This is a genomic window from Streptomyces sp. NPDC029138 (assembly GCF_055564375.1).
On the sequence record NZ_JBVHWM010000001.1, the window covers coordinates 338953 to 393703 of the forward strand.

General features: G+C 72.2%; 53 protein-coding genes and 1 riboswitch. Of the genes, 31 read left to right on the forward strand and 22 right to left on the reverse strand.

Annotated elements, in window-relative coordinates; translation table 11 throughout:
* Window positions 1–640 precede the first annotated feature (640 nt).
* On the forward strand, window positions 641–1117 hold the full coding sequence (locus tag ACZ4WH_RS01580) for a DUF2690 domain-containing protein (RefSeq protein ID WP_468175187.1): 477 nt from the start codon (window positions 641–643) through the stop codon (window positions 1115–1117).
* A gap of 372 nt (window positions 1118–1489) precedes the next feature.
* Window positions 1490–2479, forward strand: coding sequence for a malate dehydrogenase (locus ACZ4WH_RS01585; protein ID WP_468175190.1), 990 nt, complete (start codon window positions 1490–1492; stop codon window positions 2477–2479).
* Window positions 2480–2693: 214 nt separating this feature from the next.
* On the opposite strand, the gene ACZ4WH_RS01590 is transcribed toward ACZ4WH_RS01585, so the two are convergent.
* Window positions 2694–4091 carry an MFS transporter gene (locus tag ACZ4WH_RS01590; protein ID WP_468175193.1) on the reverse strand — a complete coding sequence of 466 codons (1398 nt, stop codon included), beginning with the start codon at window positions 4089–4091 and terminating at the stop codon, window positions 2694–2696.
* Window positions 4092–4192: 101 nt separating this feature from the next.
* Between ACZ4WH_RS01590 and ACZ4WH_RS01595 the strand changes: the two genes are divergently transcribed.
* Window positions 4193–5110, forward strand: a complete 918-nt coding sequence (locus ACZ4WH_RS01595; RefSeq protein WP_468175196.1) for a LysR family transcriptional regulator — start codon at window positions 4193–4195, stop codon at window positions 5108–5110.
* On the opposite strand, the gene ACZ4WH_RS01600 is transcribed toward ACZ4WH_RS01595, so the two are convergent.
* Window positions 5096–5944 (reverse strand): LolA-like protein, encoded by an 849-nt coding sequence (locus tag ACZ4WH_RS01600; RefSeq protein ID WP_468175199.1) that lies wholly within the window; start codon window positions 5942–5944, stop codon window positions 5096–5098. The two genes, ACZ4WH_RS01595 and ACZ4WH_RS01600, sit on opposite strands and share 15 nt — an antisense overlap.
* A 188-nt stretch (window positions 5945–6132) precedes the next feature.
* Here ACZ4WH_RS01600 and ACZ4WH_RS01605 point away from each other — a divergent pair, with 188 nt between their 5' ends.
* The 5 genes from ACZ4WH_RS01605 to ACZ4WH_RS01625 are packed head-to-tail and all read left to right on the forward strand — an operon-like array spanning window position 6133 to window position 13370.
* Window positions 6133–7653 (forward strand): aldehyde dehydrogenase family protein, encoded by a 1521-nt coding sequence (locus ACZ4WH_RS01605; RefSeq protein WP_468175202.1) that lies wholly within the window; start codon window positions 6133–6135, stop codon window positions 7651–7653.
* 48 nt (window positions 7654–7701) lie between these two features.
* Entirely contained in the window at window positions 7702–9234 is a 1533-nt protein-coding gene (locus tag ACZ4WH_RS01610) for a GMC family oxidoreductase (RefSeq protein ID WP_468175205.1), read from the forward strand.
* Window positions 9231–10478, forward strand: a complete 1248-nt coding sequence (locus ACZ4WH_RS01615) for a quaternary amine ABC transporter ATP-binding protein (RefSeq protein ID WP_468175208.1) — start codon at window positions 9231–9233, stop codon at window positions 10476–10478. Before ACZ4WH_RS01610 ends, ACZ4WH_RS01615 begins: the two co-directional genes overlap by 4 nt.
* A complete protein-coding gene (locus tag ACZ4WH_RS01620) occupies window positions 10478–12415 on the forward strand; it encodes an ABC transporter permease (RefSeq protein WP_468175211.1) in 1938 nt (645 codons plus the stop codon). Before ACZ4WH_RS01615 ends, ACZ4WH_RS01620 begins: the two co-directional genes overlap by 1 nt.
* 1 nt (window position 12416) lies before the next feature.
* Window positions 12417–13370, forward strand: a complete 954-nt coding sequence (locus ACZ4WH_RS01625) for an ABC transporter substrate-binding protein (RefSeq protein ID WP_468175214.1) — start codon at window positions 12417–12419, stop codon at window positions 13368–13370.
* 56 nt (window positions 13371–13426) lie between these two features.
* On the opposite strand, the gene ACZ4WH_RS01630 is transcribed toward ACZ4WH_RS01625, so the two are convergent.
* Window positions 13427–13927, reverse strand: coding sequence for a carboxymuconolactone decarboxylase family protein (locus tag ACZ4WH_RS01630; RefSeq protein WP_468175217.1), 501 nt, complete (start codon window positions 13925–13927; stop codon window positions 13427–13429).
* Window positions 13928–13974: 47 nt separating this feature from the next.
* Between ACZ4WH_RS01630 and pdxR the strand changes: the two genes are divergently transcribed.
* Window positions 13975–15396 carry a MocR-like pyridoxine biosynthesis transcription factor PdxR gene (pdxR, locus tag ACZ4WH_RS01635; RefSeq protein ID WP_468175220.1) on the forward strand — a complete coding sequence of 474 codons (1422 nt, stop codon included), beginning with the start codon at window positions 13975–13977 and terminating at the stop codon, window positions 15394–15396.
* A gap of 100 nt (window positions 15397–15496) precedes the next feature.
* Here the strand turns inward: pdxR and ACZ4WH_RS01640 are convergent, their stop codons facing one another.
* On the reverse strand, window positions 15497–16318 hold the full coding sequence (locus ACZ4WH_RS01640; RefSeq protein WP_468175558.1) for a DMT family protein: 822 nt from the start codon (window positions 16316–16318) through the stop codon (window positions 15497–15499).
* Window positions 16319–16436: 118 nt separating this feature from the next.
* Between ACZ4WH_RS01640 and ACZ4WH_RS01645 the strand changes: the two genes are divergently transcribed.
* Together ACZ4WH_RS01645 and ACZ4WH_RS01650 are read left to right on the forward strand one after the other, a co-directional pair.
* Window positions 16437–16853 (forward strand): hypothetical protein, encoded by a 417-nt coding sequence (locus ACZ4WH_RS01645; RefSeq protein ID WP_468175223.1) that lies wholly within the window; start codon window positions 16437–16439, stop codon window positions 16851–16853.
* Between the two features lie 13 nt (window positions 16854–16866).
* Window positions 16867–18051: a glutathionylspermidine synthase family protein gene (locus ACZ4WH_RS01650; protein ID WP_468175226.1), complete on the forward strand. Its 1185-nt coding sequence runs from the start codon at window positions 16867–16869 to the stop codon at window positions 18049–18051.
* Here the strand turns inward: ACZ4WH_RS01650 and ACZ4WH_RS01655 are convergent.
* The gene (locus ACZ4WH_RS01655; protein WP_468175229.1) at window positions 18048–18629 is read right to left on the reverse strand and encodes a TetR/AcrR family transcriptional regulator; all 582 of its coding nucleotides are present in this window, start codon (window positions 18627–18629) and stop codon (window positions 18048–18050) included. The two genes, ACZ4WH_RS01650 and ACZ4WH_RS01655, sit on opposite strands and share 4 nt — an antisense overlap.
* Window positions 18630–18726: 97 nt before the next feature.
* Between ACZ4WH_RS01655 and ACZ4WH_RS01660 the strand changes: the two genes are divergently transcribed.
* Window positions 18727–19188 carry a nuclear transport factor 2 family protein gene (locus tag ACZ4WH_RS01660; protein WP_468175232.1) on the forward strand — a complete coding sequence of 154 codons (462 nt, stop codon included), beginning with the start codon at window positions 18727–18729 and terminating at the stop codon, window positions 19186–19188.
* Here ACZ4WH_RS01660 and rocD read toward each other — a convergent pair whose 3' ends face one another.
* Window positions 19189–20397 (reverse strand): ornithine--oxo-acid transaminase, encoded by a 1209-nt coding sequence (gene rocD, locus ACZ4WH_RS01665; RefSeq protein WP_468175235.1) that lies wholly within the window; start codon window positions 20395–20397, stop codon window positions 19189–19191. It abuts the gene before it with no gap.
* Between the two features lie 103 nt (window positions 20398–20500).
* A riboswitch (ZMP/ZTP riboswitch) is annotated at window positions 20501–20589 on the forward strand.
* A gap of 33 nt (window positions 20590–20622) precedes the next feature.
* Here rocD and ACZ4WH_RS01670 point away from each other — a divergent pair.
* The 3 genes from ACZ4WH_RS01670 (at window position 20623) to ACZ4WH_RS01680 (ending at window position 23948) form a co-directional block, all read left to right on the forward strand.
* The gene (locus ACZ4WH_RS01670; protein WP_468175238.1) at window positions 20623–22077 is read left to right on the forward strand and encodes a glycine hydroxymethyltransferase; all 1455 of its coding nucleotides are present in this window, start codon (window positions 20623–20625) and stop codon (window positions 22075–22077) included.
* Window positions 22078–22200: 123 nt separating this feature from the next.
* Window positions 22201–23217, forward strand: coding sequence for a tryptophan--tRNA ligase (gene trpS / locus ACZ4WH_RS01675; protein WP_468175241.1), 1017 nt, complete (start codon window positions 22201–22203; stop codon window positions 23215–23217).
* 149 nt (window positions 23218–23366) lie between these two features.
* The gene (locus ACZ4WH_RS01680) at window positions 23367–23948 is read left to right on the forward strand and encodes a 2'-5' RNA ligase family protein (RefSeq protein ID WP_468175561.1); all 582 of its coding nucleotides are present in this window, start codon (window positions 23367–23369) and stop codon (window positions 23946–23948) included.
* Window positions 23949–23969: 21 nt separating this feature from the next.
* On the opposite strand, the gene ACZ4WH_RS01685 is transcribed toward ACZ4WH_RS01680, so the two are convergent.
* Window positions 23970–24725 (reverse strand): decaprenylphospho-beta-D-erythro-pentofuranosid-2-ulose 2-reductase, encoded by a 756-nt coding sequence (locus tag ACZ4WH_RS01685; RefSeq protein WP_468175244.1) that lies wholly within the window; start codon window positions 24723–24725, stop codon window positions 23970–23972.
* An 85-nt stretch (window positions 24726–24810) separates the two neighbouring features.
* Here ACZ4WH_RS01685 and ACZ4WH_RS01690 point away from each other — a divergent pair, with 85 nt between their 5' ends.
* Entirely contained in the window at window positions 24811–25719 is a 909-nt protein-coding gene (locus ACZ4WH_RS01690; protein WP_468175247.1) for a YihY/virulence factor BrkB family protein, read from the forward strand.
* Here ACZ4WH_RS01690 and ACZ4WH_RS01695 read toward each other — a convergent pair.
* Window positions 25667–26947, reverse strand: a complete 1281-nt coding sequence (locus tag ACZ4WH_RS01695) for a D-alanyl-D-alanine carboxypeptidase family protein (RefSeq protein WP_468175250.1) — start codon at window positions 26945–26947, stop codon at window positions 25667–25669. The genes ACZ4WH_RS01690 and ACZ4WH_RS01695 overlap by 53 nt on opposite strands.
* 91 nt (window positions 26948–27038) lie before the next feature.
* Here ACZ4WH_RS01695 and ACZ4WH_RS01700 point away from each other — a divergent pair, with 91 nt between their 5' ends.
* From ACZ4WH_RS01700 to ACZ4WH_RS01710, 3 genes are all read left to right on the forward strand, one after another.
* Window positions 27039–27278 carry an SCO4848 family membrane protein gene (locus tag ACZ4WH_RS01700; protein ID WP_100827849.1) on the forward strand — a complete coding sequence of 80 codons (240 nt, stop codon included), beginning with the start codon at window positions 27039–27041 and terminating at the stop codon, window positions 27276–27278.
* An 82-nt stretch (window positions 27279–27360) separates the two neighbouring features.
* Window positions 27361–28980: a metallophosphoesterase gene (locus ACZ4WH_RS01705; protein WP_468175564.1), complete on the forward strand. Its 1620-nt coding sequence runs from the start codon at window positions 27361–27363 to the stop codon at window positions 28978–28980.
* A gap of 215 nt (window positions 28981–29195) precedes the next feature.
* The gene (locus ACZ4WH_RS01710) at window positions 29196–30755 is read left to right on the forward strand and encodes an ABC transporter substrate-binding protein (RefSeq protein WP_468175254.1); all 1560 of its coding nucleotides are present in this window, start codon (window positions 29196–29198) and stop codon (window positions 30753–30755) included.
* On the opposite strand, the gene ACZ4WH_RS01715 is transcribed toward ACZ4WH_RS01710, so the two are convergent.
* The 6 genes from ACZ4WH_RS01715 to ACZ4WH_RS01740 all read right to left on the reverse strand — a co-directional run bounded on the left by ACZ4WH_RS01715 (window position 30756) and on the right by ACZ4WH_RS01740 (window position 35116).
* Entirely contained in the window at window positions 30756–31373 is a 618-nt protein-coding gene (locus tag ACZ4WH_RS01715) for a Uma2 family endonuclease (RefSeq protein WP_468175257.1), read from the reverse strand. It lies immediately after the preceding gene.
* Between the two features lie 90 nt (window positions 31374–31463).
* Window positions 31464–32210: a TetR/AcrR family transcriptional regulator gene (locus ACZ4WH_RS01720; protein WP_468175260.1), complete on the reverse strand. Its 747-nt coding sequence runs from the start codon at window positions 32208–32210 to the stop codon at window positions 31464–31466.
* An 11-nt stretch (window positions 32211–32221) separates the two neighbouring features.
* On the reverse strand, window positions 32222–32740 hold the full coding sequence (locus tag ACZ4WH_RS01725) for a thiol-disulfide oxidoreductase DCC family protein (RefSeq protein WP_468175263.1): 519 nt from the start codon (window positions 32738–32740) through the stop codon (window positions 32222–32224).
* A 5-nt stretch (window positions 32741–32745) separates the two neighbouring features.
* Complete coding sequence (locus ACZ4WH_RS01730) at window positions 32746–33153, reverse strand: hypothetical protein (RefSeq protein ID WP_468175266.1); 408 nt, start codon at window positions 33151–33153, stop codon at window positions 32746–32748.
* Between the two features lie 95 nt (window positions 33154–33248).
* The gene (locus tag ACZ4WH_RS01735; protein WP_468175269.1) at window positions 33249–33659 is read right to left on the reverse strand and encodes a VOC family protein; all 411 of its coding nucleotides are present in this window, start codon (window positions 33657–33659) and stop codon (window positions 33249–33251) included.
* 89 nt (window positions 33660–33748) lie between these two features.
* Window positions 33749–35116, reverse strand: a complete 1368-nt coding sequence (locus ACZ4WH_RS01740; RefSeq protein WP_468175272.1) for an FG-GAP and VCBS repeat-containing protein — start codon at window positions 35114–35116, stop codon at window positions 33749–33751.
* Between the two features lie 252 nt (window positions 35117–35368).
* On the opposite strand from ACZ4WH_RS01740, the gene ACZ4WH_RS01745 reads away from it, so the two are divergent.
* A complete protein-coding gene (locus ACZ4WH_RS01745) occupies window positions 35369–35497 on the forward strand; it encodes a hypothetical protein (RefSeq protein WP_468175275.1) in 129 nt (42 codons plus the stop codon).
* A 112-nt stretch (window positions 35498–35609) separates the two neighbouring features.
* Here ACZ4WH_RS01745 and ACZ4WH_RS01750 read toward each other — a convergent pair whose 3' ends face one another.
* The 5 genes from ACZ4WH_RS01750 to ACZ4WH_RS01770 all read right to left on the reverse strand — a co-directional run bounded on the left by ACZ4WH_RS01750 (window position 35610) and on the right by ACZ4WH_RS01770 (window position 39796).
* Window positions 35610–36389 carry a succinate dehydrogenase iron-sulfur subunit gene (locus ACZ4WH_RS01750; RefSeq protein WP_468175278.1) on the reverse strand — a complete coding sequence of 260 codons (780 nt, stop codon included), beginning with the start codon at window positions 36387–36389 and terminating at the stop codon, window positions 35610–35612.
* Complete coding sequence (sdhA, locus tag ACZ4WH_RS01755) at window positions 36389–38143, reverse strand: succinate dehydrogenase flavoprotein subunit (protein ID WP_468175281.1); 1755 nt, start codon at window positions 38141–38143, stop codon at window positions 36389–36391. The genes ACZ4WH_RS01750 and sdhA overlap by 1 nt, the downstream gene beginning before the upstream one ends.
* 19 nt (window positions 38144–38162) lie before the next feature.
* Window positions 38163–38645: a succinate dehydrogenase hydrophobic membrane anchor subunit gene (locus ACZ4WH_RS01760; RefSeq protein WP_014674540.1), complete on the reverse strand. Its 483-nt coding sequence runs from the start codon at window positions 38643–38645 to the stop codon at window positions 38163–38165.
* Window positions 38646–38650: 5 nt separating this feature from the next.
* Window positions 38651–39031, reverse strand: coding sequence for a succinate dehydrogenase, cytochrome b556 subunit (gene sdhC, locus ACZ4WH_RS01765; protein WP_043195476.1), 381 nt, complete (start codon window positions 39029–39031; stop codon window positions 38651–38653).
* Window positions 39032–39223: 192 nt separating this feature from the next.
* Window positions 39224–39796, reverse strand: coding sequence for a 2-oxo-4-hydroxy-4-carboxy-5-ureidoimidazoline decarboxylase (locus ACZ4WH_RS01770; protein ID WP_468175286.1), 573 nt, complete (start codon window positions 39794–39796; stop codon window positions 39224–39226).
* Between the two features lie 217 nt (window positions 39797–40013).
* On the opposite strand from ACZ4WH_RS01770, the gene ACZ4WH_RS01775 reads away from it, so the two are divergent.
* From ACZ4WH_RS01775 to ACZ4WH_RS01810, 8 genes are all read left to right on the forward strand, one after another.
* Window positions 40014–41618: a beta-N-acetylhexosaminidase gene (locus tag ACZ4WH_RS01775; protein WP_468175567.1), complete on the forward strand. Its 1605-nt coding sequence runs from the start codon at window positions 40014–40016 to the stop codon at window positions 41616–41618.
* A 150-nt stretch (window positions 41619–41768) separates the two neighbouring features.
* On the forward strand, window positions 41769–42488 hold the full coding sequence (locus ACZ4WH_RS01780) for a DUF4328 domain-containing protein (RefSeq protein WP_468175289.1): 720 nt from the start codon (window positions 41769–41771) through the stop codon (window positions 42486–42488).
* A gap of 118 nt (window positions 42489–42606) precedes the next feature.
* Window positions 42607–43194, forward strand: coding sequence for a hypothetical protein (locus ACZ4WH_RS01785; RefSeq protein WP_468175292.1), 588 nt, complete (start codon window positions 42607–42609; stop codon window positions 43192–43194).
* A gap of 143 nt (window positions 43195–43337) precedes the next feature.
* Window positions 43338–43751, forward strand: a complete 414-nt coding sequence (locus ACZ4WH_RS01790) for a hypothetical protein (RefSeq protein WP_468175295.1) — start codon at window positions 43338–43340, stop codon at window positions 43749–43751.
* A gap of 132 nt (window positions 43752–43883) precedes the next feature.
* The gene (locus ACZ4WH_RS01795; protein ID WP_468175298.1) at window positions 43884–44501 is read left to right on the forward strand and encodes an RNA polymerase sigma factor; all 618 of its coding nucleotides are present in this window, start codon (window positions 43884–43886) and stop codon (window positions 44499–44501) included.
* Between the two features lie 331 nt (window positions 44502–44832).
* Window positions 44833–45627 (forward strand): hypothetical protein, encoded by a 795-nt coding sequence (locus ACZ4WH_RS01800; protein ID WP_468175301.1) that lies wholly within the window; start codon window positions 44833–44835, stop codon window positions 45625–45627.
* A gap of 406 nt (window positions 45628–46033) precedes the next feature.
* A complete protein-coding gene (locus tag ACZ4WH_RS01805) occupies window positions 46034–46696 on the forward strand; it encodes an RNA polymerase sigma factor (RefSeq protein WP_468175304.1) in 663 nt (220 codons plus the stop codon).
* Window positions 46696–47862, forward strand: a complete 1167-nt coding sequence (locus ACZ4WH_RS01810; protein ID WP_468175307.1) for a hypothetical protein — start codon at window positions 46696–46698, stop codon at window positions 47860–47862. Before ACZ4WH_RS01805 ends, ACZ4WH_RS01810 begins: the two co-directional genes overlap by 1 nt.
* Window positions 47863–48091: 229 nt before the next feature.
* Here ACZ4WH_RS01810 and ACZ4WH_RS01815 read toward each other — a convergent pair whose 3' ends face one another.
* On the reverse strand, window positions 48092–48982 hold the full coding sequence (locus tag ACZ4WH_RS01815; protein WP_468175310.1) for a L,D-transpeptidase family protein: 891 nt from the start codon (window positions 48980–48982) through the stop codon (window positions 48092–48094).
* A gap of 82 nt (window positions 48983–49064) precedes the next feature.
* On the opposite strand from ACZ4WH_RS01815, the gene ACZ4WH_RS01820 reads away from it, so the two are divergent.
* Window positions 49065–50657 (forward strand): acyl-CoA mutase large subunit family protein, encoded by a 1593-nt coding sequence (locus ACZ4WH_RS01820; RefSeq protein ID WP_468175313.1) that lies wholly within the window; start codon window positions 49065–49067, stop codon window positions 50655–50657.
* 63 nt (window positions 50658–50720) lie between these two features.
* Window positions 50721–51371: a leucine efflux protein LeuE gene (leuE, locus tag ACZ4WH_RS01825; protein WP_468175316.1), complete on the forward strand. Its 651-nt coding sequence runs from the start codon at window positions 50721–50723 to the stop codon at window positions 51369–51371.
* A 91-nt stretch (window positions 51372–51462) separates the two neighbouring features.
* Here the strand turns inward: leuE and ACZ4WH_RS01830 are convergent, their stop codons facing one another.
* Window positions 51463–52842 carry an FAD-dependent monooxygenase gene (locus ACZ4WH_RS01830; protein ID WP_468175319.1) on the reverse strand — a complete coding sequence of 460 codons (1380 nt, stop codon included), beginning with the start codon at window positions 52840–52842 and terminating at the stop codon, window positions 51463–51465.
* A 71-nt stretch (window positions 52843–52913) separates the two neighbouring features.
* Between ACZ4WH_RS01830 and ACZ4WH_RS01835 the strand changes: the two genes are divergently transcribed.
* Window positions 52914–53564 carry a TetR/AcrR family transcriptional regulator C-terminal domain-containing protein gene (locus ACZ4WH_RS01835; protein ID WP_468175322.1) on the forward strand — a complete coding sequence of 217 codons (651 nt, stop codon included), beginning with the start codon at window positions 52914–52916 and terminating at the stop codon, window positions 53562–53564.
* Here ACZ4WH_RS01835 and ACZ4WH_RS01840 read toward each other — a convergent pair.
* Window positions 53557–54699, reverse strand: coding sequence for an acyltransferase family protein (locus tag ACZ4WH_RS01840; RefSeq protein ID WP_468175324.1), 1143 nt, complete (start codon window positions 54697–54699; stop codon window positions 53557–53559). The genes ACZ4WH_RS01835 and ACZ4WH_RS01840 overlap by 8 nt on opposite strands.
* Window positions 54700–54751 lie beyond the last annotated feature (52 nt).

Below are 54751 nucleotides of genomic sequence, written 5' to 3' on the forward strand. Positions count from 1 at the left end.
ACGGGGTACGGCGGCGGGTGGTGGCGCGGGCACGGATTCCGGCGGTGGCTTCGGTACGGCGGCGGGCGGTGGCTCGCGTGCGGCGGTCGGCCGTGGCTCCGGGGCGGCGGCGGTCGGGGACGGTACCGGTACGGCGTCCGGCGCTGACTCCCGTACCGCCGCCGGCGATGACGACGCACCCGTCAAGAACTCCTGGGGGCTGGCCGGTTACCGGGGTCCGTCGAAGGCGAGCGTCCGCCCGGACACCCTGCCCGGCCCGTCCGGTTCCGCCGGCAGTCAAGAGTCCGGCCCGGCGCGGACCCCGCCCTCCTCCGCCGGAGGCCCGGACACGCCCGCCCGGGCCTCCGGCATCCCCTCAGGCCCCTCGGCCCGGACGCCAGGCCTCCCGGCAGGAGCCCCACGCGCGTCTGCGCAGACCCCCGGCGTCCCCGGCGGAGCCCCAAGCGCCTCTGCCTGGCCCCCGGGCCTCACCGTCGGAACCCCGGCTGTGTCCCCCGGGACCCCGGGCCTCCCCGCCGGAACCCGGGCCACCCCCCTTGCCCGCACCCCGGGCTCTCCGCGCACAGCCCCCGGCACCCCTGCCCGGACCCCCGCCGTCCAGGGCCCCGGTCGGTGGTCCGCGCACCGGCAGCAGGTCGTGATGTTCTTCGCGGGGCTGGTCGGTGCCGGGGTGCTCATCGCCGGGGTCTTCTTCTTCACCCATCGGGGCGGGGACGGGCACCCGAACGCGGGTGGCAGCACGTCGCCGTCGCCGTCGGCCTCGGCGCGGACGAGCCCGCCGCCCGGCGTCAAGTGCGCCGGCGCCGCCTGTACCGGCAAGGACGCGGAGGCCATGGGGTGCGGCGGTGACCTGGTGAGCACCGCCAAGACGGCCACCGTCGGCACCACCACCCTGGAGGTCCGCTACAGCAAGGCGTGCGGCACGGCCTGGGGCCGGATCACCAGCGGCGCACCGGGCGACACCGTACGGGTCACCGTGGGCAAGGTCCGGCAGACGGGCGACATCACGGCCGTGGGGGACACCATCGGCTACACCCCGATGGTCGCCGTACGGGACCCGGCACAGGCCAGGGCCTGCGCCACGCTCGCCTCGGGCGAGACCGGCTGCACGGATTAGCGCGGTCGGTCGCGCGTCAGCGGGGCGGAAGAAACGGAGGGGGAATTTCCGGAGGCGGCGCATAGGGGGCCGGATCCTGGGCACGCGAACGGTGTATCCCCCCACGGGAGTCCGGTACGCCGGTACCCCCACCGGCGGCCGTCTCCGTCCACCCTCTCCCGGACGGGCGGCCGCCTCTTCGTACCCCTCCGCACCCCGCCCGGCAGGCGATACGTCCCCGCTGATCCCCTTGTGGGGTGAGCCACAGGGCCCCGCACGTCTCACCTGCCGGATGCGCGATAGCCTGACCGGTGGATCTCTCTTGATGCCAAGAGATCGATCATCCGCCCGGGGCAGGGACGCCCCACCGCCAGCTGTCATACGGAGAACGCCATGACCCGCACTCCCGTGAACGTCACCGTCACCGGCGCGGCCGGCCAGATCGGTTACGCCCTGCTCTTCCGCATCGCCTCCGGCCAGCTGCTCGGCGCGGACGTGCCGGTCCGCCTGCGCCTCCTGGAGATCACCCCGGCTCTGAAGGCCGCCGAGGGCACGGCCATGGAGCTGGACGACTGCGCCTTCCCGCTGCTCCGGGGCATCGACATCACGGACGACCCGAACGTCGCCTTCGACGGCGCCAACGTGGCCCTGCTGGTGGGCGCCCGCCCGCGCACCAAGGGCATGGAGCGCGGTGACCTGCTGGAGGCCAACGGCGGCATCTTCAAGCCGCAGGGCAAGGCCATCAACGACCACGCGGCGGACGACATCAAGGTCCTCGTCGTCGGCAACCCGGCCAACACCAACGCGCTCATCGCGCAGGCCGCCGCCCCGGACGTCCCGGCCGAGCGCTTCACCGCGATGACCCGCCTGGACCACAACCGCGCGCTGACCCAGCTGGCGAAGAAGACGGGCAGCAGCGTCTCCGACATCAAGCGGCTCACCATCTGGGGCAACCACTCCGCGACCCAGTACCCGGACATCTTCCACGCCACGGTCGCCGGCAAGAACGCCGCCGAGGTCGTGAACGACGAGAAGTGGCTGGCCGAGGACTTCATCCCGACCGTCGCCAAGCGCGGTGCCGCGATCATCGAGGCCCGTGGCGCGTCCTCCGCCGCCTCCGCCGCCAACGCCGCGATCGACCACGTCCACACCTGGGTCAACGGCACCGCCGAGGGCGACTGGACCTCCATGGGCATCCCGTCGGACGGCTCCTACGGCGTCCCGGAGGGCCTGATCTCCTCCTTCCCGGTCACCACCAAGAACGGCACGTACGAGATCGTCCAGGGCCTGGACATCAACGAGTTCTCCCGCGCCCGCATCGACGCCTCCGTCAAGGAGCTGGAGGAGGAGCGCGAGGCGGTCCGCGGCCTCGGCCTCATCTGATCCGACGTGGTGTGACCCGGCGCCGGTGCGCTATAGTTGATCACGCACCGGCCGCCGGAAACCCGGCACCAAATGATGCGTTGGTGGTCCAAGGAAAGACGCCCCGCTTCCTGCGGGGAGATGCAGGTGCAAGGCCTGCCCGGCGCTCCACACACGAGGTCCCCTTCCGTAGCGGCGGAGGGGGACCTCGCCTCGTTCACCCACGCGCCGGACCTCAGGCCACCGGCTCCTTCGCCGCCCGTGTGCCCGGGGCCGTTCGCGAGGCGCGGCCGGCGGGGCGGTGGCCCACGACGACCAGGGCCGTCGCCAGCAGGACCACCGCTCCGACGGTCCGCAGCGCCGGGCCCATCCCGCTCGCGAAGTCGCCGTGACCCGCGAGGGCCGTGCCGGCGACGGCGACGCCGAGGGCCGCGCCGATCTCGCGGGCCGAGGTGCCGAGGCCGGAACCGAGGCCCGCCTGCCGCGGGGGCAGGGACAGGACGACGCCCAGGGTGAGGGCCGGCATGGCCAGCCCGGTGCCCGCCGAGATGACCAGCAGCCAGCAGGCGTACAGCGCGTACGGCGTGTGCGCGTCCGCCGTGGACGCGGCGAGCAGGCCCAGGCCGATCAGGGCGAGCCCGGTGCCGACGACCGGGCGCGGACGCGCCGACCAGCGGGCCGCGAACTTCGGGACCAGGGCCATGCCCACGATCAGCGGCACGATCGCGACCCCGGTCAGCGCGGGCGCGAAGCCCTTGACCTCTTGCAGATACTGCGAGTTGACGAAGAACAGCGCGAACAGGCCGAAGAATCCGGTCGCCAGACCCAGCGTGGTCGCGCGCAGCCCGGCGGAGCGGAAGACGCGCGGGTCGAACAGCGGGGCGGGAGAACGCAGGGCGTGGACCGTGAAGGCGGCCACCAGCAGGGCGCCCGCACCGAACGCGGTCAGGATGCGCGGCGAGGCCCAGCCGTGCCCGGGGCCCTCGATGATGCCGAACAGCACGGCGACCAACCCGGCGGTGAGCAGCAGGGTGCCGACCGGGTCCGGGCTGCCCTGCGCGGAGCGGGCCGTGCGCGGGGTGGTCACCGCGACCGCGGCGGCGAGGACGGCCGCCAGCGGCACCATTGCGGCGAACAGCGCCCGCCAGGACAGGTACTGGCCGACCAGGCCGCCGCCCAGGTTGCCCGCCATGCCGCCCAGCCCGATGGCCAGCGTCCAGGACGCCATCGCCTGGGCGCGCCGCTCGGGCCCGGCCAGGTGCACCAGGACCGACATCGTCGCGGGGGTGATCAGCGCGGCCCCGGCCCCGGACAGGCCCCGGCCGGCGATCAGCAGCGCCGGACCGGGGGCGAGCGCGCTGGTCGCGGCGCCCACCGCGAACAGGGCCAGACCGGCGAGCAGGGCGCCCTTGCGGCCGTACCGGTCGCCGAGCGCGCCGGCCGGGATCAACAGCCCGGCGAAGACGATGACGTAGGCGTCGACCGTCCACAGGATCTCGGTGTGCGAGGGGTGCAGGCCGGATGAACCGAGCTGCGGGATCAGCAGGTTGATGGCGGCGACCATGCTCTGCGCGACCAGCACGCAGGCGCACAGGGTCAGCAGTGTCGAGCGTTTCAGGGCGTGCGCGGGCACGGCTCCTCCCGGGGAGCTGGTGGGTGGTGGGGGATGCGCTCTCACCGTAGGCTCGCGCCAGACCTGCTTTCCAGTGCAACCTTCGCAAGGAACCCCTGCACATGACGCAATCCACGGGCCTGGACCTGAATCTGCTTGTCGCGCTGGACGTGCTGCTGGAGGAGGAGAGCGTGCAGGGCGCCGCTCGCCGGCTGCACCTGTCCGAGCCGGCGATGAGCCGCACCCTGGGCCGCATCCGCAAGGCGCTCGGCGACCCGGTGCTGGTCCGCGCCGGCCGCCGGATGGTGCCGACCCCGCACGCGCTCGCCGTGCGCGCCGAGGTCGGCGCGGTGGTGGAGCGGGCCCGCGCCCTGTTCACGCCGGGCCGGGACACCGACCTGCGCGAGGTCACCCGCACCTTCACGATCCTCGGCCACGACGCCGTCGCCGCCACCCATGGCGCGGCCCTCTTCGCCCGCGCCGCCCGCGAGGCCCCCGGCATCCGCCTGCGTTTTTTGAGCGAGAGCCATGTGGACGCCCCGTTCCTGCGCCAGGGCACCGCCGACCTGGAGGTCGGGGTGATCGACTCGGTGGCGCCCGAGGTGCGTGTGGAGACGGTGTACGAGGACCGCATGCTGGGCGTCGTACGGGCCGGACACCCGCTGCTGGACGGCGAGTTGACACCCGAGCGGTTCGCCGGGGCGGCGGGACACCTCATCGTCTCCCGGCGCGGCAGGCAGCGCGGCCCGGTCGACGACGCCCTCGCCGAACTCGGCCTGGAACGCCGGGTGGTGGGCAGCGTCGGCACCTACCCGGCCTCGCTGTTCGTGCTGCGCGAGACCGACCTGATCGGGCTGTTCAGTCAGTGGGGCCGCCCACTGGCCGAGGCCCTCGGCCTGGTCACCTTCGAGATCCCGCTCCCGCTGCCCGCCGTCGACATCGGCTTCGCATGGCACCCGCGCCACGACGCCGACCCGGCCCACGCCTGGCTGCGCGGCTGCGTACGGGATCTGATGCTCCAGCGGTCAGCTGTGCTCTAGCTCCCGCTGGAGTTCGGAGACGTCCACGGACCGCGCCGCGGCCGGGGTGGCGGACGGGACCGGCTCGTCGTAGCCCGTGAAGGTCAGGTCCTGATCGGTGCTGGCGTCCCGCTGGGCGGCCCGGACCAGACGGTGCGGGGTGGCCGAGGTGACGTAGAGGGCGATCTTCTTCCCGCCGTGCTCGGTGCCGGTCAGCGGGATCACCTTCGTGCCGTCGACCTTCGTCTCCTTGCCCTTGGTCAGCGCGGCGCGGGGGGAGGACTCGGCGGCGGCCGCCTTCTGGAAGGCGGTCAGGTCGCAGGTGTCGGACATGCCCCTGAGCACGGTGTCCTTCGTGGAGCCGTGCAGATAGCGGTTCTTCAGGCGTGCGACCACTTCATCGCCCTGGCGGCCGGGCAGCTGGGCCTTCCAGAACGCGGTGTCCGGCTTCATCCACACCTGGTCGCCCCGCTTGATCAGCGCGACGCTGCCGCCGCCCGCGCCCATGACCAGCTTGCCCACGCAGTTTCCGGCACGGTCGAGCGTCAGGTCCAGGGAGGCCGGGGCGGCCCGGTCGGTGCCCGCGCGGTGATTCGTGTACCTGAGGTGCACCGAGCGCGCCTTGAGCAGGTTGCTCCGCGCCTCGTCCGCGAGGGCACGGGCGCTCGGGCCGCTGTCGTCGGCGAGGGTCTTCGGGGTGCCGTCGGAGCGGGGCAGGGCCGGGAGGCCGGGTGCGGTGGCGGTCGGAGCAGGGGCCGTCGCGGGCACAGCGGGGGCCGTGGCGGGCAGGGCGAGCGGGGTCAGTAGGGCCAGGGTGACGCTTGCCCCCGCACAGAGTCGCGATCCACGAGTCATCGTGCCACCTCCCGACACCCCTCCTCACCCTACTTTTGTCCCTTTTCGACCGCATTTTCAGTGACGCGGCGCACTTTCGGCACCGATTGCGCATGCGACGCGGCGCCCCGGGCAGGCGGCGACGGTCCCCAGGCGAGACAGCCCTGTCACGCAGGGGCATGGATCAAAAACGGAAGGCAAGACCGATCATGGCGGACAGAACGGAACGACAGGCCCGCGCGACCATCCACGCGGGCGGCGAGTGGCTGGCGGCGATCTCCGGCGCGACCCGGGAGATCCTCGACCCCGCGGACGCCCGGCCGTTCGCCGTGGTCGCCGAGGGCGACGAGAAGGACGCCGAACGCGCGGTGGCCGCCGCCCGGCACGCGTTCGACCAGGGCCCCTGGCCGCGCACCCCGGTCGCCGAGCGCGCCGCCCTGCTGCGCCGCGTCGCCGACCTGCTGAAGCGCGACCGCGAGGAACTCGGCCTGCTGGAGAGCCGGGACGCGGGCAAGACCGTCGAGGAGGGCCGCGTCGACATCGACTGCGTCGCCGACGCCTTCCGCTACTTCGCCGACCTGGTCGCCGCCGAGGCCCCGGGCCGGGTCGTCGACGCGGGCTCGCCCGACATCCACAGCGTGGTCGTCCATGAACCGGTCGGCGTCTGCGCGCTGATCACCCCCTGGAACTACCCGCTCCTCCAGGCCAGCTGGAAGATCGCCCCGGCGCTCGCCGCCGGCAACACCTTCGTGATCAAGCCCAGCGAGATCACCCCGATGACCACCATCGCCCTGATCGGACTGCTGGCCGAGGCCGGCCTGCCCGCGGGCGTGGCCAACCTCGTCACCGGCCCCGGTCACACGGTCGGCGCCCGGCTCGCCGAGCACCCCGACGTCGACCTCGTCTCCTTCACCGGTGGCCTGGCCAGCGGCACCAAGGTCGCCCAGGCCGCCGCGCCCACCGTCAAGAAGGTCGCCCTCGAACTCGGCGGCAAGAACCCCAACGTGGTCTTCGCCGACGCCTGCGCCACCGAGGAGGACTTCGACACCGCCGTCGACCAGGCCCTCAACGCGGCCTTCATCCACAGCGGCCAGGTCTGCTCGGCCGGCGCCCGCCTCATCGTCGAGGAGTCGGTCCGCGAGCGCTTCGTCGCCGAACTCGCCCGCCGGGCCCAGCGGATCAGGCTCGGCCGCGGCACGGCCGACGGCGTCGAGTGCGGCCCGCTCGTCTCCGCACAGCAGCGCGCCAAGGTCGAGGCGTATGTCGCCTCCGCCCTCGAAGAGGGTGCCGTGCTGCGCTGTGGCGGCAAGCGGCCGGAGCCGTCACCGCAGCGCCCCGAGGCCGGCTGGTTCTACGAGCCGACCATCCTCGACGCCTGCCACCGCGAGATGAAGGTCGTCCGCGAGGAGGTCTTCGGCCCGGTCCTCACCGTCGAGACGTTCGGCACCGAGGAAGAGGCCGTCTTCCTCGCCAACGACACCGAGTACGGCCTCGCGGGCGCCGTCTGGACCTCCGACCCCGGCCGGGCCCGCAGGGTCGCCGCCCGGCTGCGTCACGGCACCGTCTGGATCAACGACTTCCACCCCTACCTGCCGCAGGCGGAGTGGGGCGGCTTCGGCAGGAGCGGCACCGGCCGAGAGCTGGGGCCCGCCGGCCTCGCCGAGTACCGCGAGACCAAGCACATCTACCAGAACCTCGCGCCGAAGCCGGTGCGCTGGTTCGCCGGCTGAGCCCCGCCCGTAAGCCGTACGTACGTCCCCACCTGGAGCAGCACCCCCATGTCCCACACTCCCCACGTCTACGACTACGTCGTCATCGGCGGTGGCACGGCGGGCTCCGTCATCGCCTCCCGCCTCACCGAGAACCCCGACGTCACGGTCGCCGTCATCGAGGGCGGCCCGAGCGACGTCGACCGCGACGACGTCCTCACCCTGCGCCGCTGGATGGGCCTGCTCGGCGGCGAACTCGACTACGACTACCCGACGGTGGAACAGCCGCGCGGCAACTCCCACATCCGGCACAGCCGCGCCCGCGTCCTCGGCGGCTGCTCCTCGCACAACACCCTCATCTCCTTCAAGCCCCTGCCCTCCGACTGGGACGAGTGGGAAGAGGCAGGGGCCAAGGGCTGGGGCGCCGTCCCCATGGAGGCCTACTTCCCCCGCCTGAAGAACAACATCGTCTCCGTCGACGAGAAGGACCGGAACGCCATCGCCCGCGACTTCGTCGACGCGGCCCGGTCGGCGCTCGGAGTACCCCGGGTCGAGGGCTTCAACCGCAAGCCGTTCACCGAGGGCGTCGGCTTCTTCGACCTCGCCTACCACCCCGAGAACAACAAGCGGTCCTCGGCGTCGGTGGCGTATCTGCACCCGGTGATGGACGAACGCCCCAACCTCCGCCTCTTCCTGGAGACCTGGGCGTACCGGCTGGAGCTGGACGGCACCCGTGCCGAGGGCGTCCACGTGCGCACCAAGGACGGCGAGGAACTGCTGATCCGCGCCCGCGAGGAGGTCGTCCTGTGCGCCGGCGCCGTCGACTCCCCGCGCCTGCTGCTCCACTCGGGCATCGGCCCCGCCAAGGACCTCGAAGCGCTCGGCATCCCCGTCGTCCACGACCTGCCGGGCGTCGGCGAGAACCTGCTCGACCACCCCGAGTCGGTCATCGTCTGGGAGACCCACGGCCCGATCCCGGAGAACTCCGCGATGGACTCCGACGCGGGCCTGTTCGTCCGCCGCGACCCCGCGCAGGCGGGCCCGGACCTGATGTTCCACTTCTACCAGATCCCGTTCACGGACAACCCGGAGCGCCTGGGCTACGAACGCCCGCCGTACGGCGTCTCGATGACCCCCAACATCCCCAAGCCGAAGAGCCGTGGCCGTCTCTACCTGACCAGCGCCGACCCCTCCGTCAAGCCGGCGCTCGACTTCCGCTACTTCACCGACGAGGACGACTACGACGCGCGGACCCTCGTCGACGGCATCCGCATCGCCCGGGAGATCGCCAGGACCGAGCCGCTGGCCGGCTGGCTCAGGCGCGAGGTCTGCCCCGGCCCCGACATCCTCGGCGACGCCGAGCTGAGCGAGTACGCCCGCAAGGTCGCGCACACCGTCTACCACCCGGCCGGCACCTGCAAGATGGGCGCCGCCGACGACGAACTCGCCGTGGTCGACCCGGAGCTGAGAATCCGGGGCCTCGACGGCATTCGCATCGCCGACGCGTCCGTCTTCCCGACCATGACCGCCGTGAACCCGATGATCGGGGTCCTCATGGTCGGGGAGAAGGCCGTCGACCTGATCGGAGATGATCCCCGATGAGTCTCACCGTCCCCACCCGCAAGCCGCCCACCACCACCGAGCCCGTCTTCTCGGTGTCCGGACTGTGGAAGGTGTTCGGCCCCAAGCCCGAGCGCGTTCCCGAGGACCCGGAACTCGGCACCCTGACCCCCGCCGAGCTCCGCTCCCGCACCGGCTGCACCGCCGCCGTCCGGGACGTCTCCTTCGACGTCCGCAAGGGCGAGGTCTTCGTCGTCATGGGCCTGTCCGGCTCCGGCAAGTCCACCCTCGTCCGCTGCCTGACCCGGCTGATCGAGCCGACGGCGGGCACGATCGCCATCGACGGCGAGGACGTCCGCGCCATGGACAAGGCCCGCCTGCGCGAGCTGCGCCGGCACCGGGCCGCGATGGTCTTCCAGCACTTCGGCCTCCTGCCGCACCGCACGGTCCTCGACAACGTCGCCTACGGCCTGGAGATCCAGGGCGTCGGCAAGTCCGAACGCCGCGAGCGTGCCGCCGAGTTCATCGCCAAGGTCGGCCTCGAAGGCATGGAGAAGCGCCGCCCCGGCCAGCTCTCCGGCGGCCAGCGCCAGCGCGTGGGCCTCGCCCGGGCACTCGCGGTGGACCCCGAGGTGCTGCTCTTCGACGAGCCGTTCAGCGCCCTCGACCCCCTCATCCGCCGCGACATGCAGGACGAGGTGGCCCGCCTGCACCGCGAAGAAGGCCGCACGATGGTCTTCATCACCCACGACCTCACCGAGGCCCTCAAACTCGGCGACCGCATCGCCCTGATGCGCGACGGCCAGGTCGTCCAGCTGGGCACCCCCGAGGAGATCGTCGGCAACCCGGCCGACGACTACGTCCGCGAGTTCGTACGGGACGTACCGCGCGAACAGGTGCTGACGGCACGTACGGCCATGCGTCCGGCCTCCGCCGCGGAAACGGCCGACGGCCCCGCGGTGCGCCCCGAGGCCACGGTGGCCGAGGCCATCGAGGCGGTGGCCCGCGCGGGCACCCCGGCCCGCGTCATGGACAAGGGCCGCTGCCTCGGCGTGATCGACCACGAGCAACTGCTCGGCGTGGTGGCAGGCGTGGACACGACAGCCACGTCCCCGGGCGCCGCCGCAGCCGCAGGCACGGATGCCGCCGTAGCGACGGACGACGATGCCGCCGTAGCTGCGGGCATTCGTGCCGCTGGGACGGCACCCGTCCCAAAGAAAGCGGCACCCCGCCAGCGCGGGCAAGCGACCCAACCCCCGGCGAGTACTGCCCCGGAGGCCGTCTGATGGCAACGCTCACCGTCCCGACCTCCGGCACCGGCAAACCCCGCGTCCTCAGAAGCCGAGCCGCGGCCAAACTCCTCCTGCTCGCCCTCTTCGCCGCGGTCCTGGCCCCCTGGGCAGCCACCCACTGGCCCGGCGCCACCTGGCCTCACGCGCTGACGCTCCACGTCGACAAACCCCTCACCACCGCCAGCGACTGGGTCCTGGACAACCGGGACAGCCACCCCCTGTTCCTGTACTTCTTCGGCTACATCAGCAACGCCGTCATCTGGGCCGTCCGAGCCGTCTACCTCACCCTCCTCGCGGCGGGCTGGGCAGGCGTCACGGCCTTCGCCGCCCTGCTCGCCTGGCGCGTGGCCGGTGTCCGCCTGGCCGCCGGCACGGCCCTCGCCTTCCTCGCCTGCGGCGCCCTCGGCATGTGGGTCCCGACCATGCAGACCCTCGCCCTGATGGTCGTAGCGGTCCTCGCCTCCGTCGTCGTGGGCGCGCTCCTCGGCCTCGCCGCCGGCCTCTCCGACCGCCTGGACCGTGCCCTGCGCCCGGTCCTGGACACCATGCAGGTGCTCCCGGCCTTCGCCTACCTCCTCCCCGTCGTCCTGGTCTTCGGCATCGGCGTCCCCGCGGCCGTCCTCGCCACCGTCGTGTACGCCGCCCCGCCGATGGCCCGCCTCACCGCGCTCGGCCTGCGCGGCGCCGATCCCGAAGTCCTGGAGGCCGTGGAGTCGCTCGGCGCGACCCGTCGCCAGCGGCTGCTGACCGCCCGTATCCCGCTGGCCCGCAAGGAACTCCTCCTCGGCCTCAACCAGACGATCATGATGGCGCTGTCCATGGCCGTGATCGCCGCCGTCATCGGCGCGGCCGGCCTCGGCGACCGCGTCTACCAGGCCCTCGCCTCGGTCGACGTCGGCGCGGCCCTCGCCGCCGGCATCCCGATCGTGCTGCTCGCGGTGGTCCTGGACCGTGTGACGGCCGCCGCCGGCGACGGCACCAGCCGCCCCCGGACGATCGGCTGGCCGTACGCCCTCGCCGTCACCGTGGCCGTGGCCCTCGCCACCCGCCTCCTCGGCGCGCCGGACTGGCCCGCCGGCTGGACCGTGGGCATCGCCGAACCGGTCAACCGGGCCGTCGACTGGATGACCGCCCACCTGTACTCCGGCGTCCCGGTCATCGGCGGCACCGCCGACTGGGCGGGCCACTTCACCACCTGGGTCCTGGACCCCGTACGCGACGGCCTTCAGTGGCTGCCCTGGTGGTCGGTGCTGCTCGTCGTCGCCGCGCCGGCCTGGCTGATCGGCACCTGGCGCACCGCGCTGACCGCCGTCCTCGCCATGGCCGCGATCGGCGTGCTCGGCGTGTGGGAGCCGTCGCTCGACACCCTCTCCCAGGTGCTGGCCGCCGTCGCCGTCACCCTCGTCCTGGGCTTCGCGGCCGGCATCGCGGCCGCCCGCAGCGACCGCGTCGAACGTGCCCTGCGCCCGGTCCTGGACGTCGTCCAGACCATGCCGCAGTTCGTGTACCTGATCCCGGTCGTCGCGCTGTTCGGCGTGGGCCGCGCGCCCGCCGTCGCCGCGGCCGTCGTCTACGCCCTCCCGGCCGTCGTCCGGATCACCGCGCAGGGCCTGCGCCAGGTCGACCAGGCCGCGCTGGAGTCCGCGCGCTCGCTGGGCGCGACCGGCCGCCAGCAGCTGTGGCAGGTCCAGCTCCCGCTGGCCCGGCGCGCGCTGCTGCTCGCCGTCAACCAGGGCGTGGTCCTGGTCCTCGCCGTCGTCATCATCGGCGGTCTGGTCGGCGGCGGCGCCCTCGGCTACGACGTCGCGTTCGGCCTCGCCCAGGGCGACCTGGCGACCGGCCTCGTCGCCGGCGCGGCGATCGTCTGCCTGGGCCTGATGCTGGACCGGGTGACCCAGCCGACCGCGCGGCGCGCGAAGAAGGGAGCCTGACATGCGACGTCGTACGACCGCCCTGGTGGGCTCGCTGGTGCTGCTGACCGCGACCGGCTGCGGCGCCGCCGACATGACCAAGCAGGCCTCGCCCTTCGCGAACGCAGGGGGCACGAAGTCGGTCACCCTGTCCGTGCAGTCCTGGGTGGGCGCGCAGTCCAACGTGGCCGTCGCCCAGTACGTCCTGGAGCACAAGCTCGGCTACCGCGTCGACACCGTCCAGGTCGACGAGGTGCCCGCCTGGGACGCGCTCAGCCAGGGCCGGGTCGACGCGCTCCTGGAGGACTGGGGCCACCCGGACCAGGAGAAGCGGTACGTCCAGGACAAGAAGACGATCGCCCGCGGCGGCGACCTCGGGGTGACCGGCCACATCGGCTGGTTCGTGCCCACCTACCTCGCCAAGCAGCACCCGGACATCACCGACTGGCGGAACCTCAACAAGTACGCCTCCCTCTTCCGCACCGCGGAGAGCGGCGGCAAGGGCCAGCTGATGGACGGCTCCCCGTCCTACGTCACCAACGACAAGGCGCTGGTGAAGAACCTGAAGCTGGACTACCAGGTGGTCTTCGCCGGTTCCGAGGCGGCGCAGATCACCCAGATGAAGCAGTTCGCCAAGGAGAAGAAGCCCTTCCTGACCTACTGGTACTCGCCCCAGTGGCTGTTCGAGAAGGTGCCGATGACGGAGGTGAAGCTGCCGCCGTACAAGGAGGGCTGCGACGCGGACGCGGCGAAGGTCGCCTGTGCCTACCCGCACACCCCGCTCCAGAAGTACCTCAACGCCGACTTCGCGAAGTCCGGCGGCAAGGCCGCGGCCTTCCTGAAGAAGTTCCGGTGGACGACGGAGGACCAGAACGAGGTCTCGCTGATGATCGCCGAACAGAAGCTGGACCCGCGGGAAGCGGCGAAGAAGTGGGTGGACAGCCACCCCTCCGTGTGGAAGGAGTGGCTGTCCTGACCGGCGTCAGGCCGGGAGGCCGCCGGCGATCTCCCGCAGCGCGGCCTCGTCCCGCCTCACCCGTGCTGCCCGGGCTGGTAGTGGCCCGGGGTCATCCGGAAGGTCACACCGAACCGGTTCCAGGCGTTGATCACCGTGATCGCGGCGACCAGCTGGGCCAGCTCGGCCTCCTCGAAGTGCTTGGCGGCCCGCTCGTACACCTCCTCCGGCACGAAGCCGTCGGTCAGGACGGTGACCGCCTCGGTCAGCTCGATCGCGGCCAGCTCCTTCTCCGTGTAGAAGTGCCGGGACTCCTGCCAGGCGCTGAGCTGCACGATCCGCTCGATGCTCTCACCGGCGGCGAGGGCGTCCTTGGAGTGCATGTCGAGGCAGAACGCGCAGTGGTTGAGCTGTGAGGCGCGGATCTTCACCAGCTCGTACAGCTTGGGGTCCAGGCCCCGCTTGGCGACGCTGTCCAGGCGGACCATGGCCTTGTAGACGTCGGGGGCGTGCTCGGTCCACGGCAGGCGCGGGGCTTCTTCGGCGGCGTATTCGACGGTTTCCTGTGCAGTGGTCATGCCCTCGACTCTAGGAACGAGGCAGCCCAGGAGTATGGTCCATTTCCATGACGGAATCGTGGGCCACTCTGGGCGTCGACCTGCATCTCGAACCGAGCGGCTCGGGCGGCCTGCGCCGGGGCCTGACCGACGCCCTGCGGGACGCGGTCCGCACCGGCCGGCTCGCCCCCGGCACCCGGCTGCCGTCCTCCCGCTCCCTCGCCGCCGACCTCGGCATCGCCCGCAACACCGTCGCCGAGGCCTACGCCGACCTGGTCGCGGAGGGCTGGCTCACGGCCCGCCAGGGCTCCGGCACCCGAGTGGCGACGGGGGCGCGTGGCACCGGCGCCCCCGGCACCGGCGCCCGCACAGCCCCCGGCACCACCCCGGCGACCTCTCACCGCGCCCCCACCCGCCCGCTGCACGACCTCGTCCCCGGCACCCCCGACCTCGCCGCCTTCCCGCGCACCGAGTGGGTGAAGGCCACCCGCCGGGCCCTGGCCACGGCCCCCTTCCACGCCCTCGGCTACGGCGACCCGCGCGGCCGCCCAGAACTGCGCACCGCCCTCGCCGGCTACCTCGCCCGAGCCCGTGGGGTGCGCACCGACCCCGACACGATCGTGATCACCGCCGGCTTCTCGCACGCCCTCACCATCCTCGGCAAGCTCCTGCGGGCCCGCGGGGTGCGGACGGTGGCCGTGGAGTCGTACGGCCTCGACGTCCACTGGGCGCTGCTGCGGAACGCGGGCATGGCCACGCCCGCGCTGCCGTACGACGAACTGGGCACCGCCCCCGGCGAGTCGGTGGCCGCCGGCGCGGTGCTGCTGACCCCGGCGCACCAGTTCCCCATGGGCACCCCGCTGCACCCGGACCGGCGGTCCGCCGTCGTCGCCTGGGCCCGGCGCACCGGCGGACTGATCCTGGAGGACGACTACGACGGCGAGTTCCGCTACGACCGCCAGCCCGTCGGCGCGTTGCAGGGACTCGCCCCCGACCGGGTCGTCTACCTCGGCACGGCCAGCAAGTCGCTCGCGCCCGGACTGCGGCTGGGCTGGATGGTGCTGCCGCCGGCCCTCGCGGCGGAGGCGGCCTCGGCCAAGGGCCGGACGGACACCGTCGGCGCACTGGAACAGCTCACCCTCGCGGAGTTCCTCACCTCCGGCGCGTACGACCGCCACGTCCGCTCCTCCCGCCTGCGCTACCGGCGCCGCCGCGACGCCCTCGCCACCGCCGTCACCGAGCGGGCACCGGAGGTGAGGGTCACGGGAATCGCCGCGGGCCTGCACGCGGTCCTACGGCTCCCGCCCGGCACGGAGGAGTCGGTGGTCCAGGCGGCGGCATGGCAGGGCCTGGCCCTCCACGGCCTGACCTTCTACCGGCACCCACAGGCCGTCACCGACCCGTTGGACGCCGTGGTCGTCGGCTACGGCACACCACCGGACAGCGCGTGGGCGGCGGCACTGGAGGCGCTGTGCCGGGTACTGCCTTGAGAAGGCCGGGGACAGCGGGAGCGCGGGGCACCACGCTCAACCACATCCGCGCCGCACCCGCCGGACGGACCGAACCCCCACCCCGTGAGGCGCACAGCACCTACTCCACCGGTGCCTCCCCGAACCGCGCCAGCGCCAACGCCCCCACCACGGCCACAGCGAACCCCAACGCCGCGACCCAGCCCAGTCCCTCCCGCGTACGATCCCCGAGCCAGACCACCCCCACCGCGGCCGGCCCGATCGTCTCGCCGAGCACCATCCCGGCCGTCGCGGTCGTCACCGAGCCCCGCTGGAGGGCCGAGGTGAGCAGCAGGAACGCGGCGCCCCCACCGAGCAGCAGCGCATACGTGGCCGGGTTGCCCAGCAGATCCCCGACCTCCAGCGAGTCGATCAGCCGTACCGCCACCTCCACCACCCCGAACCCGAACCCGGCGCCGAGCCCCAGCAGCAGTGCCCGGGTCCGGCCGGTCAGACGCCCGCCGACCCCGCCGAGCAGCAGCACGCCCGCCGCCGCAGCGACCATCGCGTACCGCAGCCAGTCCGGTCCGCTCCGGTCGCCCTCGGTGCCCGAGGCCAGCCCCAGCAGGGCGAGTCCCGCGCACACCACCCCCACGGCGGCCCACTCCGTCCCGCTCAGCCGGACCCGCAGCAGCCGTGCCGCCACCACCGCCGTCACGGCGAGGCTGGCGGCCAGCGCCGCGCCCACCGCGTAGATCGGGACCGACCGCAGGGCCGCGATCTGGAGCAGGAAGCCCAGCCCGTCCAGCGCGAGACCGGCGAGATACCGCCACTGCCGCAGCGCCCGCAGCAGGAGCGCCGCGTCCCCGCCGCCACCTCCCTCGGCGCCCGCCGCCCGCGCGGCCACCGCCTGCAACACCGTCGCGGTACCGAAGCAGACCGCCGCACCAAGGGCGCACACCATTCCAAACAGCACGAAGTGACTCTAGGGGAACGGCAGATCGAGGACCCGACGATGCCGAAACCCACACCGATCTCTAGGCTGACCGCCGAACACGACATCCGACGGGGGAGACACCACCATGGAGCGCACACGCCGGCCACTTCGTTCCGGCACGGTCGTCCTCGGCGGCGTGGGCCTGCTGGCCGCCGCGCTCACCGCCTGCTCGTCCGAACCGGACAAGCGGTGCGTCGACCGCGACAGCTACAACCTCGCCAAGGGCTACAAGGTCGTCTCGGACAAGAACTGCAAGACCAGCGCCGTGTCGGGGAAGACGAAGGGCAGGAAGGCGCCGGGCGGGAGGACGACCGTCAACAAGAAGGCCGACGCCGCCTGGTACTACGAGGGCGAGGAGAAGGGCGGCTGGGTCGACGGCGGCTCCTTCACCAAGCCCGGCAAGGGCTCGGGCAGCGGCTCGTACGACGACGACCACCACAGCGGAAGCGGCGGTGTCCACCGCGGCGGCTTCGGCGGCGGCAAGGGCAGCTCCGGCGGCTGACCGGAACACGCACATGGAACGCCGTACCATCACTCCCCGCCCCGGCTGGCAGCAGACCGTGGAGGCGCAGGGCCTGGTCTACCCCCTCACCCGCCACCCCGACGGCTCGCTGCGCCCGTACTGGGACGAGAGCGCCTACTACGTCTTCACCCTGGACGAGGTGGAGACGCTGGAGGAGACGGTGGAGGAACTGCACCGCATGTGCCTGGCCGCCGCCGAGCACATCGTGACCGAGAACCGCCTCACGGACCTCGGCATCACGGACCCGCGGGTGGCCGCCGCGGTCACGGAGGCGTGGCACCGCCGTGCCGAACTCCCTTCCGTCTACGGCCGTTTCGACCTGCGCTACGACGGCACGGGACCGGCGAAGCTCCTGGAGTACAACGCCGACACCCCGACCTCGCTGGTGGAGGCCGCCTCCCCGCAGTGGTTCTGGATGGAGGACCGCTTCCCCGGCGCGGACCAGTGGAACTCCCTGCACGAACGCCTGGTCGAAGCCTGGCGCGCCCAGTCCGCGCTGCTGCCTCCCGGCAGCCCGCTCCACTTCGCGCACTCCTCGGCCGACGAACTCGGCGAGGACCTGATGACGGTCGCCTATCTGAAGGAGACCGCCGAACAGGCCGGCCTCACCACCGACTGGCTGGCCATGGAGGAGATCGGCTGGGACACCCTCTCCGGCCGCTTCGTCGACAACCGACTCCGCTTCATCCGCGGCATCTTCAAGCTCTACCCCTGGGAGTGGCTCACCACCGACGCGTTCGGCGGCCACGTCCTGGACACCCTGGACAACGGCGGCGGCACCGGCAGCACCCTGTGGATCGAACCGGCCTGGAAGATGCTCCTGAGCAACAAGGCCCTCCTCGCGATCCTCTGGGAGCTGTACCCCGGCCACCCGAACCTCCTCCCCGCCTACCTGGACGGCCCCCGCGACCTGCTCGGCACGACCGGCTACGTGGCCAAGCCCCTCCTCGGCCGCGAGGGCGAGGGCGTCACCGTCCACGACCCCGGCGCCCCGCCCGCCCTCCGCGAAGACCCCTGCTGCTACCAGCAGTTGGCCCCCCTCCCCGCCTTCGACGGCAACCACGTGGTGCTGGGTGCCTGGGTCGTCCAGGACGAACCAGCGGGCCTCGGCATCCGGGAATCCGCAGGCCTGATCACCGACGAGTACGCCCGCTTCCTGCCCCATGTGATCCTCTAGCCGGCGGTCGCCGCAGCGGTCCCGAGCAACGTCTCCACCGCCGCCCGTGCGTGGCTCGCCGGGGTCGGGTCGCCGGTGATGCCCGCTGTGGTCATGGCTCCCTCGGCGAGGAGGAAGACCGGTTCGGTCAGCGGTGTGCCGGTGGCTCGGACCCAGGTCGCCAGTTGGTCGTGGAAGGCGCGCTTGTGGGCGCGGACCTCCGCCAGGACCGGCTCGGACGACGAGCCGAGTTCGCCGTGGGCGTTGATCCAGGCGCAGCCGCGGAAGCCGGGTTCCGCGAACCACGCGGCGAGCCAGTCGAAGACCGCGAGCACCCGTTCGCGGGGGTCCTGGACGCTCTCCACGTGGGCGGCGAGGCTCGCGCGCCAGCGCCGGTCGCGGCGCCGGAGCATGGCGACGACCAGGTCCTCCTTGGTCGCGAAGAGCCGGTAGATCCGCTTCAGGGGCAGTCCGGAGGCCTCGCGGACCCGGTCCATGCCGACCGCCTGGATGCCGTGCGCGTAGAAGAGCGCCTCCGCCGCGTCCAGGAGCGCCTCGCGGTCCACGCGGTTCTGTTCCTCGGTGACGGCGGCGGGCATCGGGTCTCCTTGACGTTGAGAACGATCGTTCTCTATCTTAGTCCCCTCGGTGGAGAACGGCCGTTCTCCGTGTCGGCCCCGACAGGAGGAGGTCACCGTGTCCGAAGACCGTCCGCCCTACCCGCCGTTCACCCTGGAAACCGCCCTACAGAAGGTGCAGGCGGCCGAGGACGCCTGGAACACCCGCGACCCCCACCGGGTGGCCCTCGCCTACACCCCGGACTCCGTCTGGCGGAACCGGGACCGGTTCGTCACCGGCCGCGAGGAGATCGTCGCCTTCCTGACCGAGAAGTGGGAGCGCGAGCGGGACTACGCGCTGCGCAAGGGCCTGTGGAGCTTCCACGAGAACCGCATCGCCGTCCGCTTCCAGTACGAGTGCCGCGACGCCGACGGCCAGTGGTGGCGCTGCTACGGCAACGAGCTGTGGGAGTTCGACAAGCACGGCCTGATGCTCCGCCGCGAGGCCGGCATCAACGACCTCGCCATCGAGGAATCCGACCGGCGCATCTTCGGCCCCCGGCCCGCCGACGAGCACGGCGTCGACTTCCCCCTGCGCTGATCAGGCCCCGGACAGTACCGCCCGCAGCTGCTCCACCCCCCAGTCCAGGTCCTCCTCGCCGATCATCAGCGGCGGAGCGATCCGGATGGTCGACCCGTGGGTGTCCTTGACCAGGACCCCACGGGCCAGCAGCCTCTCGGAGACCTCCCGCCCGGTGCCGACGGCGGGGGAGACGTCCACCCCGGCCCACAGCCCCCGCCCCCGCACCGCCGTCACCCGCCCGGTGCCGAGCAGCTCGCGCAGCTGTCCGTGCAGCCGCTCGCCCAGCCGGGCCGCCCGCTCCTGGTGCTCGCCGGTCCGCAGCATCGCGATCACCTCCAGCGCCACCGCGCAGGCCAGCGGATTCCCGCCGAACGTCGACCCGTGCTCGCCTGGCCGGTACACCCCGAGCACCGCCGCGCTCGACACCACCGCCGACACCGGCACGATCCCGCCGCCCAGCGCCTTGCCCAGCACGTACATGTCCGGCACCACCCCCTCGTGCTCGCACGCGAAGGTCCGCCCGGTCCGGCCCAGCCCGGACTGGATCTCGTCGGCGACGAAGAGGACGTTCCGCTCGCGGGTCAGCTCCCGCACCCCCGCCAGATAACCGGCCGGCGGCACGATCACCCCGGACTCGCCCTGGATCGGCTCCAGCAGCACCGCCACGGTGTTCTCCGTCAACGCCGACCGCATCGCGGTCAGGTCCCCGTACGGCACGATCTCGAAGCCCGGGGTGTACGGCCCGAAGTCCGCCCGCGCCTCCGCGTCCGTCGAGAAGCTGATGACCGTCGTCGTACGACCGTGGAAGTTGCCGCCCGCCACGACGATCTTCGCCATCTCCCCGGGCACCCCCTTCACCCGGTACCCCCACTTCCGGGCCGTCTTCACCGCGCTCTCCACCGCCTCCGCGCCCGTGTTCATGGGCAGCACCATCTCCATCCCGCACAGCTCGGCCAGCTCCGTGCAGAACGCGGCGAACCGGTCGTGGTAGAAGGCGCGGGAGGTCAGCGTCAGCCGGTCCAGCTGCCGCCGGGCCGCCTCGGCCAGCCGCCGGTTGCCGTGCCCGAAGTTCAGCGCCGAGTAGCCGGCCAGCAGATCCAGGTAGCGCCGCCCCGCCACGTCCGTCAGCCACGCCCCCTCACCCGTGGCGATCACCACCGGCAGCGGGTCGTAGGTGGGCGCGCAGTGCGCGTCGGCGGCGGCGATGAGGTCTTGCGCAGCGGTCACGGCCTCTCCCGGAGACGACTCGGACTCGACGGTGACCTCCTTCTTATCCTCGCTCGCATGGTGGACGCGGGACCTGCCCCGCGCGGCGCGCCCGGTAGGCTGACGAGCGGGCCGTGACTGGCGCGCTGGGATGGGACGGACCATCAGGGAGCGGCCCGAGCGGGAAGAGTGCCGTGCGCCTGGGCCGAACGTGAACGCTGTACGCACACCGTCCGGAGGTCCCCGATGCCCGAGAATTCCGCCTCCCTCTCCACCGAGTCGACCGCCTTCCGTGCCGCCCTCGCCGTGATCCGCGCCGTCGAACCGCGCGTCGCCGACGCCATCGGCCAGGAGGTCACCGACCAGCGCGAGATGCTCAAGCTGATCGCCTCGGAGAACTACGCCTCCCCGGCGACCCTGCTCGCGATGGGCAACTGGTTCAGCGACAAGTACGCCGAGGGCACCGTCGGCCGCCGCTTCTACGCCGGATGCCGCAACGTCGACACCGTCGAGTCCCTCGCCGCCGAGCACGCCCGCGAACTCTTCGGCGCCCGCCACGCCTACGTCCAGCCGCACTCCGGCATCGACGCCAACCTCGTCGCCTTCTGGGCCGTCCTCGCCGACCGCGTCGAGGCGCCCTTCCTGGAGAAGACCGGCGCCCGCCAGGTCAACGACCTGTCCGAGGCCGACTGGGCCGAACTGCGCCAGGCCTTCGGCAACCAGCGCATGCTCGGCATGTCCCTGGACGCCGGCGGCCACCTCACCCACGGCTTCCGCCCGAACATCTCCGGCAAGATGTTCGACCAGCGCTCCTACGGCACCGACCCGAACACCGGCCTGATCGACTACGACGCCCTGCGCGCCCAGGCCCGCGAGTTCAAGCCGCTGATCATCGTCGCCGGCTACTCCGCGTACCCCCGGCTGGTGAACTTCCGGATCATGCGCGAGATCGCCGACGAGGTCGGCGCCACCCTCATGGTCGACATGGCGCACTTCGCCGGCCTGGTCGCGGGCAAGGTCCTCACCGGCGACTTCGACCCGGTCCCGCACGCCCAGATCGTCACCACGACCACCCACAAGTCGCTGCGCGGCCCGCGCGGCGGCATGGTCCTGTGCGACGACTCCCTCAAGGACCAGGTCGACCGCGGCTGCCCGATGGTCCTCGGCGGCCCGCTCCCGCACGTCATGGCCGCCAAGGCCGTCGCCCTGGCCGAGGCCCGGCAGCCCGCCTTCCAGGACTACGCCCAGCGCATCGTGGACAACTCCCGCGCCCTCGCCGATGGCCTGATGCGCCGCGGCGCCACCCTCGTCACCGGCGGCACCGACAACCACCTCAACCTTATCGACGTCGCCGGCTCCTACGGCCTCACCGGCCGCCAGGCCGAGGCCGCCCTGCTCGACTCGGGCATCGTCACCAACCGCAACGCCATCCCGGCCGACCCGAACGGCGCCTGGTACACCTCCGGCATCCGCGTCGGCACCCCCGCGCTCACCACCCGCGGCCTCGGCACGGCGGAGATGGACGAGGTGGCGGCCCTGATCGACCGCGTCCTCACCACCACCGAACCGGGCACCACCAAGTCCGGCGCCCCGTCCAAGGCCGCCCACGTCCTCGACGAGAAGGTCGCCCAGGAGATCTCCCAGCGAGCCACGGACCTGGTGGCCGGATTCCCGCTGTACCCCGAGGTCGACCTCGGCTGACGCGCCCGTCAGGGGCGCGGGGAACTGCGCGATCAACCCACCACGGTCCGCAGTCCCCCACGCCCCTGGGCCACCCCCACCTCTCGGGCCGATGACACCCCGGCCGATGAGAGAATGGGCGACATGGCCACTGCTGATCGCCCCCGCGTGCTCTCCGGCATCCAGCCCACCGCCGGCTCGTTCCACCTCGGCAACTACCTCGGCGCCGTCCGCCAGTGGGTGGCCCTCCAGGAGTCCCACGACGCCTTCTACATGGTCGTCGACCTGCACGCGATCACGATCCCCCAGGACCCGCGGGAACTGCGGGCCAACACCCGCCTCGCCGCCGCGCAGCTGCTGGCCGCCGGCCTGGACCCGGACCGCTGCACCCTCTTCGTGCAGAGCCACGTCCCCGAGCACGCCCAGCTGGCCTGGATCATGAACTGCCTCACCGGCTTCGGCGAGGCCAGCCGCATGACCCAGTTCAAGGACAAGTCCGCCAAGCAGGGCGCCGACCGCGCCTCCGTCGGCCTGTTCACGTACCCGATCCTCCAGGTCGCGGACATCCTGCTCTACCAGGCGAACGAGGTGCCCGTCGGCGAGGACCAGCGCCAGCACATCGAGCTGACCCGCGACCTCGCCGAGCGCTTCAACGGCCGCTTCGGCGACACCTTCACGATCCCGAAGCCGTACATCCTCAAGGAGACGGCGAAGATCTACGACCTCCAGGACCCGACGGTCAAGATGAGCAAGTCGGCGTCCACGCCGAAGGGCCTCATCAACCTCCTCGACGAGCCGAAGACCACGGCCAAGAAGGTCAAGAGCGCCGTCACCGACACGGACACGGTGATCCGCTACGACGCCGAGCACAAGCCGGGCGTCTCCAACCTCCTCACCATCTACTCCACGCTCACCGGCAAGACCGTCGCCGAGCTGGAGCAGGAGTACGAGGGCAAGATGTACGGCGCGCTCAAGACGGACCTCGCCGAGGTCATGGTCGAGTTCGTCACGCCGTTCCGCGAGCGCACCCGGCAGTACCTGGACGACTCCGAGACGCTCGACGCGATCCTCGCCAAGGGCGCGGAGAAGGCGCGCGCCGTCGCCGCCGAGACCCTCGCGCAGGCGTACGACCGCGTGGGCTTCCTCCCGGCCAAGCACTGAGGCGTACGACCGCACGGGTCCGCGCGGGCAGAGCGCTGCACATCACTTCCGCTGCGCCTGCCCGAAGGACATCCGTGGCCGTACAGTCGATAGCCGACGGCCGGGACGAGACGGCCGAGAAGACGACAGACGCGACGACAGGAGACGACGTGGGGACCGTAACGATCGGCGTGTCGATCGCGGTCCCGGAGCCTCACGGCAGCCTGCTCCAGGAGCGGCGCGCGGGCTTCGGCGACGCCGCGGCTCACGGCATCCCCACGCACGTCACGCTGCTGCCGCCGACCGAGGTGGACGAGGCCGACCTCCCGGCGGTCGACGCGCACCTCTCCGAGGTCGCCGCGGCGGGCCGGCCGTTCCCGATGCGGCTGTCCGGCACCGGCACCTTCCGGCCCCTGTCGCCGGTGGTCTATGTGCGGGTCGTCCAGGGCGCCGACGCGTGCGCCTGGCTCCAGCAGCGGGTCCGGGACGCCTCCGGACCGGTGGCGCGCGAGTTGCAGTTCCCGTACCACCCGCATGTCACCGTCGCGCACGGCATCGACGACGCGGCGATGGACCGCGCCTTCGAGGAGCTGGCGGGCTTCGAGGCCGAGTGGCCGTGCACCGGCTTCGCGCTGTACGAGCAGGGCGCCGACGGCGTCTGGCGCAAGCTGCGCGAGTACACCTTCGGGGGGCCCGTGGTGCCGTCCCAGCAGGGCCACGCGGACGTGTACGCTCCGCGGGTCGCGCAGTGATGTCGGGCGTGCTCCGGGGCGCTAGACGTCCAGCCTCCTGAACAGTGAGCGCGGCGTGTGCCGCAGAGCCGCCATGACCAGCCGGAGCGCACCCGGCACCCACACCGTCTCCGAACGCCGGCGCAGGCCCAGTTCGATCGCCGTGGCGACCGCCTCCGGTGTGCAGGCGAGCGGTGTCCGCACCCGTCCGGCCGTCTTTCTCGTCCGGACGGACCCGGGGCGTACGACCATGACGTGCACGCCGGTGCCGTGCAGGGCGTCGCCGAGGCCCTGGGCGAAGACGTCGAGGCCCGCCTTGCTGGAGCCGTAGATGAAATCGGCGCGGCGGGCGCGTTCGGCGGCGGCGGAGGACAGCACCACCAGGGAGCCGTGGCCCTGGGTCTGAAGGGCACGCCCGGCGACCAGGCCCACCGAGACGGCCCCGGTGTAGTTGGTCTGGGCGACCCGCACGGCCCGCACCGGGTCACGCTCGTCGTGCGCCTGGTCGCCGAGGATGCCGAAGGCGAGCAGCACCATGTCGACGGGTCCGTCGGCGAACACCTTGCCGAGGACCGCCTCATGGGACTCGGGGTCGAGCGCGTCGAAGGCGACGGTGTGCACGTCCGCACCGAGCGCGCGCAGACTCCCGGCGGCGTTCTCCAGCGCCGGGGAGGGGCGGCCCGCCAGCCACACCGTGCGGGTGCGGCGGGCGATCAGCCGGCGCGCGGTGGCCAGCGCGATCTCGGACGTGCCGCCGAGGACGAGCAGGGACTGGGGCAGAGCGGTGGCGTCCTTCATGACAGCTGACCGTATCGCTCGCATATGACCGTTCTGCTGAAGAAACGCGGTGTTGACGCCCATGCGCAGCGGGCACAGTCGGATCATGGACTGGCTGAAGAGGCTCCCCGGCATCGGGCCGATCGTCACCCGGCTGATGCTCACGCACGCGTGGCGGTGCTACGAGCGGCTGGACCGGGTGAAGTGGGCCCGGCTCGCCGCCGCCATGACGTTCGTCAGCTTCGTGGCGCTGTTCCCGTTGCTGACCGTGGCCGCCGCGATCACCGCCGCCACCCTCGGCCCGGCCCGCCAGAAGACCGTGGAGCACCGGATCGCCGACCAGTTCCCGGGCCTCTCCGACCAGTTGGACCTCACCTCCCTGGCGCGGAACGCGGGCACGGTCGGCCTCATCGCGGGCGCGGCCCTGCTGTTCACGGGCATCGGCTGGGTCGGCCAGGTGCGGGACTGCCTGCGCGCGGTGTGGGAGCTGCCGGACCGCGAGGAGAACCCGCTCGTCACCAAGGCCAAGGACGCCGGCATCCTGCTCGGCTTCGGCGGCGCCCTGCTGGTCACGCTCGCCGCGTCCACCCTCGCCTCGGCCGCCGTCGGCCTGGTCTCCCGGCAGATCGGCCTGGACGAGCACGGCTGGGGCAGCGTCCTGCTCAGGATCGCCGCGTTCGCCGTCGCCGTGCTCGCCGACTTCCTCGTCCTGCTCTACGTCCTGACCCTGCTGCCCGGGGTCGAGCCGCCGCGCCACCGCCTGCTGGTGGCCGCGCTGCTCGGCGCGATCGGCTTCGAACTGCTGAAGCTGCTGCTCAGCGGCTATGTCCAGGGGGTCGCCGCGAAGAGCGTGTACGGCGCGTTCGGCGTCCCCGTGGCACTGCTGCTGTGGATCAACTTCACCGCCAAACTGGTCCTGTTCTGCGCCTCCTGGACGGCGACGCCGAGCAAGGAGGCGGGCCTCAGGGACGCGTCCGACGGCGCATCAGGTCCGGTAGCGGCCACCGGCGGTTGACCAGGAACGCCCCGCCCCCGAGCAGCACCAGCAGCCCGCCCGCGACGGCCAGGGCGATCCCGACCCCGCTGGACCCGGACCCGGCGGCGGCGCTCGCCACGGGCTTCGACCCCGACCCGCCGGTCCCGGCCGTCTGCCCCGACCCCTGCCCCGGGTCCTGCGCGGCGGACGTGCTGGGGCCGGGCTGCGGGGTGGCCGACGCGGCGCTCTTCGGCGGCACCAGCTCGCCCACCGCGTTGACCTTGCCGACGGCCTGGAAGCCCCAGTCGAACAGCTTCGCGGTCTCCTTGTAGACCTCGTTGTGCTCGTGCTTCTCCGGATTCATCACCGTGACCAGCAGCACCTTGCCGTTCCGCTCGGCGACCCCGGTGAAGGTGGCGCCCGCGTGCGTGGTGTTGCCGTTCTTCACGCCCGCGATGCCCTGGTAGACGGGGACGTCGGTGTCGCCGCTCAGCAGCCGGTTGGTGTTCCGGATCTCGGCGGAGCCGAACTTCGCGCTCACCGTCGAGCAGTAGTCGCGGAAGTCCTTCTTCTGGAGCCCGGAGCGGGCGAACAGCGTCAGGTCGTACGCCGACGACACCTGCCCCGGCGCGTCGTAGCCGTCCGGCGAGACCACCCGCGTGTCCAGGGCCTGGAGTTCCTCGGCGTGGTCCTGCATGTCCTGGACGGTCTGCTTGATGCCGCCGTTCATCCGGGACAGCACATGCACGGCGTCGTTGCCCGAGCGCAGGAAGACCCCGAGCCACAGGTCGTGGACGGAGTAGGTGGAGCCCTCCTTTATCCCGACCACGCTGGAGCCGACGCCGACGCCCTTGAGGTCCGACGGCGCCACCTTGTGCTCGGTGCCCTTGGGGAACCGGGGCAGCACGGTGTCCGCGAACAGCATCTTCAGCGTGCTCGCCGGGGGCAGCGGCCAGTGCGCGTTGTGCGCGGCGAGGACCTCCCCGGACTCGGCGTCGGAGACGATCCAGGAGCGGGCGGTGAGGTCCTTGGGCAGGACCGGGACGCCGGGGGCGAGGTTGACCTGCGTGCCCGGCATCCCGAGCCGGGCGCCGCCCACGGTGGACATCTGGGCCGGGGGCGTGGCCGTCGGGCTCGTGGAGGGGGTCGGCGCGGCGAGGGCGGCGGGCGCGGTGACGGACAGGGACAGCGCCGTGACGGACAAGGACAGCAGGGTGGCGGAGGTGACCAGCAGGGATCGCCTGACGGTCGTCTTCGGTGCGGGCACGATCGAGAACGTACCTGCACCCGACCGTGAAGTCCCGCGTCCCGCCCCACCCCCGACACGGAACCGGACACGGGACGGCGATACTGGACTCATGAAGCTCAGCCGCCCGGTCTCCTGGTTCCTGCTCGCGTTCGGGGTGTGGTCCTGGGTCATCTGGGTCACTTTCGTCAAGAACCTGATCAAGGACAGCAGCGGGCTCGCCTTCGACGACGGTCACCCGACCGCGTACTTCTGGGTGCATCTGCTGCTGGCGGTCGTCTCCTTCGTATTGGGGACGGTCATCGGGGTCATCGGGTTGCGCGGTCTGCGCGCACTGCGCCGGAACTCATAGCGGGGGACCGGTCGGGGTGGTCTTCGTCCTCGCGCTCGTCGCCCTGGCCGTCCTGGCCGCCGTGGCGGGCCTGCACTGGTACGTGTGGCGGCGCCTGGTCCGCGACACCACACGCGGCCCGGGCCCGGCCCGTCGCGCCGGCACCGCACTGTTCCTCACCGGCCCGGCCCTGATGATCGGAGCCCTGGTCGCGGAACGCGCGGGCGCCCCCTTCTGGCTCCAGCGCACCCTGTCCTGGCCGGGCTTCCTGTGGATGGCCCTCGCGCTGTACCTCCTGCTGGGCGCACTGACGACCGAACTCATACGCCCATTCCTCAACCGCCTGAGCCGAACTCCCGTGGCGTCACCTCCCGGCCGACCGAGCGGGATTTCGGAGGCCTCACCTGCTGGCCGACCGAGCGGGAGTTCGGAGGCCTCACCTCCCGGCCGACCGAGCGGGAACCCCGTGGCCTCACCTCCCGGCCGACCGAGCCCGGACCCCGTGGCTTCACCTCCTGGCCCACCGAGCGGGAGTTCGGAGGCCTCATCTCCTGGCCGACCGAGCCGGAACCCCGTGGCCTCACCTCCCGGCCGACCGAGCCAGAACCCCGCGGCATCACCTCCCGGCCGACCGAGCCGGAGTTCGGAGGCCTCACGTCTCGGGCCACCGAGCGGGAGTTCGGAGGCCTCACCTTCTGGCCGACCGAGCCAGAACCCCGCGGCTTCACCTCCTGGCCGACGGAGCCAGAACCCCGTGGTCTCACCTCCCGGCCGACCGAGCCCGGACCCCGTGGCCTCGCCTCTCGACCCACCGAGTCGGGTGGTGGGTGGGCAGGGGTCGGGGGTTCAGGGGGCGGAGCCCCCTGGGGCGGGCGGCGCGGTGCCGGGGGCCCAGGAACCCACCCGGCGCCTCGTCGTCTCCCGCCTCCTCGCCGGTGCCGCCACAACCGCCGCCGTGGCGACAGTCGGCCACGGCACCTACGGCGTCCTCCAGGGCCCCCGGGTCAAACGCGTCACCGTACCGCTGGCCAAACTCCCGCGAGCAGCCCACGGCTTCCGCATAGCCGTCGTCAGCGACATCCACCTCGGCCCCGTCCTCGGCCGAGGCTTCGCACAGCGGGTCGTCGACACCGTCAACGCCACCCGGCCGGACCTGATCGCGGTCGTCGGCGACCTGGTCGACGGCAGCGTCAAGGACCTCGGCCCGGCCGCCGCCCCCCTCGCCCGGCTCAGCGCCCGCCACGGCGCCTGGTTCGTCACGGGCAACCACGAGTACTTCTCCGGCGCCGAGCAGTGGATCGAAGAGGTCCGCGACCTCGGCCTGCACCCGCTCCAGAACGCCCGCACCGAGCTGCCGTACTTCGACCTGGCCGGCGTCAACGACGTCCAGGGCGAGAGCGAGGGCCAGGGCCCGGACTTCGCCAAGGCGCTCGACGACCGGGACCCGGCACGCGCGTGCGTGCTGCTCGCCCACCAGCCGGTGCAGATTCACGAGGCCGTCCGTCACGGCGTCGACCTCCAGCTCTCCGGCCACACCCACGGCGGCCAGCTATGGCCCGGCAGCCTCCTCGCCGCCGCGGCCAACCCGACCGTCGCCGGTCTCGACCGCTACGGCGACACGCAGTTGTACGTCAGCCGGGGCGCGGGCGCCTGGGGACCGCCCACGCGCGTGGGCGCGCCGTCGGACGTGACGGTGATCGAACTGGCCGCCACGCGCGCGTGAGCCGCCGCGCGCGTGACCGGAACCGCTCCCATGTCTGCGGGGAAGCTGTGCAACCCGGCGGAAACAACGCCTCGGTAAGTTCTTCCACAACTGGTCAGAAAGCCCTTCCCCAGGGTGAAACGCGTGTGATTAGGTGAGCCGCGCCACTCAGGGGAAGTGGCCGATTCATGCTGGGCCAGGGGTAGGGCCTTGACGGGCCTGGGGAGGGCACCACCATGCGATCTGTTCGCATGCGGATTCTCGTGACGCTGCTCGTGCTCGCCGTCGTGGGGATCGGCGGCTGGCAACTGCTGCCGTCGCAGGAGAGCAAGAACAAGGTCATCACCGTCGGTACGACGGACGCGGTCACCGCACTCGACCCGGCCGGCGCCTACGACGCCGGTTCCTGGGCGCTGTTCAGCAATGTGTTCCAGACACTGCTGACCTTCGAGCCGGGCGGGGTCGAGCCGGTCCCGGACGCGGCGCAGAGCTGCGCGTTCCAGGGCAGCGGCCTGAGGACGTACCGGTGCACCCTGCGCTCCGGGATCACCTTCCCGAGCGGGCGCGCCATGACGGCCGAGGACGTGAAGTACTCCTTCGACCGGGTCAAGAAGATCAATTCCGATGTCGGCCCGGCGTCCCTGCTGGACACGCTCGCCTCGGTGACCGCCGACGACGCGCGCACCGTCACCTTCCACCTCTCCTCCGCGGACGCCACCTTCCCGCTGAAGGTCGCCACCGGCGCCGGCTCGATCGTGGACAAGGACAAGTACCCCGCCGGCGCCCTGCGCACGGACACCGCCGTCGACGGCACCGGGCCGTACACGCTGATGGCGTACGCCAAGGACCAGAAGGCCGACCTCGCGCCGAACGAGCACTACAAGGGCTATCTGAGCGGCGTCGGCCGCCCCATCGAGCTGCGGTACTACGCCGACTCCGCGAAGCTCGACCAGGCCTGGCAGGCCCGGAAGATCGACGTCGCCACCCGGACTCTGCCGCCGCGCGTGCTCTCCGAGCTGAACCCGAGCGACCCCGAGCAGCGGGTCACCGAGTCCGACAGCGCCGAGACCCGCAACCTGTACCTCAACACCCGCTCCGGCTCCCCGCTGCACGACGTGCGGGTGCGCCGGGCGATGGCCTGGCTGGTCAACCGTGAGGAGCTGGCCACGACGGTGTACGAGGGCACGGTCGACCCGCTGTACTCGCTGATCCCGACCGGCATCACCGGGCACACCACGTCGTTCTTCGACAGCTACCCGACCCAGAGCACCGACAAGGCGCGCCGGCTGCTCACCGAGGCCGGGGTGAGCCTGCCGGTCCGCTTCACCCTCGGCTACGGCACCGGCCGGGGCGCGGGCGCGGAGGAGTCCGCGGAGCTGAAGAAGCAGCTGGAGGCGAGCGGCCTGTTCAAGGTGGACGTCAAGGGCTACGAGTGGACCGACTTCCAGAAGCGCTGGGCCGCCGGGAAGATGGACGCCTGGGCGGTCGGCTGGGTCGCCGACTACCCGGACCCGGACACCTTCGGAGCCCCGCTCGTCGGCACCGGCTCCACGATGAGCACCGGGTACAGCAACAAGCTGGTCGACCATCTGATCCTGGACAGCCAGCAGTACGCCGACCGCACCCGGGCCGCGAAGGACTTCAAGGACATTCAGGCGGACGTGGCCGAGGACGTCCCGCTGATCCCGCTCTGGCAGCGCAAGGAGTACGTGGTCAGCACGGAGGACGTGGGGGGCGGCCAGTACCTGACGGACGGTACCGGGGTGTTCCGGCTGTGGCGGCTGACCTGGATCTGATCAGTCGGCCTTCTTCTGCCCGGCCCTGATGATCTGATCCACGTCGAGCGCGACCTCGGCACCGATCGAGTCGGGCAGCGTCACCGTCTCGCCGGGGGCGTGGACTCGGTGGTTCGTGTACTCGCTCCCGGCGGGCTCCGTGAGCACGTGGAGGCGCTGGTGCTTGCGGTCGACCACGAGATAGACGGGCACCTTGGCCTCGGCGTACGCGCCGACCTTGGTCTTCAGGTCGTCCCGCCAGTTGCCGGAGGTGACCTCCAGGACCAGGCGGAAGCAGACCGGGTCGTAGGCGTTGTTCTCGATGAAGTGGTCGTCGATGTCGGCGTCCACGACGACCAGGTCGGGGATGCAGTAGTCCTCGGCGCCGGTCGGGAGCTTGATCGCCACGCTCTGGAGCACCTCGGTCTCCGCGCCGTGCAGTCCGGCGGCGAGGAAGGGAATCATGAGATCGGTCAGAACGCGGGCGTGGGGGGCATCCGGTGAAGGGGTCACGAGGAGATGGCCTCCGATGATCTCGACGCGGTAGCCCGGATGGCGCTCCATGATCTCGTCGGCGATGGCCGTGAGGGAGAACGGCTCGTCGGCGTCGAAGGGCTGCTCGACGGATGCGGCGGACATCGCGTGCCTCCTAGGGGCTGGTGTCGAGAGCATCATCGTAGGCAGCCGGAACCCCGGACGTCCTGTTCCCGCGCTTTCACCCGAAAGTGATCACTCGCCCTCCCGGCCCCCCCGCCCCGGGTCCGGCAGGGCCTTCGTCATGCCCGGCAGGAAGTCCGTGAACAGTTCGTGGACCTCCAGGACCAGGGGCCGCAGGACCCGGAACCGGGCCAGGGAGACGCCCCGGGCGGTCAGGCGGGCCCCCCGCCGCGCCAGCCGGTAACTGCGCTCCCGGCCCTCCGTGCGGTCGAAGATCCAGTACAGGACCAGGCCCATCTGGGCGAGCCACATCAACTCCGGGAGCACGTCCCGCAGTTCCGGTGCCACCTTGGACTTGGAGCCGGCCAGCACCTCCCGGTGCACGCTGACGGCCTGCTCGCGCGCGTGCTCGCTCTCCGGCGAGAAGGGGCTGAGCGGGCTGTCGGGGTCGGCGGCGTTCTTGAAGAACTGGACCGCGAACTCGTGGTACGGCCGGGCGATGTCCAGCCACGCGGTCAGCACGCCCGCGAGCCGCGCCTCCAGGTCGGTCTCCCGGTCCAGGACCTCCCGGACCGCCGCCTGGTGTTCGGCGGCGATCCGGTCGTAGAAGCCCTGGATCAGGTGTTCCTTGCCCTCGAAGTAGTAGTAGGCGTTGCCGACGGAGACCCCGGCCTCCTTGGCGATGGCCCGCATCGTCGTCTTGTCGTACCCGTGTTCTTGGAACAACCGCATCGCGGTCTCCAGGATCAGCGCACGGGTCTGCTCGGACTTGCTGCTCTGGGGGCCGGCCGCTTCGGGGCCGTCGTTCTTCGCGGGCACGGTAGAAGAGCCTAACGAGTGGCGGGGGCGGCGCCGGAGCAGGACGGCGGGGAGTAGGTCCAGCCCGTACGCGGGTGGTAGGACCAGCCGTCCGCCCGCCGGTACACCTGCCCGCCCCACCGCGCGCCCCGCCCCCGCGCGTCCCGCAGCTTCGCTGCCGCGAGCACCGCGCCCCGGGCCAGCTTCGCGCCCGCCGGCCCGGCCAGCTTGTGCGCGAGCGGGCGGTGTTCGCGCAGCGCCCACAGGACGACGATCCAGGCGCGCGAGCCCCGGTAGACCTGCCCGGAGTCGCCGACGACCGTGACCTCGTCGAGGGAGGCGGCGTGGTCCAGCCCGGGGAAGCGGCTCCGGGCCTCGGCCGAGCCGGCCGGCAGCAGCTCCAGCGGCACCAGCTGGGACTGCCGGGCCAGCCAGTGGCGCAGATGGGCGCACAGGGAGCACTCGGCGTCGTACAGGACGGTCAGCCCCCGGACCGGGGCGCCCGCGGCACCCCGGCCCTCCGTGCCGGTCACGGTGGTCGTGCCGGTCATGGCCGTCACGCCCCGGCCGTCGGGGCGATCCACTCCTGCGGGGTGACCGGCGGCAGCTGCTCCCGCTCCATGACCCCGCGCCGGCGGATCTTGTTGAGCACGTACACGTTGCCCAGGTGCATCACACCGAGCACCAGCAGGACCACGCCGAGCTTGGTCGACAGGGCCTCGAAGACGCCGCGGGTGTCCTCGATCGTCTCGTCGTCCCCCAGGTACAGCGCCACGAAGCCGAGGTTGACCAGGTAGAAGCCGACCACCAGGAGGTGGTTGACGGCGTCCGCGAGCTTGTCGTTGCCGCGCAGCACGTCGGCCAGGAAGATCCGGCCGTTGCGGCTGAGCGTGCGGGCCACCCAGACGGTCAGCGCGATGCTGACGACCAGGTAGATGACGTAGGCGATGACGGTGCGGTCCATGCCCCACCCCTTCTTGAACGCGTTCAAAACGCTGACAGGCATGACTGTAGACCTGTTTTTGAACGTGTTCAACCGAAGGGGTGGTGACCGGGGTCTCAGCCTCTGCGGCCCAGCGTCGGGCGTTTGGTGTAGTCGGTGAAGCCGAGGATGTTCCCCCAGGGATCGGCGATTTCCACGGTCCAGCCGGTGGCCACCGGGAAGACCTCGTCCAGGGGTTCGATGCCGGCGGCGGCCAGCTCCCGCGCCGCCGCCCGCGCGTCCGGCACCTCCAGCCAGACGCGCGGCGAGGGCCAGGGAGGCGTCCGGTGCCGCAGCTCCTCCTCGGCGCGCAGCAGGATGCCGGGCGTCTCCCCGCCGACCTTCAGCTGCGCGATCCCGCCCTCGTCGAACCGGAAGCCCACGGCGAACCCGGCCCGCTCGTAGAAGGCGACGGCCTCGCCGAGGTCACCGACGGGGAGCAGCACGTTGTCGAAACCGAGCAGTTCGTACGACCCTTCGTCTGACATGTCGTCACATTAGGATTCTTCCTGCCCGGAAGCGAGGAGCCCCACCGGAGCGGACTCCGGTGGGGCTCCCTGGCTCACCCGTCAGCGGCTCACTGCGGGAAGTTCGGGTCCAGGCCGGACTCCGACGCGCCGCTGGTCGTGACGCCCTTGGCGGTTCCGCGCAGCAGCAGGCCCTTGCGGTAGAGGTCGCCCGAGACCAGCAGGTCGGCGTCGCCGTCCCGGTCGAAGTCCCGCAGCCGGACGAACAGGCCGAGCGCCTCGGAGTCGGCGGGGCTGCCCGGCACGCCCGCCGTGGCCCGGGTGAACCACTGGGAGCCGGTGCCGGTCAGGCCGCTCCTGCCGCCCCGCAGGACGTGCACGCCACCCGCGTTCCCGACCGAGCCGACCTCCTCCTCCGGCACGCCCACCGCGAGGTCCGGGTAGCCGTCGCGGTTGGTGTCACCGGCGGAGAGGGCGTAGCCGAAGCGGTCGTTGCTGGTGGCGGCGGTCGCCACACCGGAGGTCGACTGGGACAGCCGGTAGGAGGTGGTCGGGCCGCTCGCGCCACCGCGCAGCACCAGCACGGAACCCGCGCCCTTGTTGTACGGCTTGTCGCTGACGGCCAGGTCGCCGTAACCGTTCTTGTCGAAGTCGGCGATCACACCGGTCGCGCTGAAGTCCACCTGCGTGGCGTTGTACGTCGTGTACTTGCCGCGCTTGATGGTGGAGCCGCCCTGCACGAACCACGCGGCCTGCGTCATCCTGTCGTTCTTGTAGCCCTGGCCGAGCACGTACAGGTCGGTGGCGCTGTCCTTGTTCACCTTGCCGGCGACGATCGCGGACGGCTCCAGCACCTCGGCGCCGCTGGGGCTCACCTCCAGCCTGGTGACGCTGCCCGTCGTACCGGACTGGGAGAAGCCGCCCCGGTAGACGAAGAGGGTGCCCGTGACGTCGGCGACGGCCAGGTCCGGCTTGCCGTCGCCGTTGAAGTCGCCGGAGGCCAGGGCCGCGCCGAACGCGGTCGTGGACTTGGCCGGGACGCGCGTGGCCTTCGCCCCGAGGCCCGCCTTGGCGCCCCAGAGGATGGTGACCGCGCCCGCCCCGGCCTTCGTACCGACCTTCTCGGTGCGGTCGGCGACGGCGAGGTCGGCGTACCCGTCCCGGTTGAGGTCCGCGTTCGCGACCTGGTCGCCGAAGGTGTCGGCGTACCCTCCGGCGTCACCGGCCTTGCCCGGGATGTTGGGGCTGTCCTGCGTGAACGTGACCGTCTTCGGCCCCGGCCCGGTCGCCGTGCCGTAGGTGACCGTGACCTCGCCACCCCAGCCGGACGCGTAGTCCCGGTACCCGTCGCCGTTGAAGTCGTCGGCGTACTTGGCGGGCGTCACCGCGGCCGCCGTCCCGGCCGTGACGGCCACCAGTCCACCGGTGAGCGAGAGCGCCGTGGCCGTCGCCACGGCGAGCTTTCTGTGCGTGCGCATGTCTCTCCTTGATCGCGTGCACACAGAAGACACACGGGAGGACGGCACAGTTGTACGACGGCCTCACCCGACGGCGACGCGTGTCTTCCACCAGGAGACGGGGGCGATGATCTCCGTTCCCGAGCCGGGGAGGCTTGTGCGGAGCCGTGGTGCAAGAAGTTGAGTAAGCTCCTCCGCCCCGTCGGCCGGGGTTCTACGACCTCGAAGAGCAGTCCGAGGAGGACCCGTCGGTTCCCGGCGGTGCTGTCGCCGATGTTCCGGGGAGGCGACTTCCCCGACGGTTACGAGGAAGGCCTGCGGGATTCCCTGGAGGAACTGCGCGCCCTGTACCGGCTCGCCGCCGGGCAGGGGCTGGCCGTGGCCCAGGTGTTACAGGGCTGACCCGAGGCGGACGCCGGACCGTGGTCCGGCGTTGGGCCGCCACCATGACGTGGGCCCCGCCTACCGGAACGCTCCGGTAGGCGGGGCCCACGTGCTTCAGGCGTACCGCGGATCAGTAGCGGCGCGTGATCAGGGCGCGCTTGACTTCCTGGATCGCCTTCGTGACCTCGATACCGCGCGGGCAGGCGTCCGTGCAGTTGAAGGTCGTGCGGCAACGCCACACGCCGTCACGGTCGTTGAGGATCTCCAGGCGCTGCTCGCCCGCCTCGTCACGGCTGTCGAAGATGAAGCGGTGGGCGTTCACGATCGCGGCCGGACCGAAGTACTGGCCGTCGTTCCAGAACACCGGGCAGGACGAGGTGCAGGCCGCGCAGAGGATGCACTTCGTGGTGTCGTCGAAGCGCTCGCGGTCCTCGGCGGACTGGAGGCGCTCCCGGGTCGGCTCGTTCGTGTCCTTGGTGACCAGGAACGGCATGACGTCCCGGTACGCCTGGAAGAACGGCTCCATGTCGACGATCAGGTCCTTCAGGACCGTCAGGCCCTTGATGGGCTCGATCGTGATCGGCTTCTCGGGGTTGATGTCCTTGATCAGCGTCTTGCAGGCAAGGCGGTTCTTGCCGTTGATCCGCATCGCGTCCGAGCCGCAGATGCCGTGCGCGCACGAGCGGCGGAAGGTCAGGGTGCCGTCGACGTCCCACTTGATCTTGTGGAGGCCGTCGAGGACCCGCTCCTTGGGGTCGATCTCCAGCTGGAAGTCTTCCCAGGTGGCCTCCGCCGCGACCTCCGGGTTGAACCGGCGGACACGGAAGGTGACCGTGATGTAGGGGGAGTCGGCGAAGCCGGGCTCGGGCTGGCCGGCCGCGTCCGCCTTGTCCAGAACAGGGGTAGCCATCAGTACTTACGCTCCATCGGCTGGTAGCGGGTCTGGACGACCGGCTTGTAGTCGAGACGGACGGTTTCCGAGCCGTCGGCGCCGACCTCGCGGTACGCCATGGTGTGGCGCATGAAGTTGACGTCGTCGCGGTTCGGGTAGTCCTCGCGGTAGTGACCGCCGCGGGACTCCTTGCGGGCGAGGGCCGACACCGCCATGACCTCGGCCAGGTCGAGCAGGTTGCCCAGCTCGATCGCCTCCAGCAGGTCCGTGTTGAAACGCTTGCCCTTGTCCTGGATCGCCACGTTGTTGTAGCGCTCCTTGAGCTCGGCGATCTTCTCGACCGCCGTCTTGATCGTCTGCTCGGTGCGGAACACCATGACGTTGGCGTCCATGGTCTCCTGCAACTCGCGGCGCAGGGTCGCCACCCGCTCGTTGCCGGTGGAGGTGCGCAGCCGCTCGATCTGCTCGACGACGAAGGACTCCGGGGCGTCCGGCAGCTCGACGTAGTCGGCCTTCGCCGAGTACTCGGCGGCGGCGATGCCCGCGCGGCGGCCGAAGACGTTGATGTCCAGCAGCGAGTTGGTGCCGAGACGGTTGGCGCCGTGGACCGACACGCAGGCGACCTCGCCGGCCGCGTACAGACCCGGGACGACCGTGGTGTTGTCCGCCAGGACCTCACCCTCGACGTTCGTCGGGATGCCGCCCATGGCGTAGTGCGCGGTCGGCTGGATCGGGATCGGGTCCGTGTACGGCTCGATGCCGAGGTAGGTGCGCGCGAACTCGGTGATGTCCGGGAGCTTGGCGTCCAGCTGCTCCGGCGGCAGGTGGGTCAGGTCCAGGTAGACGTGGTCGCCCTCGGGGCCACAGCCACGCCCCTCGCGGATCTCCGTGTAGATCGAGCGGGACACGACGTCACGGGACGCCAGGTCCTTCATGACGGGAGCGTACTTCTCCATGAAGCGCTCGCCGTCCTTGTTGCGCAGGATGCCGCCCTCACCGCGGGCGCCCTCGGTGAGCAGGATGCCCATGCGCCAGATGCCGGTCGGGTGGAACTGGAAGAACTCCATGTCCTCCAGCGGGAGCCCGCGCCGGTAGACCGCCGCCTGACCGTCACCGGTCAGGGTGTGGGCGTTCGACGTCACCTTGAAGAACTTGCCGGTGCCGCCCGAGGCGTAGATGACGGCCTTCGCCTGGAAGACGTGGATCTCGCCGGTGGCCAGCTCGTAGGCCACCACACCGGCCGACTTCCTGACGCCGTCGACCTCGGTGATCAGCTGGTCCAGGACGTAGAACTCGTTGAAGAACTCCACGCCCTCCTTGACGCAGTTCTGGTACAGCGTCTGGAGGATCATGTGGCCGGTGCGGTCCGCGGCGTAGCAGGACCGGCGGACCGGGGCCTCGCCGTGGTTACGGCTGTGCCCGCCGAAGCGGCGCTGGTCGATGGTGCCGTTCGGCGTCCGGTTGAACGGCAGGCCCATCTTCTCCAGGTCGAGGACGGCGTCGATGGCCTCCTTCGCCAGGATCTCGGCGGCGTCCTGGTCGACCAGGTAGTCACCGCCCTTGACCGTGTCGAAGGTGTGCCACTCCCAGTTGTCCTCCTCCACGTTGGCCAGCGCGGCGGCCATGCCGCCCTGCGCGGCGCCCGTGTGGGAGCGGGTGGGGTAGAGCTTGGTCAGGACCGCGGTGCGGCTGCGCTTCGTCGCCTCGATGGCGGCGCGCATGCCCGCGCCGCCGGCGCCGACGATGACGGTGTCGTACTTGTGGATCTTCATGATTCTCGCAGCCCCGTGCCTAGCGGATGTTCGGGTCGAAGGTGAAGATCACCAGCGTGCCCAGCAGGATGGTGAACACCGTGGCGGTGTAGAGCAGGCCCTTCAGCCACAGGCGGCTGGTCGGGCGCTCCGCGTAGTCGTTGATGATCGTGCGCAGGCCGTTGGCGCCGTGCAGCATCGCCAGCCACAGCATCAGCAGGTCCCAGACCTGCCAGAACGGGGACGCCCAGCGGCCGGCCACGAAGGCGAAGCCGATCTTGGAGACGCCGCCGTCCAGCACGAGCTGGATCAGCAGGTGGCCGATGACGAGGACGACCAGCACGATGCCGGACAGGCGCATGAACAGCCAGGCCGCCAGCTCGAAGTTGCCCCGGGTCGACTTCGGGGACTTCTTGGTGCGCTTGCGCGGCGCCTCGATCAGCGGGGCCGGGTTGTCGACGGTGTAGACGGGAGCGCCCTCGACGGGGCCGACTCCGGAGGCCGCGGTTTCGGTCGTGGACATCGGCGTCAGCTCCCAAACAGGACACGGTAGGCGTGGCCGAGGACCGGGTAGATCGCCCCGAGCATCAGCACGATCCAGACACCCATCACGGTCCAGAACATCTGCTTCTGGTAGCGCGGGCCCTTCGACCAGAAGTCGACGGCGATGACGCGCAGGCCGTTGAGCGCGTGGAAGAGGATGGCGGCGACGAGGCCGTACTCCAGCAGCGCGACGATCGGCGTCTTGTACGTGGCTACGACCTTGTCGTAGTCCTCGGGAGATACACGCACGAGAGCGGTGTCCAGCACGTGAACGAACAGGAAGAAGAAGATGAGGACGCCGGTGACTCGGTGAGCCACCCAGGACCACATTCCTTCCCGGCCGCGGTACAGCGTTCCAGCCGGCACGGAAGAACCCTCCGGGAGCGGGGACTAGGGCCGCGCCGGCTTCACTGTCGGTCGGGCCCGGCCGGGTACGGTCCACCGGCCCTCTGCATGGTATCCACGTGCCGCTGCGGTGCTTACGGGGGGCCTACCTTGTGTGATCAATTTGGCACCGGATGGGGGAGCGGCGGGCGGAGTCCGGGGCGGTGTGTGCCGTCATCGGCCGGGTGCGGGTGCGTTGTGGCTGGTCGCGCCGCGCGGCGGAGTCGCTGGTAGACACGGCCCCGCGCCCCTCAGGTGTGCCGCGAGCCTCCCCTTCGCGAGGCGCCGTAGCTCCTCTGCCGCCACCACGCGTTCCTCGTCCGGATCGTTTGTCAATCGTGACCGGATCGCTTCGAGGATGTGGTCGATGACCTCGTCCGGGGCGACATCGCCCAGGTAGACGACGAACGCGTGTCCGAATCGGGCCTCGTACGCGGCGTGCGCGGCGCTCAGGGCCATGTGGGCCGCCGAGTAGGTGTCCTCGGGAAGCTCGGGGAGGCACTCACCGGCCAGGGCCTCGGCCAGATCGCCGGGGGAGAGGTCGTACGCCGCCTCGTCCACCGCGGCCAGCAGAGCGCCCAGGTCGGGGTAGGGGCGGTGGTCGCTGATCCGGTGCGACCAGCGCAGGCTGTGCAGGCAGTGCAGGAGGAGGGTCCGGGCCTCGTCCGCGGGTGCGGTGTTGAAGGCGTCGAGGGGCGTGGGGAGATACGGCAGGCGGTGGGCGGGCAGCGTGGGTCCTCGCGTCACATGTGGCGTGGCAGGGGATGCTGTGAAAAGTGTGACGTCAGGTTATCGAGAGTGGTCACGCTGTGTCCGAGGGATGCCGGAAATTCACTCGGACGGGAGAGTTTCGGAACGTCCGGGTGACAGGTGAGCCGGAGATCGGTCGTACGTTGGCAGGGTGACCCAGCACAGGCACAGGCGCCGGGGCCCGGCGCGGCAGGTGATACGGAAGCGGGCGGTGATGGCCGCCGCGTTCGTCGGGACCGTCGCGCTCGGCACGGGCGTCGGCGTGTGGGCCTCGTCGGACGGGGGCGGCGGGAAGCCGGGGGGAAGCGCGCGGCAGTCGTCGTCCGGCCGGGTGGCCGGCACCGACTCCGGCGGTCCTGGCACACCGTCGGCGCGCCCCAGCCCCAGCCGGTCCTACCCGCTCTCGCGGGCGCCGCGCACCATACCCGCGGTGCGCTCCCACACCCCGGCGCGCGGGCCCGGCTGGACACCGCGGCCGGGCGGGCGGGTGGTGGTGAGCGACGCCGAGCTGGCCGACGAGGGACGGCTCACGGCCCGGGAGCTGGGGCTGACGTACGCGGGGGAGAAGGACGACGTGCGGGCGGGTGACGTGCGGCTCGCGCTCGGCGGCGGGGGCGGGAACCAGGAGTCGTACACCATGACCGTCCGGAGCGGGCGGGTCGACATCAGCGGGCCCGGCGAGGCCGGCGTGTTCTACGGCACCCGCACCCTGAAGCAGGAGGTCCACGGCGGCGGTACGGCACCCGAGGGCGTCGTGGGCGACGAGCCCGCCAAGCCGGTGCGCGGGTTCATGCTGGACATCGCACGCAAGCCGTACAGCGAGACCTGGATCGAGGACCGGATACGCGAGCTGGGGGACCTGAAGTTCAACGAGCTGGGCCTGCACTTCTCCGACGACCAGGCCTTCCGGATCGAGTCCAGCAGCCACCCGGAGATCGTCTCAAAGGACCATCTGACCAAGGCGCAGGTCAAGAAGATCGTGGCGCTGGCGGACAGCCGGCACATCACCGTCGTACCGGAGATCGACTCGCCGGGGCACCTGGGCGCCGTCATCGCCGCCCACCCGGACCTCCAGCTGCGCAACGCGAGCGGGGCGCCGACGCGGGGCGCGGTCGACATCTCCAAGGACGCCTCCGCGCGGATCGTCGACGATCTGCTGAACGAGTACGCCGGGCTCTTCACCGGCGACCAGTGGCACCTGGGCGGGGACGAGTACCAGGCGCTGACCGTCAGGGACCCGCAGGCCTCGTATCCGCGGCTGGCCGCCGCCGCCCGGCAGGCCTTCGGCCCCGGCGCGACCGTCGCCGACCTCGCCACCGGCTGGCTGAACGACCGCGCCGCCACCGTCCGCGCCCACGACCGGACCGTCCGCGCCTGGAACGACGGCTTCTACCGGGACACCACCGTGCGGCCCGACCCGGACATCCAGGTCGCCTACTGGACCGGCAAGGAGATCGGCGCCCGGCAGCCCGTGGAGTACCTGAGCGCGGGCCGGAAGGTGATCAACTACAACGACGAGTTCCTCTACTACGTGCTCGGACAGCCGCAGACCTTCGTCTACCCGACCGGACAGCGTATCTACGAGCGGTGGAACCCGCGGGTGCTGCGCGGCACGACCGCCGTACCGGAGCGCTACGACGGCCAGATCCTCGGCGGCTCCTTCGCGGTCTGGTCCGACTTCCCGAACGCGCAGACGGAGGCACAGGTCGCCGCCGGCATCCGGATGCCGCTGCGGGCCACCGCGCAGAAGCTGTGGGACCCGGGCACGCCCGCGCTGTCCTGGGCCGACTTCCGGAGGCTGGCGGACCGGCTGGGCTGAGAACCGAGTGGACGTACGGCGGCGTCCGACCGTATGTTCCGGTGTCCGCGCGCGTCCTGGTGACGCGCGCGTCCAGGTCAGTGGCCGCGCGTCGCCTCGGGGAGAGCCGACGCGCCGGCTCAGCTCTCATCGTCCCGGGGGGACTCCGTCATGACCTCGCCCATGCCCACGCCGCCCCATCCCGCGCCGCCGTACCAGCCCCCGGCCGGCGCCTGGCTGCGCTCGCCGGCCGCGCTCGGCCGGGCCACCGCCGTACTGCTCGGGCTCGTCATCGCCACCGACCTGTTCGCCTGCTACGCGGACCTGCTGGAACTCGACGTCACCGGCGACATCGCCGACGGCGCCACCGGGGCCGGCGTCGTCGACCGGGCCGACCGCGCGGACGCGGTCTACGCGGTGGCCGGCATCACCCAGATGGTCGCGCTGGTCGCCACGATGGTCGTCTACCTGTGCTGGCTGTGGCGGGTCCGGGTGAACGCCGAGGTGTTCGATGCCTCCCGGCACCGCATGAAGCGCGGCTGGACGATCGGCGGCTGGTTCTGCCCGGTCGTGAACCTCTGGTTCCCGCGCCGGATCGTCGCCGACAGCTGGGACGCCAGCGCTCCCTGGGGCGCGCGGCCCGGGCACACGCCGGTCAACGCCTGGTGGACGCTGTGGATCATCAGCCTCCTCGCGGGCCGGTACGCGTACACCACGTCCCGCAACGCCGAGACGGTGGCCGAACTGCGCGACGCCGCCCGGGTGATGCTGTTCTCCGACGCGTTCGACATCGCGGCGGCCGTCCTCGCCATCGTGGTGGTCCTCCAGCTGACCCGTATGCAGGAGCGCAAGGTGCTCTCCGGCGAGGTGCCGGCCCCCGCCTTCGGCTGACCCCGGCCGCTGTCGCCTTTGGCTGAAACACCGCGGCTGTGACACTCCCGCGCCGTCGCACGCAGTAAGGGGAAGTGCGGGCTCCGTACCGGTCGGCGCCCTGGCGAGGGAGAAATTCATGAGCCTCGTGGAACTGATCGCACAGGCCGACGAACGCGGACTGGCCGCCAGCGGACTGGCTTGTTTGGATCGGTGTCTGCCGCTGCTCGGCGGCGACGACGAACTGCTGCGCCCGCTGTGGGCCCGCCTCGCCGAGGGCTCCGACTGGTCCATGGACCTGGCCCTGGTCCGCACCACCCTCGGCCCCGCGGACCCCGCCGACGACGAGGCCGCGTGCCTCGCCCGGCGCATGCTGGAGTCGGCCCCGGCCGAGCGCACCGCGGGCGCGGTACGGCCCTGGGCCGACGCCTGCTCGGTCGCCTCGCTGCGCGTCCACCGGCTGCTCGACCCCGCCGCGGACGGCGACCCGGCCCGGGACGGCGACCCGGTCCCGGACGGCCTCGACGCCGGGCGGGCGGGCGACACGGCGGAGCTGCCGCCGCTCGTCGCCGCCGAGCTGCGCCGCCAGGCCGCCGTGCTGGAACTCCTCGCGGGGCATGGCGCGCAGGGGCTGCGCCAGGCGCTGGAGGTGTCGGTGGAGGGCCGCCGGGTGCTGCGCGCGGTGGTCTCGCGCCGGGCGCGCAGCGCCGCGGAACCGGGAGCGTGAGGGGGGCCTGTGCCCTTCGTGCGGCGGACGTGGGGTGGTCCTGCGACGGTTGGCCAAACGTCGGGAGAAACGTTTCGAATTCCGGTGACGGAATCCCTCCCCGGCTCGCTCTTCCTTATGTGACAGCCCAAGTGACGACTCATGTGACAGCTCATGCGACCGCCGGGTCCCAGGCAGCACAGCAGGAGGCCAGGCCGAGTGCCGCCGCCAAGCCCGTGCGGTGGGCGGCGGACGCGGTGGCGACCATGCGGGAGGGCGCGCGGGTACGGCTCGACTACTCGGCGCAGAGCCTGTGGCGGGTGGACCGGATGATCGAGGAGATACGCCGTGAGGGGCCGCCGTACGCGGCCGTCGAGAGCGTGCTGCGCGGCTTCGGCGCCTACGCGGGCGAGGTGATCGTCCGGCAGACCGGCGCCGAGTGGTGGGCGACCGGCGGCGAGCACTGGGTGCGCACCCCCGACGGCCGGCTGTGGGACCCCATCGACGAGGCCCGCCGCTGCTACGCCGGCCACGGCTCGCTGCGGCTGCTGTGCCGGGAGGCGACCGCCCCCGGCTGACCGGCCCGGCTGTGACACTTCCGTCCGGGCCGACGCTGATGATCGTGGAGGGCGGGGACACGGCCGGAGCGTGTCGCACCGTGAGGCAAGCGCCACGCAGTGGCCAGGAACTCGGCACGAACGAGGACGGTCTTGGGCCAGGGAGGGGAACCCCGCCGCCCGCAGCCGCGGGACGGGGAGCTGGGCGCGGCCGTCGCGCGGGCCCAGGACGGTGACGAGACCGCGTTCGCGGTGGCCTACCGGATCGTGCAGCCCGGCCTGCTGGGCTATCTGCGGGGTCTGGTCGGCGAGGACGCGGAGGACGTCGCCTCCGATGCCTGGCTGGAGATCGCGCGCGACCTCGGCCGGTTCCGGGGCGACGGCGCGGGCTTTCGAGGCTGGACCGCGACCATCGCCCGGCACCGCGCGCTGGACCATCTGCGCCGGCAGCGGGTACGGCCCCGGGCGGCGCAGCTGGAGCAGGACGCCCTGGAGCTGCCCGGCCGGCACAGCACCCACGACCAGGCCCTGGAGTCGCTCTCCACCGAGCGCGCGCTGGAACTGGTCCGCGCGCTGCCCCGGGACCAGGCCGAGGCGGTGCTGCTGCGCGTGGTCGTCGGCCTCGACGGCCCGGCCGCGGCCCGAGTCCTCGGCAAACGCCCCGGCGCCGTCCGCACAGCCGCGTACCGGGGCCTGCGGCGCCTGGCCCGCCAACTCGGCGCGGACGACGTGACGGACACGGATCGGCCGACGCCGGGGGAGCCGGGGTGAACGCCGGCGGATGTGAGACGTATGTATGGGGGCGGGGCGTCGGCTACGGCGCCGTTTCCCGCGTCGCAGCAGGGGCGCTCGGGGCCTTGGCCTCGGGGAGTTCGAGGGCTCGGCTTCGGCGGAGGGCGGAGTCCGGGGGCGGATGCGGGTGCGCTCGGCTCCGGACGCGTTCGCGGCCCGGGTTTTCGGCGCCTGCGGAGCCTCGGGTGCGGGGCCCACGGGGCCGGGTGGCTGGATGGCCGGTGGGCGTGGGCGCCTGGGATGTCGGTGAGTGGGTGCGGTGGATCGGTGTACGGAGTTCCGGGTGGACCGGATGAGGGCGGGAACGGGTATGGGTGAACGGCACAGCGGCGGCGGGCTGACCGGTCGTCGGCGTGCGCACCCTGGCGGTACCGTCGCCGCGCCGGAGCCGGCCTCCGGGCGCGCTCGGCTGGAGACGCGGTTCGGCGCCGCCCTGCGCGCCGAGGGCGTCGACGCCGAGGCCGAGCGCAGCGCCGTCGCCGCCTTCCGGGCCGCGCGCGACGCGGGGGCACACCACGCGCGGACCCGCGCCCGGGACGACTGGCGGCCGGCCCGCGCCCGCCGCTCGCTGCGGATCACCCTCTCGCTCGCGCTGGCGAGCCTCACGCTGGGCGGAGCCGCCGTCGCGGCCATCGGCTCCGCCGGGTCCGGTACGCACGACGACCCGAGCCGAGCGCCCCGGTCCGCGCGGCCGGCGGCCGACGCGCCGCCCGCCTCGGCCGACGGCACGGCAACCGGGCCCTCGGACACCGGCTCCGCCCCTCGCCCCCGGCACCCGGTCACCGCCCAGGACACCCTCGCCCACTGCCGTGCCTACACACGGGCCGGGGAACGCGGTGGCGCCCTGGAGGCGACCGCCTGGCAACGGCTCGTCACGGCGGCCGGGGGCCCGGAGAAGGTCGCCGCCTACTGCGCCGCGCAGAGGACACCGACAAAGGGCAGGAACGCCGAAAAACCGAGCAATTCCGGCAGCACCGGCAAGACCGGCAAGGGTGAGAGCAAGGGCGACGGCGGCCAGGGGAACGCGGGCGAAGGGAACGCGGCCGAAGGAAACGCGGGCGGCGGCAAGACGGCCGACGGGAACTCGGCCGGCGGCAAGCCGTAGGCAACCGTACTTGCCGAAGTAGACCGGACCGCACGGAACGGGGTGGCCGACGCGGGCGCCTGGCCGGTTGGTCACGCCTTGGCCGCGTTGGTCGCCGAGTCCGTGCAACGCCGAGGCCGGAGCGCCGAACCGAGGCAACGGCCGGGGCCGCCACCCCCCACAGGAGAGGCCCCGGCCGTCGCGCGGACGGGCCGCGCGCGGCCCGTACTCTCTTCAGCGCCATGGGCGCGGTTTCTGTCACACCCCGCCACGCCTCGGGCACATCGCGACCCCGCCCGGATCTCACGCTGCGCACATCCGTACCCGGTCACGAGTTAGTTGCATCTTGTATGGACGTGGACGAGCCGCGGTTTCACGCCGTAACGTGCCTTTCGCGCCGACCGAAGACAGGCGTAAAGGGAGTACGGTGCTGGGGGACGACGCGGAGCTGACCGCCGCGGTGCGTGCGGCACAGGACGGAGACGAGACCGCGTTCCGTACGGTGTACCGCGCGGTGCATCCCCGCCTGCTCGGATACGTCCGCACACTGGTCGGCGACCTGGACGCCGAGGACGTCGCGTCCGAGGCCTGGCTCCAGATCGCCCGCGACCTGGACCGGTTCAGCGGTGACGCCGACCGGTTCCGCGGCTGGGCCGCCCGGATCGCCCGCAATCGTGCCCTGGACCACATACGCATGCGGGGCCGGCGCCCCGCCATAGGCGGCGACGAGACGGAGCTGACCGGCCGCGCCGCCGAGTCCGACACGGCCGGCGAGGCCATCGAGGCCCTGGCCACCGACAGCACCCTCTCCCTGATTGCCCGGCTCCCGCAGGACCAGGCCGAGGCGGTCGTCCTGCGCGTGGTCGTGGGCCTGGACGCCAAGACCGCCGCCGAGACCCTCGGCAAACGCGCGGGCGCCGTCCGTACCGCCGCGCACCGCGGTCTCAAACGGCTCGCGGAGCTGATCGGCGACGATCCGGAATCGACGGGCGGACTCGACGCGCTCCCGCCGCAAAGAGAACCGCGCCGGGGCGCGGTGACGTCCGCAACTGTGACGCATACGCGTGCGCGGACGCAGAAGGACATGTGATGGCCGACGAGCAGTACAAGTGGCTGAACCGTGAGACGGCGGAACGTCTGCTGCGCGGAGAGTCACTGGACGCCGTCGACCCCTCCGCCCGTGACCAGGCCGAACGTCTCTCCGGGGCGCTCGGCGCGCTGTCCGCCGAGGCGGCCCCCGCCTCCGGTGAACTCCCCGGCGAGCAGGCCGCGCTGGCCGCGTTCCGCAAGGCCCGCGAGGCCGCCGAGGCGGAGCGCACCGCCGCCGCGCACGCCCCCGCCGCCACCCGCACCCAGGCACCCCGCGCCGACGCCGGCCTGGTCAGCATCGGTGCCCCGGCCCGTACCGGAATCCGCACCCGGCGCCCCCGCTGGGCCCGCCCGGTGCGCCTGACCCTCGCCGCCGCGGTGGCCGCGGGCACGCTCGGCGGGGTCGCCGTGGCCGCCGGCAGCGGGGTGCTGCCCACGCCGTTCGGCGACGAGCACCCCCGCCCGGCCGCCTCCGTCTCCCCCGACACGACCAGCGGGCAGCCGCTCGCCTCCCCGTCCGCACCGGGCGGCGGAACGGGCACGGGCGCGCCGGACGGTGGTACACGAGGGCGCGGCGGCACCGATGACGAGGCCGCCGGGACGGGCGACGGCACCGGCCGGAACGCCGTACCCGGCTCCGGAGCCCCCTCCGCGACGTCCGGGACCGGGTGGCTCGGCGCCACCGCGGCCTGCCGTGCCGTGCGGGACGGCAAGGACCTGGACGCCGGCCGCAAGCGCGCGCTGGAACACCTGGCCGGCGGCCCCGGCCGCGTGACCAAGTACTGCAAGGTCCTGCTGGGTACCGGTGACTCCGTCTCCGGCGGCACGGGCGGCGCGAACAGCGGCGGCAGTGGCGGCAGCGGCGGGAACACCACCGGCCAGGGCGAGGGCAAGGACGGCGGCAAGGACGGTGGCAAGGGCAAGGGCGACGACGGCCCCGCCGGTCCGGGCGGCGGCAAGGGCAGCGGCAAAGACGGCGGCAAAGACGGCGGCAAGGGCAGCGGCAAGGGCAGCGGCAAAGACGGCGGCAAGGGCGGGGGCAAGGGCGGCGGCGGGCACCGCGGTGGCGCCGCCCCCGCTCCCTCGGCCTTCGCACCCGCGCACCCCGGCGCACCGGACAACGGCCCCGCGACCCCGTCACCGGCTCCGAAGTACACCGCGCTCTGATCGCCGTAACCCCGTCTGACCAGCGCTTTTTGCGGGCGCCGAAAAACTTTCGGCGCGAGGTGTGACGTTTCTGGAGCCCCGGACGCAGTAATGAGTGAGCCGACTGGTCATCGGCCGTCGCACGGAGCCGGGGTTCCCCCCGTACCCACGGCTCGTGCACCTGGCGCGGGCGGGGCACGTTCCCCCGGTCCCGCCCGCGCCCCGCAACGCACACGCTCAGCAGGACGGCTCACCAGGACACGACGACCTTGTCGCCGACCCTCACCTGTGCGAAGAGCTGAGCGATCGCCGTCTCGTCCCGCACGTTGACGCACCCGTGGGAGCCGCCCGCGTAGCCGCGCGCCGCGAAGTCGTACGAGTAGTGCACCGCCTGGCCGCCGCTGAAGAACATCGCGTACGGCATCGGCGCGTCATAGAGGGTCGACACATGGTGCCGTGACTTCCAGTAGACGGTGAACACACCTTCGCGGGTCGGGGTGTACTGCGCGCCGAACCGCACCGCCATCGTGGACAGGGTCCGCCCGTCGACCATCCAGCGCAGGGTCCGGCTGGTCTTGCTGATGCACAGCACCCGCCCGGTCAGACAGCGCGCGTCCGGCGCGGCGGCCGGCTGACCGCCCATCAGGTACAGCTCCCACCTGCCCGGCGGACGTGTCATCGCCACCAGCCGCTGCCAGGTGACGGTGTCCGTCGCGCCGGTCCGGGGCAGCCCGCGCCTGCCCTGGAAGCCCTGGACGGCCCGCTCGGTCGGGCCGTCGTACGACCCGTTCGGCCCCTCGGTCAGCCAGGCCACCTGGCGCAGCCGCGCCTGGAGTTCCCGCACGGCCGGCCCGCTGTCCCCCCGCGACCACAGGACCCGCGGCGCGGGCACGGCGGGCGCGGCGGGCATCGGCGTGGTGGTCGGTGTGGTGGCCGTCGGCGGGGCGGCCGGCGCCGTCCGGGCGGGGCCGGGCCCCGGACTGCTCCGGGCGGTGCCGGAACCTGGACTGCTCGGCAGCTCCACACGCACCGGCAGGCCCCGTTTTCCATCGGCGCCCGCCGGCTGCACGGTGCACCCGCAGAGCGCGGCGAGTGCGGCGGCCGAGGCGAGCAGAGCGGCAGATCTCCCCGGGATCCTCATGCCCGGGATGCTTCCCCGCGTGACCGCCGCCGAACTACGGGGCATGGTGAGGAGTACCCGTCCTACCGCGCGGAGGCAAGCGATGGCACATCAGTCGGCACGTCAGTCGGAGTCGGGCCTGCCGATCGAGCCGGTCTACGGGCCGGCCGACCTGACCGGCTGGGACCCGGCCCGCAAGCTGGGCGAACCGGGCGCGTACCCGTTCACCCGCGGGGTCTACCCGACCATGTACACCGGCCGGCCCTGGACCATGCGCCAGTACGCGGGCTTCGGCACGGCGGCGGAGTCCAACGCCCGCTACCGGCAGCTGATCGCCCACGGCACCACCGGCCTGTCCGTCGCCTTCGACCTGCCCACCCAGATGGGCCACGACTCCGACGCGCCCCTCGCGCACGGCGAGGTCGGCAAGGTGGGCGTGGCGATCGACTCGATCGAGGACATGCGGGTGCTGTTCGACGGCATCCCGCTGGACCAGGTCTCGACGTCCATGACGATCAACGCGCCCGCCGCGCTGCTCCTGCTGCTGTACCAGCTGGTGGCGGAGGAACAGGGGGTGCCCGCCGACCAGCTGACGGGCACGATCCAGAACGACGTCCTGAAGGAGTACATCGCGCGGGGCACGTACATCTTCCCGCCGAAGCCGTCCCTGCGGCTGACCGCGGACATCTTCCGGTACTGCACCGCCGAGATCCCGAAGTGGAACACGATCTCGATCTCCGGCTACCACATGGCCGAGGCCGGCGCGTCCCCGGCGCAGGAGATCGCGTTCACGCTCGCCGACGGCATCGAGTACGTCCGTACGGCGGTGGCGGCGGGCATGGACGTGGACGACTTCGCCCCGCGCCTGTCCTTCTTCTTCGTGGCCCGTACGACGCTGCTGGAGGAGGTCGCCAAGTTCCGGGCGGCGCGCAGGATCTGGGCGCGGGTGATGAGGGAGGAGTTCGGGGCGCGCAATCCCAAGTCGCTGATGCTGCGCTTCCACACCCAGACGGCGGGGGTCCAGCTGACGGCCCAGCAGCCGGAGGTGAACCTGGTCCGGGTCGCCGTCCAGGCCCTGGCCGCCGTCCTCGGCGGTACGCAGTCCCTGCACACCAACTCCTTCGACGAGGCCATCGCGCTGCCTACGGACAAGAGCGCGCGGCTGGCCCTGCGGACGCAGCAGGTGCTGGCGTACGAGACGGACGTACCGGCGACGGTGGATCCGTTCGCCGGTTCCTACGCGGTCGAGCGGATGACGGACGACGTGGAGGAGGCGGCCGTCGACCTGATGCGGAGGGTGGAGGACCTGGGCGGCGCGGTCGCCGCGATCGAGCGGGGCTTCCAGAAGGCCGAGATCGAGAAGAACGCGTACCGCATCGCGCAGGAGACCGACTCCGGTGAGCGGGTGGTGGTCGGGGTCAACCGCTTCCGGCTGGACGAGGAGGAGCCGTACGAGCCGCTGCGCGTGGACCCGTCGATCGAGTCCCGCCAGGCCGAACGCCTGGCCGGACTGCGGGCCGAACGCGACCAGGGCGCGGTGACCACGGCACTGGACGCGCTGCGGAAGGCGGCGGAGGGCGAGGACAACGTCCTGTACCCGATGAAGGAGGCGCTGCGGGCGCGGGCGACGGTGGGGGAGGTCTGCGGGGCGCTCCGCGAGGTCTGGGGGAGCCACGTACCGAGTGACACCTTCTGAGGCCCTGGGCGCCCTCCTGGACGGGGAGGACCGAGTGTCGTACCCCCGTGCGACACTCCTCCCATGTTCGGTGTCATCGACCTCCCCACCTATCTCGCGGGCCTGATCCTGATCGTGCTGCTGCCCGGCCCCAACTCGCTCTACGTGCTGTCCGTGGCCGCTCGCCGCGGTGTGCGGGCCGGTTACACCGCCGCCGCCGGTGTGTGGTGCGGGGACACCGTGCTGATGACACTGTCCGCCGCCGGCGTCGCCTCGCTGCTCCAGGGGAACGCGCTGCTGTTCGGGATCGTGAAGTACGCGGGCGCCGGATACCTGAGCTGGCTGGCGATCGGCATGCTGCGGGCCGCCCGGCAGATGTGGCGGACCCGGCGGGAGCGGGCCGTCGAGGAGGCCGCGCCCGCCGAGGGCACCGACGAGCGGCCCTTCCGCCGTGCCCTCGTCGTCAGCCTCTTCAACCCCAAGGCGATCCTCTTCTTCGTCGCCTTCTTCGTGCAGTTCGTCGACCCGGGCTACGCCTACCCGGCCCTCTCCTTCGTCGTCCTCGGCGCCTTCGCCCAGCTGGCCAGCGGTCTGTATCTCAGCGCCCTGATATTCGGCGGCACGCGGCTGGCCGCGGCCTTCCGCCGGCGCAAGCGGCTGTCCGCCACCGCCACGTCGGCGGCGGGGGCGCTGTTCCTGGGGTTCGCGGTGAAGCTCTCGCTCGCCAGCGCGTGACGCTTCGCTGTGATGTGGCCGAAGAGGGCGCGGTTTCGGGTGCGGGGTGGCTTGTCGCGCGGTTCCCCGCGCCCCTGAGGTTCGTCGCGCCCTACGGGGTCATAAAAGCGCCCGTTCGTTCCGCGTACTCTCGCAGGCCCTCCGTGGTCTCTCCCGCCCAGCCCACGTACCCGTCCGGGCGGATCAGGAAGACGCCCTCGCCGTACGACTCCGGGGCCGTGGGGAGCGAGCGCACCCCCGCCGCCGTCGCTCCCAGCAGCGTCCAGTGCGGGCCCCGGAACGCGTCGAAGAGGCGGACGCCGGACACCGTGCCGTCCGGGGCGCGGTCGCCCGCGCGGAGGCCCTCGGTCTTCCCGCGTGTGTCCACGCTGAGGGACGACTCCCGGTAGTTCAGACCGAGTTGTACCGTCGCCCGGCCCCGCTGGACCGTCCCTCGGTGTACCCCCGTCGACAGGTCCAGCATGGCCGCCGCGTTCGTGCGGCGCTCCTCCTCGTACGTGTCCAACAGGGTTGCCGGTGCCCCGCCCCGGAGTACCGCGCCCAGTTTCCAGCCCAGGTTGTAGGCGTCCTGGACGCTGGTGTTCAGGCCCTGGCCGCCCGCCGGGGAGTGGACGTGGGCGGCGTCGCCGGCGAGGAGGACCCGGCCCGCCCGGAACCGGTCCGCCAGGGCCGCGCGCGGGCGGAAGTCGGAGGCCCAGCGCAGGTCCGTGACGTCACCGGCGTCCAGGTGCGTGGAGGTGGCGACCAGCTCGCGGATGCCGTCCAGGGACAGGTCGGCCTCGGCCGCTCCCGGCAGGCGCGCCTGTAGTTGGAAGTATTCCGTGCCGGCGAGCGGGCACAGGGCGAGGCCGCTGCCGTCGGCCCCCGGGAACGTGTGCCAGTGGTCCCGGTCCAGGCCCCGCACCCGTACGTCCGCCACGAGGAACGGCACCGGATCGACCGTCTCCCCGGTCATGCCCACGCCCAGTGCGCGCCGGACCGCCGAGCGCCCGCCGTCCGCCGCGACCACGTAGGCCGCGCGGAGCGTCGTACCGTCGGCGCACGACACCGTCACGCCCTCCGCGTCCTGCGTCAGGCCCGTCACCTCCCGGCCGAACGCGACACGCCCTCCCTCATGCTCGGTCAGCCGTGCGTACAGCACCTCCTGCGTCCGCCACTGCGCGACCATCAGCGGCTCGGTGTACGGCGTGCCCTCGTCCGCCGGGATCTCCTCGAACATCGGCTGTTCGCCGAGCCGCTCGCCGTCCTTCCAGATCAGCCGGGGCGGGTAGGGGCCGCCGGCCGCCCGGACCGCGTCCAGGACGCCCAGGTCGGCGAGGACCTCCTGGGTGCGGGGCTGGATTCCCTTGCCGCGCGAGCCCGGGAAGAGCGCCTCCGCCCGCTCCACCACCAGGGCGTCCACTCCGCGCCGGGCGAGGTCGATGCCCAGCGTCAGGCCCGTCGGTCCCGCGCCCACGATCAGTACATCCATCGCATATCTCCTTAACGATGTTAAGTGGCCTTGTCGACGAGCGTGCCCTTAACGTTGTTAAGCTGTCAAGCGTGAGTTCCGAGAAGCGCGCGCCCCTGGACCGCGCACGAGTGGCCGACACCGCGCTGCGGCTGCTGAACGAGGTCGGCCTGGACGGGCTGACCCTGCGCGCCATCGCCCGGGAGCTGGACGTCAAGGCGCCCGCCCTGTACTGGCACTTCAAGGACAAGCAGGCGCTGCTGGACGAGATGGCGACGGAGATGTACCGGCGGATGGCGGCCGGAGCCGTCCTAGATCCCGCCGACACCTGGCGGGAACGGCTGCTGAAGACCCAGCGCGGGCTGCGGGCGGCGCTGCTCGGCTACCGCGACGGGGCAAAGGTGTTCAGCGGCTCGCGCTTCACGGGCATCGAGCACGCCCGGGAGCTGGAGGCGAACCTGCGGGTGCTGACGGGCGCCGGCTTCACCCTCGCGCAGGCGGTCGACGCGGGCCGCACGGTGCACGCGTACACCCTCGGCTTCGTCACCGAGGAGCAGGGTGTGCGGCCCCTCCCGGGCGAGCGCCGGGAGGGGTACGACATCGGGGAACGCGCCCGGCGCATGGCCGGCTTCCCGCTCGCGGCCGAGGCCGGGAGGCTCCTCTTCGACGACTACGACCGGCAGTTCGAGGAGGGGCTGGCGCTGGTCGTCGCGGGCATCGGGGCGCGGTACGGGATCAGCTGACGGCGGTGGTCGCGGGCGTACGGGCCTTCTTCAGCGCCCTCTTCAGCCGGGGGCCGAACGGTTTCTCCACGAACCGGTGGATCAGCCAGGCCACCGTCAGCATGCCCAGCACGGTCACGGCGAGCGTCGGCCACGCCGGCAGCCCGAGCCCCCGGTGCAGCACCCGGATGACGAACCAGCCCAGGTGCTCATGGATCAGATAGAAGGGGTACGTCAGCGCGCCGGCCGTGACCAGCCAGCGCCAGGAGGCCCACCGCGTCCAGCCCACCGCCACCGCGGCCACGGCGGCGAAGGCGAGGGTGACGACGGCGATGATGACGTACGGGCTGCGGTGGAAGTCGCCCTGCGCGCCGGCGTGCCACAAACCCTGGGTGGCGGTGCTCTGCCCCAGCAGCCAGGACACCGCGACGATGCCCCACAACAGCAGGTCGCCGCCGAAGCGGTGGATCAGGTACAGGGCCAGACCGCCGACGAAGAAGGGGGCGTACTCGGGCATGACCAGCTGGTCGGTGAGCGCGTTGCCGGAGGTGCGGCACACCACCGCCGCCAGCGTCCAGACGCAGGCGAACAGCACGACCCGGCGGTAGGTCACACCCCGTAGGACGACGAACAGGGCGAACAGGGCGTAGAAGCGGACCTCCACCCAGAGGGTCCAGCACACGCCGAGGACGCGGGTGGCGCCCATCGGCTGTTGCAGCATCGTCAGGTTGACCAGGAACTCGTCCGGCCGGACCGGGTGGACGACCACGGGCAGGGCCACGGCCGCCGCGGTGACCAGCACCAGGGCGACCCAGTAGGCGGGGTAGAGGCGGGCGACCCGGGAGCGGAAGAAGTCGCCGAGGGTGCGGCCCCAACTGCTCATGCAGATCACGAAACCGCTGATGACGAAGAAGAACTGCACGCCCAGACAGCCGTAGGTGGCGACCTGGGACAGGGTCGGGAAGACATGGGCCGGGGTCTGGTGCCAGGACGCGGAGACCGGGCCGCCGCGTCCGGCGTAGTGGTAGAGGCAGACCATCAGCGCGGCCACGAGCCGCAGACCGTCCAACGCGTACAGACGGCTCTGACGTTCATGGGCCGTTCGGCGGGCCGGGGGAGCGGGCACGGCGGCGAGGACGGAGGAGGAAGCAGGCATGGTTCTCGGCACCCAACCCGACTGGCGTTAATCGTCTTTGTCTTTCTGGTGA

Excerpts from the sequence above, each read along its gene's own strand:
- ACZ4WH_RS01580 (WP_468175187.1), top strand. The coding sequence starts at position 641 with ATGTTCTTCGCGGGGCTGGTCGGTGCCGGGGTGCTCATCGCCGGGGTC.
- ACZ4WH_RS01585 (WP_468175190.1), top strand. The coding sequence starts at position 1,490 with ATGACCCGCACTCCCGTGAACGTCACCGTCACCGGCGCGGCCGGCCAG.
- ACZ4WH_RS01595 (WP_468175196.1), top strand. The coding sequence starts at position 4,193 with ATGACGCAATCCACGGGCCTGGACCTGAATCTGCTTGTCGCGCTGGAC.
- ACZ4WH_RS01600 (WP_468175199.1), bottom strand. The coding sequence starts at position 5,944 with ATGACTCGTGGATCGCGACTCTGTGCGGGGGCAAGCGTCACCCTGGCC.
- ACZ4WH_RS01605 (WP_468175202.1), top strand. The coding sequence starts at position 6,133 with ATGGCGGACAGAACGGAACGACAGGCCCGCGCGACCATCCACGCGGGC.
- ACZ4WH_RS01610 (WP_468175205.1), top strand. The coding sequence starts at position 7,702 with ATGTCCCACACTCCCCACGTCTACGACTACGTCGTCATCGGCGGTGGC.
- ACZ4WH_RS01615 (WP_468175208.1), top strand. The coding sequence starts at position 9,231 with ATGAGTCTCACCGTCCCCACCCGCAAGCCGCCCACCACCACCGAGCCC.
- ACZ4WH_RS01620 (WP_468175211.1), top strand. The coding sequence starts at position 10,478 with ATGGCAACGCTCACCGTCCCGACCTCCGGCACCGGCAAACCCCGCGTC.
- ACZ4WH_RS01625 (WP_468175214.1), top strand. The coding sequence starts at position 12,417 with ATGCGACGTCGTACGACCGCCCTGGTGGGCTCGCTGGTGCTGCTGACC.
- ACZ4WH_RS01630 (WP_468175217.1), bottom strand. The coding sequence starts at position 13,927 with ATGACCACTGCACAGGAAACCGTCGAATACGCCGCCGAAGAAGCCCCG.
- pdxR (WP_468175220.1), top strand. The coding sequence starts at position 13,975 with ATGACGGAATCGTGGGCCACTCTGGGCGTCGACCTGCATCTCGAACCG.
- ACZ4WH_RS01640 (WP_468175558.1), bottom strand. The coding sequence starts at position 16,318 with ATGGTGTGCGCCCTTGGTGCGGCGGTCTGCTTCGGTACCGCGACGGTG.
- ACZ4WH_RS01645 (WP_468175223.1), top strand. The coding sequence starts at position 16,437 with ATGGAGCGCACACGCCGGCCACTTCGTTCCGGCACGGTCGTCCTCGGC.
- ACZ4WH_RS01650 (WP_468175226.1), top strand. The coding sequence starts at position 16,867 with ATGGAACGCCGTACCATCACTCCCCGCCCCGGCTGGCAGCAGACCGTG.
- ACZ4WH_RS01655 (WP_468175229.1), bottom strand. The coding sequence starts at position 18,629 with ATGCCCGCCGCCGTCACCGAGGAACAGAACCGCGTGGACCGCGAGGCG.
- ACZ4WH_RS01670 (WP_468175238.1), top strand. The coding sequence starts at position 20,623 with ATGCCCGAGAATTCCGCCTCCCTCTCCACCGAGTCGACCGCCTTCCGT.
- trpS (WP_468175241.1), top strand. The coding sequence starts at position 22,201 with ATGGCCACTGCTGATCGCCCCCGCGTGCTCTCCGGCATCCAGCCCACC.
- ACZ4WH_RS01685 (WP_468175244.1), bottom strand. The coding sequence starts at position 24,725 with ATGAAGGACGCCACCGCTCTGCCCCAGTCCCTGCTCGTCCTCGGCGGC.
- ACZ4WH_RS01690 (WP_468175247.1), top strand. The coding sequence starts at position 24,811 with ATGGACTGGCTGAAGAGGCTCCCCGGCATCGGGCCGATCGTCACCCGG.
- ACZ4WH_RS01700 (WP_100827849.1), top strand. The coding sequence starts at position 27,039 with ATGAAGCTCAGCCGCCCGGTCTCCTGGTTCCTGCTCGCGTTCGGGGTG.
- ACZ4WH_RS01710 (WP_468175254.1), top strand. The coding sequence starts at position 29,196 with ATGCGATCTGTTCGCATGCGGATTCTCGTGACGCTGCTCGTGCTCGCC.
- ACZ4WH_RS01715 (WP_468175257.1), bottom strand. The coding sequence starts at position 31,373 with ATGTCCGCCGCATCCGTCGAGCAGCCCTTCGACGCCGACGAGCCGTTC.
- ACZ4WH_RS01725 (WP_468175263.1), bottom strand. The coding sequence starts at position 32,740 with ATGACCGGCACGACCACCGTGACCGGCACGGAGGGCCGGGGTGCCGCG.
- ACZ4WH_RS01730 (WP_468175266.1), bottom strand. The coding sequence starts at position 33,153 with ATGGACCGCACCGTCATCGCCTACGTCATCTACCTGGTCGTCAGCATC.
- ACZ4WH_RS01735 (WP_468175269.1), bottom strand. The coding sequence starts at position 33,659 with ATGTCAGACGAAGGGTCGTACGAACTGCTCGGTTTCGACAACGTGCTG.
- ACZ4WH_RS01740 (WP_468175272.1), bottom strand. The coding sequence starts at position 35,116 with ATGCGCACGCACAGAAAGCTCGCCGTGGCGACGGCCACGGCGCTCTCG.
- ACZ4WH_RS01745 (WP_468175275.1), top strand. The coding sequence starts at position 35,369 with ATGTTCCGGGGAGGCGACTTCCCCGACGGTTACGAGGAAGGCCTGCGG.
- ACZ4WH_RS01750 (WP_468175278.1), bottom strand. The coding sequence starts at position 36,389 with ATGGCTACCCCTGTTCTGGACAAGGCGGACGCGGCCGGCCAGCCCGAG.
- sdhA (WP_468175281.1), bottom strand. The coding sequence starts at position 38,143 with ATGAAGATCCACAAGTACGACACCGTCATCGTCGGCGCCGGCGGCGCG.
- ACZ4WH_RS01760 (WP_014674540.1), bottom strand. The coding sequence starts at position 38,645 with ATGTCCACGACCGAAACCGCGGCCTCCGGAGTCGGCCCCGTCGAGGGC.
- ACZ4WH_RS01775 (WP_468175567.1), top strand. The coding sequence starts at position 40,014 with ATGGCCGCCGCGTTCGTCGGGACCGTCGCGCTCGGCACGGGCGTCGGC.
- ACZ4WH_RS01780 (WP_468175289.1), top strand. The coding sequence starts at position 41,769 with ATGACCTCGCCCATGCCCACGCCGCCCCATCCCGCGCCGCCGTACCAG.
- ACZ4WH_RS01785 (WP_468175292.1), top strand. The coding sequence starts at position 42,607 with ATGAGCCTCGTGGAACTGATCGCACAGGCCGACGAACGCGGACTGGCC.
- ACZ4WH_RS01800 (WP_468175301.1), top strand. The coding sequence starts at position 44,833 with ATGGGTGAACGGCACAGCGGCGGCGGGCTGACCGGTCGTCGGCGTGCG.
- ACZ4WH_RS01810 (WP_468175307.1), top strand. The coding sequence starts at position 46,696 with ATGGCCGACGAGCAGTACAAGTGGCTGAACCGTGAGACGGCGGAACGT.
- ACZ4WH_RS01815 (WP_468175310.1), bottom strand. The coding sequence starts at position 48,982 with ATGAGGATCCCGGGGAGATCTGCCGCTCTGCTCGCCTCGGCCGCCGCA.
- ACZ4WH_RS01820 (WP_468175313.1), top strand. The coding sequence starts at position 49,065 with ATGGCACATCAGTCGGCACGTCAGTCGGAGTCGGGCCTGCCGATCGAG.
- leuE (WP_468175316.1), top strand. The coding sequence starts at position 50,721 with ATGTTCGGTGTCATCGACCTCCCCACCTATCTCGCGGGCCTGATCCTG.
- ACZ4WH_RS01830 (WP_468175319.1), bottom strand. The coding sequence starts at position 52,842 with ATGGATGTACTGATCGTGGGCGCGGGACCGACGGGCCTGACGCTGGGC.
- ACZ4WH_RS01840 (WP_468175324.1), bottom strand. The coding sequence starts at position 54,699 with ATGCCTGCTTCCTCCTCCGTCCTCGCCGCCGTGCCCGCTCCCCCGGCC.